The 52,769-nt window shown below is 72.2% G+C and carries 49 protein-coding genes (1 of these 49 running past the window's edge); 20 read left to right on the top strand and 29 right to left on the bottom strand.

All coding sequences use genetic code 11. The features are described from left to right. The coding region (locus HNR76_RS12270; protein ID WP_183982254.1) for a VENN motif pre-toxin domain-containing protein at positions 1–1,880 on the top strand (1,880 nt) is incomplete at its 5' end. A gap of 5 nt (positions 1,881–1,885) precedes the next feature. Further along, complete coding sequence (locus HNR76_RS12265; protein ID WP_162310139.1) at positions 1,886–2,356, top strand: Imm6 family immunity protein; 471 nt, start codon at positions 1,886–1,888, stop codon at positions 2,354–2,356. A 235-nt stretch (positions 2,357–2,591) separates the two neighbouring features. On the opposite strand, the gene HNR76_RS12260 is transcribed toward HNR76_RS12265, so the two are convergent. The 11 genes from HNR76_RS12260 to ccoN all read right to left on the bottom strand — a co-directional run bounded on the left by HNR76_RS12260 (position 2,592) and on the right by ccoN (position 12,192). Then, entirely contained in the window at positions 2,592–3,083 is a 492-nt protein-coding gene (locus tag HNR76_RS12260) for an integrase core domain-containing protein (protein ID WP_162310140.1), read from the bottom strand. 64 nt (positions 3,084–3,147) lie between these two features. Next, positions 3,148–3,873, bottom strand: coding sequence for a sulfite exporter TauE/SafE family protein (locus tag HNR76_RS12255; protein ID WP_162310141.1), 726 nt, complete (start codon positions 3,871–3,873; stop codon positions 3,148–3,150). Positions 3,874–3,878: 5 nt separating this feature from the next. Continuing rightward, positions 3,879–4,211: a cbb3-type cytochrome oxidase assembly protein CcoS gene (gene ccoS, locus HNR76_RS15760; RefSeq protein WP_162310142.1), complete on the bottom strand. Its 333-nt coding sequence runs from the start codon at positions 4,209–4,211 to the stop codon at positions 3,879–3,881. Then, positions 4,208–6,631, bottom strand: a complete 2,424-nt coding sequence (locus tag HNR76_RS12245) for a heavy metal translocating P-type ATPase (protein ID WP_162310143.1) — start codon at positions 6,629–6,631, stop codon at positions 4,208–4,210. Before HNR76_RS12245 ends, ccoS begins: the two co-directional genes overlap by 4 nt. Positions 6,632–6,638: 7 nt before the next feature. Then, on the bottom strand, positions 6,639–7,193 hold the full coding sequence (locus HNR76_RS12240; protein WP_162310144.1) for a FixH family protein: 555 nt from the start codon (positions 7,191–7,193) through the stop codon (positions 6,639–6,641). Between the two features lie 10 nt (positions 7,194–7,203). After that, complete coding sequence (locus tag HNR76_RS12235; RefSeq protein ID WP_162310145.1) at positions 7,204–8,751, bottom strand: 4Fe-4S dicluster domain-containing protein; 1,548 nt, start codon at positions 8,749–8,751, stop codon at positions 7,204–7,206. A gap of 18 nt (positions 8,752–8,769) precedes the next feature. After that, complete coding sequence (locus tag HNR76_RS12230; protein ID WP_162310146.1) at positions 8,770–9,051, bottom strand: hypothetical protein; 282 nt, start codon at positions 9,049–9,051, stop codon at positions 8,770–8,772. Positions 9,052–9,059: 8 nt separating this feature from the next. After that, complete coding sequence (gene ccoP / locus HNR76_RS12225; protein ID WP_162310147.1) at positions 9,060–9,980, bottom strand: cytochrome-c oxidase, cbb3-type subunit III; 921 nt, start codon at positions 9,978–9,980, stop codon at positions 9,060–9,062. Next, complete coding sequence (locus tag HNR76_RS12220) at positions 9,977–10,123, bottom strand: cbb3-type cytochrome oxidase subunit 3 (protein ID WP_162310148.1); 147 nt, start codon at positions 10,121–10,123, stop codon at positions 9,977–9,979. The genes ccoP and HNR76_RS12220 overlap by 4 nt, the downstream gene beginning before the upstream one ends. A 4-nt stretch (positions 10,124–10,127) precedes the next feature. After that, positions 10,128–10,742, bottom strand: a complete 615-nt coding sequence (gene ccoO / locus HNR76_RS12215; protein ID WP_162310149.1) for a cytochrome-c oxidase, cbb3-type subunit II — start codon at positions 10,740–10,742, stop codon at positions 10,128–10,130. 10 nt (positions 10,743–10,752) lie between these two features. Then, on the bottom strand, positions 10,753–12,192 hold the full coding sequence (gene ccoN / locus HNR76_RS12210) for a cytochrome-c oxidase, cbb3-type subunit I (RefSeq protein ID WP_162310150.1): 1,440 nt from the start codon (positions 12,190–12,192) through the stop codon (positions 10,753–10,755). A 283-nt stretch (positions 12,193–12,475) separates the two neighbouring features. On the opposite strand from ccoN, the gene HNR76_RS12205 reads away from it, so the two are divergent. Then, positions 12,476–15,223 carry a bifunctional acetate--CoA ligase family protein/GNAT family N-acetyltransferase gene (locus HNR76_RS12205; RefSeq protein ID WP_162310151.1) on the top strand — a complete coding sequence of 916 codons (2,748 nt, stop codon included), beginning with the start codon at positions 12,476–12,478 and terminating at the stop codon, positions 15,221–15,223. A gap of 20 nt (positions 15,224–15,243) precedes the next feature. On the opposite strand, the gene HNR76_RS12200 is transcribed toward HNR76_RS12205, so the two are convergent. Then, complete coding sequence (locus HNR76_RS12200) at positions 15,244–16,527, bottom strand: NAD(P)/FAD-dependent oxidoreductase (RefSeq protein ID WP_162310152.1); 1,284 nt, start codon at positions 16,525–16,527, stop codon at positions 15,244–15,246. 93 nt (positions 16,528–16,620) lie between these two features. On the opposite strand from HNR76_RS12200, the gene HNR76_RS12195 reads away from it, so the two are divergent. Then, on the top strand, positions 16,621–17,442 hold the full coding sequence (locus HNR76_RS12195) for an NYN domain-containing protein (protein WP_162310153.1): 822 nt from the start codon (positions 16,621–16,623) through the stop codon (positions 17,440–17,442). 45 nt (positions 17,443–17,487) lie between these two features. On the opposite strand, the gene HNR76_RS12190 is transcribed toward HNR76_RS12195, so the two are convergent. Then, positions 17,488–19,692, bottom strand: coding sequence for a primosomal protein N' (locus HNR76_RS12190; protein ID WP_162310154.1), 2,205 nt, complete (start codon positions 19,690–19,692; stop codon positions 17,488–17,490). 451 nt (positions 19,693–20,143) lie between these two features. On the opposite strand from HNR76_RS12190, the gene HNR76_RS12185 reads away from it, so the two are divergent. The 3 genes from HNR76_RS12185 to sppA all read left to right on the top strand — a co-directional run bounded on the left by HNR76_RS12185 (position 20,144) and on the right by sppA (position 24,969). Next, the gene (locus HNR76_RS12185; RefSeq protein ID WP_162310155.1) at positions 20,144–21,496 is read left to right on the top strand and encodes a hypothetical protein; all 1,353 of its coding nucleotides are present in this window, start codon (positions 20,144–20,146) and stop codon (positions 21,494–21,496) included. An 88-nt stretch (positions 21,497–21,584) separates the two neighbouring features. Then, the gene (locus tag HNR76_RS12180) at positions 21,585–22,991 is read left to right on the top strand and encodes an MATE family efflux transporter (RefSeq protein ID WP_162310156.1); all 1,407 of its coding nucleotides are present in this window, start codon (positions 21,585–21,587) and stop codon (positions 22,989–22,991) included. A 73-nt stretch (positions 22,992–23,064) separates the two neighbouring features. Then, positions 23,065–24,969, top strand: coding sequence for a signal peptide peptidase SppA (gene sppA, locus HNR76_RS12175; RefSeq protein WP_162310157.1), 1,905 nt, complete (start codon positions 23,065–23,067; stop codon positions 24,967–24,969). 185 nt (positions 24,970–25,154) lie between these two features. On the opposite strand, the gene HNR76_RS12170 is transcribed toward sppA, so the two are convergent. Further along, positions 25,155–25,394 carry a hypothetical protein gene (locus HNR76_RS12170; RefSeq protein ID WP_162310158.1) on the bottom strand — a complete coding sequence of 80 codons (240 nt, stop codon included), beginning with the start codon at positions 25,392–25,394 and terminating at the stop codon, positions 25,155–25,157. A 42-nt stretch (positions 25,395–25,436) separates the two neighbouring features. Here HNR76_RS12170 and HNR76_RS12165 point away from each other — a divergent pair, with 42 nt between their 5' ends. Further along, the gene (locus HNR76_RS12165) at positions 25,437–26,213 is read left to right on the top strand and encodes an SDR family oxidoreductase (protein ID WP_162310159.1); all 777 of its coding nucleotides are present in this window, start codon (positions 25,437–25,439) and stop codon (positions 26,211–26,213) included. Between the two features lie 279 nt (positions 26,214–26,492). On the opposite strand, the gene HNR76_RS12160 is transcribed toward HNR76_RS12165, so the two are convergent. From HNR76_RS12160 to HNR76_RS12145, 4 genes are all read right to left on the bottom strand, one after another. Further along, complete coding sequence (locus HNR76_RS12160; RefSeq protein ID WP_162310400.1) at positions 26,493–27,233, bottom strand: endonuclease/exonuclease/phosphatase family protein; 741 nt, start codon at positions 27,231–27,233, stop codon at positions 26,493–26,495. Positions 27,234–27,338: 105 nt separating this feature from the next. After that, positions 27,339–28,151 carry a thiol:disulfide interchange protein DsbA/DsbL gene (locus HNR76_RS12155; protein WP_162310160.1) on the bottom strand — a complete coding sequence of 271 codons (813 nt, stop codon included), beginning with the start codon at positions 28,149–28,151 and terminating at the stop codon, positions 27,339–27,341. A 46-nt stretch (positions 28,152–28,197) separates the two neighbouring features. Further along, complete coding sequence (locus HNR76_RS12150) at positions 28,198–28,839, bottom strand: thiol:disulfide interchange protein DsbA/DsbL (protein WP_162310161.1); 642 nt, start codon at positions 28,837–28,839, stop codon at positions 28,198–28,200. 139 nt (positions 28,840–28,978) lie between these two features. Further along, entirely contained in the window at positions 28,979–29,770 is a 792-nt protein-coding gene (locus HNR76_RS12145) for a c-type cytochrome (protein WP_162310162.1), read from the bottom strand. A 137-nt stretch (positions 29,771–29,907) separates the two neighbouring features. Here HNR76_RS12145 and yihA point away from each other — a divergent pair, with 137 nt between their 5' ends. Next, complete coding sequence (gene yihA, locus HNR76_RS12140) at positions 29,908–30,534, top strand: ribosome biogenesis GTP-binding protein YihA/YsxC (RefSeq protein WP_162310163.1); 627 nt, start codon at positions 29,908–29,910, stop codon at positions 30,532–30,534. A gap of 17 nt (positions 30,535–30,551) precedes the next feature. Here the strand turns inward: yihA and HNR76_RS12135 are convergent, their stop codons facing one another. Further along, complete coding sequence (locus HNR76_RS12135) at positions 30,552–31,526, bottom strand: MBL fold metallo-hydrolase (RefSeq protein ID WP_162310164.1); 975 nt, start codon at positions 31,524–31,526, stop codon at positions 30,552–30,554. Positions 31,527–31,634: 108 nt separating this feature from the next. Between HNR76_RS12135 and HNR76_RS12130 the strand changes: the two genes are divergently transcribed. Further along, positions 31,635–33,158: a glutamate--cysteine ligase gene (locus HNR76_RS12130; RefSeq protein ID WP_425501768.1), complete on the top strand. Its 1,524-nt coding sequence runs from the start codon at positions 31,635–31,637 to the stop codon at positions 33,156–33,158. A 100-nt stretch (positions 33,159–33,258) separates the two neighbouring features. Here HNR76_RS12130 and HNR76_RS12125 read toward each other — a convergent pair whose 3' ends face one another. Both HNR76_RS12125 and HNR76_RS12120 read right to left on the bottom strand, forming a co-directional pair. Next, on the bottom strand, positions 33,259–33,735 hold the full coding sequence (locus tag HNR76_RS12125; RefSeq protein ID WP_162310166.1) for a hypothetical protein: 477 nt from the start codon (positions 33,733–33,735) through the stop codon (positions 33,259–33,261). 98 nt (positions 33,736–33,833) lie between these two features. Beyond that, on the bottom strand, positions 33,834–35,042 hold the full coding sequence (locus HNR76_RS12120; protein ID WP_162310167.1) for an HD-GYP domain-containing protein: 1,209 nt from the start codon (positions 35,040–35,042) through the stop codon (positions 33,834–33,836). Positions 35,043–35,192: 150 nt separating this feature from the next. Between HNR76_RS12120 and HNR76_RS12115 the strand changes: the two genes are divergently transcribed. The 4 genes from HNR76_RS12115 to HNR76_RS12100 all read left to right on the top strand — a co-directional run bounded on the left by HNR76_RS12115 (position 35,193) and on the right by HNR76_RS12100 (position 39,288). Next, on the top strand, positions 35,193–35,468 hold the full coding sequence (locus HNR76_RS12115) for a metal/formaldehyde-sensitive transcriptional repressor (protein ID WP_162310168.1): 276 nt from the start codon (positions 35,193–35,195) through the stop codon (positions 35,466–35,468). Positions 35,469–35,524: 56 nt separating this feature from the next. After that, positions 35,525–36,643, top strand: coding sequence for an S-(hydroxymethyl)glutathione dehydrogenase/class III alcohol dehydrogenase (locus HNR76_RS12110; RefSeq protein ID WP_162310169.1), 1,119 nt, complete (start codon positions 35,525–35,527; stop codon positions 36,641–36,643). 154 nt (positions 36,644–36,797) lie between these two features. Further along, the gene (gene fghA / locus HNR76_RS12105; RefSeq protein ID WP_162310170.1) at positions 36,798–37,685 is read left to right on the top strand and encodes an S-formylglutathione hydrolase; all 888 of its coding nucleotides are present in this window, start codon (positions 36,798–36,800) and stop codon (positions 37,683–37,685) included. Between the two features lie 142 nt (positions 37,686–37,827). Continuing rightward, positions 37,828–39,288, top strand: coding sequence for a GGDEF domain-containing protein (locus HNR76_RS12100; protein ID WP_162310171.1), 1,461 nt, complete (start codon positions 37,828–37,830; stop codon positions 39,286–39,288). Between the two features lie 45 nt (positions 39,289–39,333). Here the strand turns inward: HNR76_RS12100 and HNR76_RS12095 are convergent, their stop codons facing one another. Together HNR76_RS12095 and HNR76_RS12090 are read right to left on the bottom strand one after the other, a co-directional pair. Beyond that, entirely contained in the window at positions 39,334–39,675 is a 342-nt protein-coding gene (locus HNR76_RS12095; RefSeq protein WP_162310172.1) for a hypothetical protein, read from the bottom strand. Between the two features lie 88 nt (positions 39,676–39,763). Then, entirely contained in the window at positions 39,764–40,705 is a 942-nt protein-coding gene (locus tag HNR76_RS12090) for a DegV family protein (RefSeq protein ID WP_162310173.1), read from the bottom strand. A gap of 266 nt (positions 40,706–40,971) precedes the next feature. On the opposite strand from HNR76_RS12090, the gene HNR76_RS12085 reads away from it, so the two are divergent. After that, the gene (locus tag HNR76_RS12085; RefSeq protein WP_162310174.1) at positions 40,972–41,508 is read left to right on the top strand and encodes a DUF924 family protein; all 537 of its coding nucleotides are present in this window, start codon (positions 40,972–40,974) and stop codon (positions 41,506–41,508) included. 66 nt (positions 41,509–41,574) lie between these two features. Here HNR76_RS12085 and grxD read toward each other — a convergent pair whose 3' ends face one another. Further along, complete coding sequence (gene grxD / locus HNR76_RS12080; RefSeq protein ID WP_162310175.1) at positions 41,575–42,501, bottom strand: Grx4 family monothiol glutaredoxin; 927 nt, start codon at positions 42,499–42,501, stop codon at positions 41,575–41,577. Positions 42,502–42,566: 65 nt separating this feature from the next. Between grxD and HNR76_RS12075 the strand changes: the two genes are divergently transcribed. Next, entirely contained in the window at positions 42,567–43,343 is a 777-nt protein-coding gene (locus HNR76_RS12075; RefSeq protein WP_162310176.1) for a polysaccharide deacetylase family protein, read from the top strand. 42 nt (positions 43,344–43,385) lie between these two features. Here HNR76_RS12075 and nadA read toward each other — a convergent pair whose 3' ends face one another. The 5 genes from nadA to HNR76_RS12045 form a co-directional block, all read right to left on the bottom strand. Then, positions 43,386–45,869, bottom strand: coding sequence for a quinolinate synthase NadA (nadA, locus tag HNR76_RS15450; RefSeq protein ID WP_246429121.1), 2,484 nt, complete (start codon positions 45,867–45,869; stop codon positions 43,386–43,388). A gap of 17 nt (positions 45,870–45,886) precedes the next feature. Further along, on the bottom strand, positions 45,887–46,738 hold the full coding sequence (gene ubiT / locus HNR76_RS12060) for a ubiquinone anaerobic biosynthesis accessory factor UbiT (protein ID WP_162310177.1): 852 nt from the start codon (positions 46,736–46,738) through the stop codon (positions 45,887–45,889). 69 nt (positions 46,739–46,807) lie between these two features. Continuing rightward, positions 46,808–47,254 carry a putative zinc-binding protein gene (locus HNR76_RS12055; RefSeq protein WP_162310178.1) on the bottom strand — a complete coding sequence of 149 codons (447 nt, stop codon included), beginning with the start codon at positions 47,252–47,254 and terminating at the stop codon, positions 46,808–46,810. Continuing rightward, on the bottom strand, positions 47,251–48,510 hold the full coding sequence (locus HNR76_RS12050; protein ID WP_162310179.1) for a hypothetical protein: 1,260 nt from the start codon (positions 48,508–48,510) through the stop codon (positions 47,251–47,253). The genes HNR76_RS12055 and HNR76_RS12050 overlap by 4 nt, the downstream gene beginning before the upstream one ends. Next, positions 48,507–48,761, bottom strand: coding sequence for a DUF2249 domain-containing protein (locus tag HNR76_RS12045; RefSeq protein WP_162310180.1), 255 nt, complete (start codon positions 48,759–48,761; stop codon positions 48,507–48,509). Before HNR76_RS12045 ends, HNR76_RS12050 begins: the two co-directional genes overlap by 4 nt. A 179-nt stretch (positions 48,762–48,940) precedes the next feature. On the opposite strand from HNR76_RS12045, the gene HNR76_RS12040 reads away from it, so the two are divergent. From HNR76_RS12040 to HNR76_RS12025, 4 genes are all read left to right on the top strand, one after another. Further along, positions 48,941–50,170: an alginate export family protein gene (locus HNR76_RS12040; RefSeq protein WP_162310181.1), complete on the top strand. Its 1,230-nt coding sequence runs from the start codon at positions 48,941–48,943 to the stop codon at positions 50,168–50,170. Positions 50,171–50,426: 256 nt separating this feature from the next. Continuing rightward, entirely contained in the window at positions 50,427–52,172 is a 1,746-nt protein-coding gene (locus HNR76_RS12035) for a ribonucleoside triphosphate reductase (RefSeq protein WP_246429120.1), read from the top strand. Positions 52,173–52,391: 219 nt separating this feature from the next. Then, positions 52,392–52,580 carry an anaerobic ribonucleoside-triphosphate reductase gene (gene nrdD / locus HNR76_RS12030; protein WP_162310182.1) on the top strand — a complete coding sequence of 63 codons (189 nt, stop codon included), beginning with the start codon at positions 52,392–52,394 and terminating at the stop codon, positions 52,578–52,580. Next, positions 52,577–52,769 carry the start of an anaerobic ribonucleoside-triphosphate reductase activating protein gene (locus tag HNR76_RS12025; RefSeq protein ID WP_162310183.1) on the top strand. The gene runs 473 nt beyond the window's last position, so 193 of the gene's 666 nt are visible here — the first part of the coding sequence; it begins with the start codon at positions 52,577–52,579; its stop codon lies off the right edge, out of view. The genes nrdD and HNR76_RS12025 overlap by 4 nt, the downstream gene beginning before the upstream one ends.

The following is a 52,769-nucleotide window of genomic DNA, read 5'->3' as shown; positions in this document are numbered from 1 at the left end:
CGCATGCGCAGGCCCAGGCCGACACCGTCTACACCGCCTATGTGGAGGGCCTGGAAGGCGAGGCGCGGACCAAGTTCGACGCGCTGGACGAGCAGAGCAAGCAGGCCTACGTGCTGACCCACAGCGCCGACTACCAGGAGGCCTATGCCACGCAGCAGCAATGGGGCGTGGGCGGGGACTACAGCCGTGCCCTGCAGGTGGTGACTACCGCGTTGGTGGGGAGCGTAGCTGGGCAAGATGCCACGCAGGTGGCGGCCAACGCACTGGCCCCGTATGCGGCCAAGCTGATCGGCCAGAAGTTCGACGAGAACCACGGCAGCGACCCGAATGCGGCGGCGCAACTGATCGGCCACGCGCTGCTGGGCGCACTGCTGGCGGAGGCCAACGGCACCTCGGCCGCGGGCGGTGCGCTGGCCGCGGCGGGCGGCGAACTGGCAGCCAAGTACCTGACCCAGAAGCTGTACGGCACCACCGACCCGGCCGACCTGGACGAAGCACAGAAGCAAGCCTTGCTGGGGTTGTCGCAGGCCCTCGGCGCACTGGCTGGCGGGTTGACGGGCGGGAACCTGGGCGAGGCGGCGACGGGGAGCAACATCGCTGGGAATGCGGTGGAGAACAACATCCTTGGACGCGAAGACCAAGCACGGCTTGACGAATTGCGTGAGAAATCCAAGAAGTCAGGTGATCTGACCAGACAGGAAGCCAGCGATCTGGTGCTTCTGGAGGTTGCAGACCAGATCAGTGACGGGTTGCTTCGCAAGCTCCAATCCGGGGCGGAATTGACCGTTGCAGAGATGGAAAACCTCAATGTCTACCTGGGCAATTACTTCCTTCAGGAGGGTAGTGAGGCGACGTGGAAGCTTGTCCAAGGAGAAGCGCCCGCGATGAACTCGTATCAGTACGCCGGTCTTAATGAGGAAATGAAGGCGTATGTAAGCGATAACTTCACGTTTTCGGATCGTTTTTGGGGGCATGCTCAGAGCGAGAACGAGAGCATATACAGGGATGCCCGTAGGCAGGCCGGGCTCAGCTATGTGGATAACCCTAATGAGTCGCTTACGCCTGCAGGGCTGAGGATTTCTAGCTTCCTGTCTGTCTATGACACGCTGGCGAGTAGTCCTTTTGCAGGAGCGGCCTATTTGGGTGCTATTGCAGCGGGGGCAAGTGACGAAACACGAGACAAGGTTGCACTGACTGCTGGGCAGATTGCTCAGATTGGATCGTCGTTTATTCTGCCGAAAGCCGGAATTTCTCCGATATTTGGTGAAATTCAGGCTAAGTCAAGCAGGGTGGGGTTGAACCCGGTTCCAGTTATTGTTGAAGACGCTAAGGTCGCTAGTAGCCTGGATGTAAAAAAGACGAATTCAATAAGCGTTGGATCAGAAGATTTGCATCTATATAGGGAGAGGCTTGGGCTGCCGAAAGAAATTAATACAATTGCAGTAGCAAGGACGGATATTCCGGGATTGGGCGGTGTTATTGAAGGCGCTTCGCCAGCAGTGCGTAATGCCGCCGGTTTGCCTCGGATGAGCCAAGGGGAGATTGCATCGCCAAATCCGTCCCCTCTATTTAAGAACCATGCAGAAGAAGATATTGCTAATAAAGTTGTATCTGCAGTTGAAAGACAGGGCTTGAGTCCATCTGACTTAGATGGGAGAACTTTGAGTATTCATATCTCAAATCCAACCGGCGTTTGCCCTACCTGCGTGCAAGGCTTGGAGAATCCTAATGTTCCTCCGGGTGTTTTGAAGCAATTGAGCAATAAATATCCAGGATTAACTATTAGAGTGACAGTTGAGCCGAAGGGTGGGAAAGTCCCAAGAACTGGATCGATAATTGTTATTAGGGGTGGAAATAGAGTGAGGGCGGAGGAGAAGTGATGCGAATGAAATTGAATATTGAGAAGTTCTCGCGCCTTCCAGCAAGAGAACGAGTTAATCTTGTTCTTGTGATGGCTAGAATGGTTTTGTCTGATCTTGAGGGGGATCAGGCTGGGGAATATTTGGCGAATTTGGCAATAAATTTAGTATCCGTGTGGGTCAATGAAGGGATGATTGATGGGAGATTGGTCACCGGAGAGGACTTTTTAGATGTCCTTCAGGATGAAAACGATCATGGCCTATTGGTTTTTGTGGATTCGGGAAATCCAAAAAGCACAGATCATGCTTTCAATGTGGTAGGGGGGGTTGTTTCTTATGCGGCTTGGTGTGCTTTTTTAGAAAGCGGGGATGTTCTCCCGGAAGGAATTGAGGAGGTAACTGATGTCTTTGTCCAGTGGATTATTGATGAGGCAATATCTTGTAATAGTTTTGATGGTGAGATGGTTAGTGATGAATTCAGAGACCTATTGTTTTAGGTGTCCCGTCCACTGTCCGCAAGCATTTTCCCAGCCATGAGCCAGGATTTTTCAGTCGAGCGGGAGGGTTTTTTTCAGGTGCTAAGCCGCCTGTCTTCCTGTCTTCCTGCCTCCGATTGAACGCTTCCTGATGAATTCCTGCCCATGCCCAGGCATTTCCCTGCTCATCGCGCAGCCTGCCCGTGGACAGTCGTCGTTGCCCTTGCGCGTGCCTTGCTGGAGCTTCCGTTCCCAGCTACGGCGGGAACCACCAGCCGGTGATCGCGCCATCCCAAAAGCTCACGAACCTGGGGCATCGCGTGGACTTGGTCCTGCCGTCCCACACCTCGGCCGGCGTATGCCCGCCCAGGTGCTGATGTGGCCGCGCATGGTTGTACCAGGCCCGGAACTCCACCAGCTTGCAATGCAGGTCGTCGCGGTCGGCTACGGCGATCCTGTCCAGGTGCCGCTTGAGCGTGCCGAAGAACCGCTCGATGCGCCCGTTCTGCCAGGGGCAATGGGGCTGGGTGGTTTGCAGTGCGATGCCCAGCATCGCCAGCGCACCCTTCATCAACCGCGAGTTGAAACACGCCTCGTTGTCCACCCGGATACACGCAGGCAGGCCGAACGTCCGGAACGCACCGCAGGCACGCGAGCCATGATCGACCAGCCCCAGGATCATCCGCAGCCGGCCCGAGAGGTCGGCCTTGCCGGTCAGGTCCAGCGCCCAGGTACGGTTGCACGGCATCGGGCGCGGGATGCGATGCTTGTGCTCCCGCCGCAGGCGAACGATGTCCGAGGGTCCGGCGACCTTAGCCAGCAGGTGGGCGGCAGCCCAAGGCGGCCAGCGGGCCGTGCAGCGCCGGCACCTGCATCAGCCAAGGCGCCGCCAGGGTAAGCAGGCCCGCACCCAGGACGATGCAGGCCATCGCCACGCGCAGGCGCGGACGCTGCAGCCAGCCGCCCAGGCGTGCGCCGGACCAGGTCAGCGGCAGCATCATCGGCAGGGTGCCCAGGCCGAAGGCGGCCATCACCGCCGCGCCGCCGCCGGCGCTGGCCTGCAGCCAGGCCACGGTGAGCAAGCTCAGGCTCAGGCCGCAGGGCATCCAGCCCCACAGCGCGCCGAGGGCGATCCGCCGCCAGGCGCGGTCGGCCGGCAGCAAGTGGCGGTGCAGGGGGCGCAGCCAGCGCCAGGCCTGCATGCCGGGCCTGGCCAGGAAAGCCAGGCGGCCGCCGCGGTCGAGCAGGCGCAGCGCCACCAGTATCAGTGCGATCCCGGCGGCCATGCGCACGCCGAAGGCCAGCGCGTCGATCCGCAGCAGCCGCAGCACGCCGCCGCCCAGGCCGCCGGCCAGGGTGCCGGCGAGGACGTAGCCGCCGATCCGGCCCAGGTTGGCCTGCCAGGCCACCGCCAGCGGCCGCCCCGGCGCCATGGCCGGGAAGCCTGTGGCGATGCCGCCGCACATTACCGCGCAATGCAGGCCGCCGAGCAGGCCGGCGACCAGCGAGGCGAGCAGGGTCGGCAGGTCCACCGGCATGCGCGTCAGCCGCCACGCGGCGGGCGCGGTTCCCGGGCGGAGGCGGTCGGATCGGGCAAGGCCGGATCGGGCGGAGCGGAACCGGACGGAGTGGGGTCCGGCGGTGTTGGATCAGGCAAGACCGGCTCTGGCGAAGCAGGGGCCGCCGGGAAATTGTCGGAGGCTACGGGTGCGGAACTGGCGAGCGGGGGCGCGGGGCGGTCGTGCTCGTCCAGGATATCCAGCGCCGGCGTGTCGAGGTCGTCGAACTGGCCGCGCCTGACCGCCCAGACGAAGGCGCCCACCGCGGCGCCCAGCAGCAGCAGGCTGATCGGGATCAGCAACAGCAGGATGTTCATCGCGGCACCTGCGCGGGCACGGGTGCGGAGGCCGGCATCGCGGCCGGGACCGGTTCCGGCGCCAGCCGCGCCAGCCGCAGCGCATTGAGGGTCACCGCCAGCGAGGACAGGGCCATGCCAAGCGCCGCCAGCCACGGCGTGACCCATCCCGCGGCGGCCAGCGGCAGGGCCAGCAGGTTGTAGCCCAGCGCCCAGGCCAGGTTCTGGCGGATGATGCGATGGGTGTTGCGCGCCAGTGCGATCGCGGCCGGGATCCGCAGCAGTCCGCCGCCGGTGGTGACCAGGTCGGCGGCGCGGTGCGCCAGCGAGGCGCCGTCGCCCATGGCGATGGAGACGTCGGCGCCGGCCAGCACCGGGGCGTCGTTGAGGCCGTCGCCGACCATCGCCACCACCCGGCCCTGGGCCTGCAGCGTGCGGGCGTAGTCCAGCTTGTCCTCCGGCGACTGCCGCGCGTGCGCGTCGGCGATGCCCAGGCGCGCGGCGAAGGCCTGCACGTTGCGGGCGGCGTCGCCGCTGGACAGGTGCAGGCGCAGGCCGAGGCCGCGCAGGCGGTCGACCGCGCGGGCGGCATCGGCGCGCTCGCCCTCGGCCACCACGAAGCGCGCGCGTGCGCCGTCGCCGCCGGCCAGCCACAGCGCGCCGTCGTCGCCGCCGCCGGTGGCGTAGCCGGCCTGGCCGAGCCGGTAGTGGCGGCCCTCCACCACGCCCTCGATGCCGCGGCCGGCGACCGCGCGCACCGCCTGCGCCTGCGGCGGGTCGTCGACGGCGGCGAACGCCATCGCCAGCGGATGCCGGCTGTCGCGCTCCAGCGCGGCGGCGATGCGCCGCGCCTGGTCCTCGTCGAGGCCCCGGCACTGGTCCACCGACAGCAGGCGCGGGCGGCCGTCGCCGAGGGTGCCGGTCTTGTCGAACACGACGTCGGTGGCCTGCGCCAGCCGGTCCAGCGCTCCGGGCCGCACCGCCAGCACGCCGAGCCGGGCCAGCGCGCCATGGGCGGTGGCCAGCGCTGCGGGCACCGCCAGCGACAGCGCGCAGGGGCAGCTCACCACCAGCAGGGCCAGGACCACCTCGAAGGCGCGCGAGGGGTCGTGGACCCGCCACCATGCGTATACCGCCACGGCGGCCAGCAGCAGCCCGGCGACGAATCCGCTGGCGATCTTCTCCGCGCTGCGCGCCAGCGGCGGGCGCTGCGCCTGCGCCTGTTCGACCAGCCGCGCCAGCTCGGCCAGGCGGGTGTCGTCGCCGACGCGGGTGACGCGGACGCGCGCGGGGTGTTCGCGGCAGGCGGTGCCGGCGTATACCGGCTCGCCCGCGCGCTTGTCCACCGCGGTCGACTCGCCGGTGAGCAGCGCCTCCTCGAAGCGGGCATCGGCGTCGAGCAGGATGCCGTCGGCCGGCACCGGCTCGCCCACCGCCACCCAGGCCACGTCGCCGGGGGCCAGCAAGGCCAGCGGCACCGGCTCGCGGCCGCCGTCGTCGCGCTCGCGGGTGGCGAAGGCCGGCCGGGCCCGGGCCAGGGCGTCGACCTGCGCGCTGGCGATGCCGCGTGCGCGCTGTTCGAGCTGGCGCGCCACCAGCAGCAGGAACACGAACATCACCGCCGCGTCGTACCACACGTGCTCGGCGCCGGTGACCGTGCCCCACACGCTGGCCACCCAGGCCAGCAGGGTGGAGCCGGCGACCAGGGTGTCCATGCCCAGGCGCAGGTGGCGCAGCTCGCGCAGGGCGCCGGCGATGAACGGCCAGCCGGCCCAGAACACCACCGGGGTGGAGACCAGGAAGGTGATCCAGCGGAAGAAGTCGCGGGTGGGCAGCGGCATGGTGCCGTTGAAGTCCAGGTACAGCGCCTCGGCGAACATCATCGCCTGCATCGAGCCGATGCCGGCGATGCCGATGCGCACCAGCGCGCGGTTGCGCTCGTTGCGGCGCGCCCGCTCGCGGGCCTCGCCGGTGGCCAGGTAGGGCCGGTAGCCGAGCGCGGCCAGCCGCGCCAGCAGCCGCGACAGCCGCACCCGTGCGGGGTCCCAGGCGATGCGGATGCGGCCGGTGATGGCGTTGGCGCTGATCTCGTGCACGCCCGGCTCGCGGCCCACCGCGCGGTCGATCAGCCAGGCGCAGGCGGCGCAGCGCATGCCGTCGGTGAGCACGGTGATCTCGCGGCCGCCCTCGACCTGGCGGGTGTGGCCGGCGAGCAGGTCCTCGCGGTCCCACAGCGCCATCTCGGGCAGCTCGGTGCCCACGCGCGCGGCCGGTTCGCTGCGCAGGCGGTAGTAGTCCTGCAGCCGCGCCTGGCCGATCCACTGCGCCGCCGCGGCGCAGCCGGTGCAGCAGAAGCCGTGGCGCACGCCATCCAGTTCCGCCCATGCCGGGCTCCGGGGCAGGGGCTCGCCGCAGTGGTGGCAGGCCGCCGTGGCGTTCATGGCGAACTCAGGGCGCTGGCGCGTCGGGCGCGTCGTCGGGGCTTTCGCCGCCCACGGCCGGGTCCGCGCGCGCGGCAAGCTGGCCGCGCGGCAGGCGGCCGCGCAGGCGCCAGCCTCCGTCGTCCGGGCCGAGCTGCAGCAGCCAGTCGTGGCCCAGGTCCAGGGCCGCCTCGGCACGCCAGCCGGTATCGGTCGGTTGCAGCCGCAGCGACAGGTCCTCGGCCGCGCGCAGCGGATGATGCAGCCGCAGCGCCAGCGGCGCGGCGCGGTCGAACCGGCCGGTCACCGGCAGCGCTTCCACCACGCCGGCCTCCCGGTCCACTCGCACGATCGCGCTGAGGTCCAGTTCGGCGGCGCGCGCGTCGGGGCCGAGGTCGCTCTGCTGCACCTGGCCCGTGCGCTGGACCCGGTCGGGCACCGCGTCCATCGGGCCATCGCGGCCGGCCACCGTCACCATGACCACGCCGCCGATCACCGACGCGGCCACCAGCGCGATGACCAGCCACACGATCGGCTGGCGCCAGGGCGAACTGGCGGTTTCGGGCGAGCGGTCGTCGGTCATGGGGTCTGCCTCACATCGGGCCGAAGAAGGTGGTGTCCACCTGGGCGCGCACGTCGCCGTCCTTGGACTCGATCACGAAGCGCAGCTCATGGCGGCCGCCGGTGCCTGCCGGCGCGGTCACGTCCAGGCCCTCGGCGATCACCTCGCCGGCGCCGGCTGCGACTTCGCGCGGGCCGCCGCGCAGGGCCAGGCCCGGCGTGGCCGATTCCACCCGCACGATGTATACCGCGTCGCGCTCGGTCTTGTTTGCCAGCTTCAGCGTGTAGCCGTTGTCGACGCCGTCGGCCTGCACCCGGTACAGGGCGTTGCGGTCGCGCAGCACGTCGGCGATCAAGGGGCTGCGGTTGCCGATGCCCCAGGCCCAGCCGGTCACCAGCGCGACCAGCAGCAGTGCGTAGATCAGGATGCGCGGGCGCAGCACCCGGGCCTTGCCGCCCTCCATCGCGTTCTGGGTGGTGTAGCGGATCAGTCCCTTCGGGTAGCCGACCTTGCCCATCACCTCGTCGCAGGCGTCGATGCAGGCGCCGCAGGCGATGCACTCGTACTGCAGGCCGTTGCGGATGTCGATGCCCACCGGGCACACCTGCACGCACACGGTGCAGTCCACGCAGTCGCCCAGTTGCTCGGGCTCGAACCTGGGCAGCGGCGCGGCCTGCTCGCCGGCGTCGCCGAGCATGATCGTGCCGGCGGCCTGCAGCCGGCTGGCGGCCGCGCTGGGGTGGTGGCTGGCGCGGAACACGTAGTCGTAGGCGGCGCGCGCGTCCAGCAGGCCGCGGGCGCGCTCGAGCACGCTGCCCAGGCCGCGCTTGCGCGGGCCGCGCGGTTCGCCGCGCATCGGGTCGTAGGCGATGATCAGGGTGTCGCGGTCGAACATCGCGCTCTGGAAGCGCGCGTACGGGCACATGTACTTGCACACCTGCTCGCGCAGGAAGCCGGCGTTGCCCAGGGTGGCGCCGGCGTAGAACAGCACCCAGAAAGTCTCCCAGCCGTTCCAGGCGAACGGCCACAGGCGCGCGCCCAGGCCGGTGATCGGGGTGAAGAAGCCGACGAAGGTGAAGCCGGTCCACAGCGAGAACGCGATCCATAGAAAATGCTTGGCGCCCTTGCGCAGCACCTTCTCCCGGGTCCAGGGGCCGGCGTCGAGCTTCATCCGCTTGGGGCGGTCGCCCTCGGTCCAGCGCTCCATCCACAGGAACACCTCGGTCCACACCGTCTGCGGGCAGGCGTAGCCGCACCACAGCCGCCCGGCCAGCGCGGTGACGAAGAACAGGGTCAGCGCCAGGATCACCAGCAGCATCGCCAGCAGGCTGAAGTCCTGCGGCCAGAAGGTCAGCCCGAACACGTGGAACTTGCGCGCCGGCAGGTCGAACAGCACCGCCTGGCGGCCGTCCCAGCCCAGCCACGGGAACAGGTAGTACATGCCCAGCAGCCAGAACACCGCCGCCTTGCGCAGGCGGTCGAAGCGGCCGGAGACGTCGCGCGGATAGACCTTGCGCTCCTTGACGTAGAGCGAATCTCCGCCCGCGTCGACCACTTCGATATCGATGGACTTGCTCAACGTGCAACCCGCCTTGGACTAGCGCCTGGGGCCATTGAAGCGGCTCGAGGGTCGCAGCAGGATCCAGGTGAACAGGCTGGACGACGCGGTCGCCAGCCAGAAGGTGAAGAACCCGATGGTGTAGCCGACCCCGCGGGTGAGCTCGACGTGCGGGAAGGTGATGCGCCCCAGCTCGGTCGGGTCGACGAAGGCGAAGAACACCATCGTCGCCACGCCCGCGGCGAAGAAGCTGGGCCACAGGATCGCGCCCACCCGCTGTACCAGCGGGCGGGGCGGATGGTCGAAGTCCGGTGCGCTCATCGTCGGCCTCAGTCGGCCGCCGCGGCGCCGTTGGACAGCGACCACACGTAGGCGGCGACCAGGCGCGCGCGGGTTTCGCCCAGCAGGTCGCGGTGGGCGGGCATGACCCCGTGGCGGCCCTCGGCGATGGTCTTGCGCAGGCTTTCGCGGCTGCTGCCGTACATCCAGTAGTCGTCGGTCAGGTCCGGTGCGCCGATGTCCGGGTTGCCCGTGCCGTCGACGCCGTGGCAGGCCACGCACACGCCCTCGTACAGCTTCCGGCCCTGGGCGGCCATGTAGTTGTTCTGCAGCGTCTCCGGCGCCGAGAGGGTGCGCACGTAGGCGATGGTGTAGTCCACCGCTTCCGGGCCGCCCATGCCGGCCAGCACCGTGCCCCACTCCGGCATCACGCCCTCGCGGCCGTCCAGCACCGTCTCCAGGATCCGCTCGGGCGCGCCGCCCCAGTGCCAGATGGCGTCGGTCAGGTCGGGGTAGCCGATCGCGCCCTGGCCCGAGGAGCCGTGGCAGGTGGCGCAGGTATTGGCGAAGATCGAACGGCCCAGCGCGCGCGCGCGCGGATCGCCCGCCAGGTCCGGCAGCGCCCGCCCGCGGTAGGCGGAGAAGGTCTCCTCCAGGCGCGCATCGGCGGTGGCCTTGGCCCGGTCGTGCTCGCCCGCCGAACTCCAGCGGCTCAGGCCCGGGTAGCCGCCCAGCCCGCCGTACCAGGCCAGGTACACCACGCCGAAGGCCAGGGCGATGTAGAAGCCGATGATCCACCAGCGCGGCATCGGCTTGTTGTACTCGGTGATGTCGCCGTCCCAGTAATGGCTGGTGTCCTCGGGCTTGGGGTCGCCGGGGCGGCGCTTGGCCGTCCACCACAGCAGCCAGGTGCAGCCGCCCAGGTTCAGCACCACCAGGGCGATGACGTACCACGACCAGCCGGTGCTCATGCCCGGTCCTCCTCGGCCGGCGCGTCGTCCAGCGCCAGGCGCGCGGCCTCGTCGAAGCCGGCGCGGTTGCGCGGCAGCCAGGCCCAGGCCCAGATGCCGACGAACAGCAGCAGCAACAGCAGCGTCACGATTCCGGAAATCATCTGCTCAGTTCCCCTTCGGCGCGTTTCTGCCCAGGCCCTGCAGGTAGGCCACCACAGCATCGAGCTCGGTCTTGCCGGCGACCTCGGCGGCCGCGGCGGCGATCTGCGCGTCGCTGTACGGGTCGCCCAGGCGCTGCAGCGCCTTCATCCGCATCGCCACCGAGCCGCCGTCCACGCCGGTCCTGGCCAGCCACGGGAACGCGGGCATGTTGGATTCGGGCACCACCGCGCGCGGGTCGGTCAGGTGCACCCGGTGCCAGTCGTCCGAATAGCGCCCGCCCACCCGCGCCAGGTCCGGCCCGGTGCGCTTGGAGCCCCACTGGAACGGGCGGTCGTAGACCGACTCGCCGGCCAGCGAGTAGTGGCCGTAGCGCTCGGTCTCGAAGCGCAGCGTGCGCACCATCTGCGAATGGCAGCCGTAGCAGCCCTCGCGCACGTACACGTCGCGGCCGGCCAGTTCCAGCGCCGGGTACGGCTCGACCCCGGGCGCCGGCTCGATCGCCTCGGCCTGCAGCATCAGCGGCACGATCTCGGCCAGGCCGCCCAGCGAGACGGCCACGGCGATCAGCACGGCCAGCAGGCCGACGTTCTTCTCGATCTTCTCGTGTGCGATTCCCATCTCGTCTTCCTCAGGCCTGCGCTTCGGCGCTGTGCGGCGGCATCACCGGCTGCGGCGCCGGGTTGCGCGCCATCTGGCGGGTGCGCCACATGTGCCAGCCCATCAGGCACATGCCGGCCAGGATCAGCACGCCGCCCAGCAGCCGCCCCAGGTAGTAGGGGTAGGTGGCGATCAGGGATTCGACGAAGCTGTAGGTGAGGGTGCCGTCGGCGTTGGTGGCGCGCCACATCAGGCCCTGGGTGATGCCGGCGATCCACATCGAGACGATATAGAACACCACGCCCAGGGTGTGCAGCCAGAAGTGCGCGTCCACCAGGCGGGTGGAGTACATGCCTTGCAGGCCCAGCAGGCGCGGGTACAGCGAGTACAGCGAGCCGATGGAGATCATCGCCACCCAGCCCAGGGTGCCGGCGTGGACGTGGCCCACGGTCCAGTCGGTGTAGTGGGACAGTGAGTTGACGGTCTTGATCGACAGCAGCGGGCCTTCGAAGGTGGCGATCATGTAGAAGCTGATGGCCACGATCAGGAACTTGAGGATCGGGTCGGTGCGCAGCTTGTGCCACACCCCCGACAGGGTGAGGATGCCGTTCATCGCGCCGCCCCACGACGGCGCCAGCAGGATCACCGAGAACACCATGCCCACCGACTGCGCCCAGTCCGGCAGCGCGGTGTAGTGCAGGTGATGCGGGCCGGCCCACATGTAGATGGAGATCAGCGCCCAGAAGTGCACGATCGACAGGCGGTAGGAGTAGATCGGCCGCTGCGCCTGCTTGGGCACGAAGTAGTACATCATCGCCAGGTAGCCGACGGTGAGCAGGAACGCCACCGCATTGTGGCCGTACCACCACTGCGCCATCGCGTCGACCGCGCCGCTGTAGATCGGGTAGGACTTCCACAGCCCGGCCGGGATGGCCAGGTTGTTGACGATGTGCAGCAGGCCCACGGCGATCACGTAGGCGCCGTAGAACCAGTTGGCCACGTAGATGTGCTTGACCCGGCGCTTGGCCAGGGTGCCGAAGAACAGCCAGCCGTAGGCCACCCAGACCACCGCGATCAGCAGGTCCAGCGGCCACTCCAGCTCGGCGTATTCCTTGCCCTGGGTGTAGCCCAGCGGCAGGGTGATGACCGCGCCGACCATCGCCGCCTGCCAGCCCCAGAACACGAAGGCGGACAGCCGGTCGGAGATCAGGCGCACGTGGCAGGTGCGCTGGACCACGTACAGCGAGGTGGCGAACAGCACCGAGCCGCCGAAGGCGAAGATCACCCCGTTGGTGTGCAGCGGGCGCAGGCGGCCGTAGCTGAGCCAGGCGGTGTCGAAGTTCAGCGCCGGCCAGTAGAGCTGGGCGGCGATCAGCACGCCCACGGCCATGCCGACGATGCCCCAGAACACGGTCGCCACCGCGAACTGGTGCACCACCTTGTCGTTGTATGTCCCCTGCACGCTGTGCATGCGGTCCGTTCCTCAGTCTGAACGGGGGAATCATCCCCCCGATGGCGCGACCCGGGCATTGATCCGGATCAATGCATGGCCGGATGTTTCGGGTTACCCACGAAACTGGCCGTCGCCATGCCCTGTGGACTGGGAGCGGGATCGCCTGGCGCGCAGCGCTGGGTAAACCTTCGCCGGAAGTATAGGCCGGGCCCGCGCGGCGGGGATGGGACATATTGTCCGGGGGCGGGCCGTAGACGGCCGGCCCTGTATCGTGCGCATGCATGGAGACGAGGCGCGCGCGATGAGTACCTATGCCCTGGAGGCGGTCTTCCGCCCGCGTTCGGTCGCCGTGGTCGGCGCCAGCCCGCGCGAGCGCTCGGTGGGCCGCACGGTGGTGCGCAACCTGCGCCAGGCCGGCTTCGCCGGGCCGGTGGGCGTGGTCAACCCGAAGTATCCGCGGATCGAGGACATCGCCACCGTCGCGCGGCTGGCCGATCTGCCGTTCCAGCCGGAACTGGTGGTCGTCTCCACCCCGGCGGCCACGGTGCCGGACGTGATCGCCGAGGCCATCGCCGTGGGCGCGCGGGCGGCGGTGGTGGTGACCGCCGGCCTGGGTCACGGGCCCGGCTCGCTGCTGGAGCGGCTGCGCGATATCGCACGGCCGCACGGCCTGCGCGTGGTCGGCCCCAACTGCCTGGGGGTGATGGCCCCGCACGTCGGGCTCAATGCCAGCTTCGCCGCGCGCGCGCCGCTGCCGGGCGACCTGGCCCTCGTCTCGCAGTCGGGCGCGATCGCCGCCGGCCTGGTGGAGTGGGGCGCGGCGCGCTCGATCGGCTTTTCCGCCGTGGTCTCGCTGGGCGACGCGCTGGACGTGGACTTCGGCGACCTGCTGGACTGGTTCGCCCAGGACCCGAAGACCCGCGCGATCCTGCTGTACATCGAATCGATCCGCCACGCGCGCAAGTTCATGTCCGCCGCGCGCGCGGCCGCCCGCGCCAAGCCCGTGGTGGTGGTCAAGTCCGGCCGCCACGCGCAGGGCGCCAAGGCCGCGGCCACCCATACCGGCGCCCTGGCCGGCTCGGACGCGGTCTACGACGCCGCGTTCCGCCGCGCCGGCCTGCTGCGGGTGCTGGCCCTGGACGAACTGTTCGCCGCCGCCGAGACCCTTGGCCACCTGCGCAGCGCCCCGGGCGGCCGCCTGGCCATCCTCACCAACGGCGGCGGCATCGGCGTGCTGGCGGTGGACCGCCTGATCGACCTGGGCGGCACCCTGGCCGCGCTGGACCAGGCCACGGTCCAGCGGCTGGACGCGGTGCTGCCGCCCACCTGGTCGCGCGCCAACCCGGTGGACATCGTCGGCGACGCCGATGCGCAGCGCTATACCGCCGCGCTGGAAACCCTGCTCTCCAGCCGCGACAACGACGCGGTGCTGGTGATGAACGTGCCCACCGCGCTGTCGTCCTCGGTCGAGGCCGCCGAGGCGGTGGCCTCGGTCCTGGAGAAGCGTCCGCGCGGCGGTGCGGCGGCGGCCAAGCCCGTGCTGGGCGTATGGCTGGGCGGCGGCGAGCGGGCCCTGGCGCGGCTGGATGCGGCCGGCGTGCCCACCTTCGCCACCGAGGCCGACGCGGTGCGCGGCTACACCTACCTGGTCCGCCACCGCGAGGTGCAGCAAGCGCTGATGGAGACCCCGCCCAGCCTGCCGGAGGACTTCGTGGTCGACACCGCCGCCGCGCAGGCGGTGGTGGCCGGGGCGCTGGCGCAGGGCCGGCGCTGGCTGGACCCGCTGGAGGTGACCGCGCTGCTGGACGCCTACGGCATCCCCATCACCCCGGTGACCCTGGCCGCCGACCCGGACGCGGCGGTGGCCGCGGCCGCGCCGCTGCTGGCCGAAGGCACGCCGGTGGCGCTGAAGATCCTCTCGCCGGACATCGTCCACAAGTCCGACGTGGACGGCGTGCGCCTGAACCTGGCCAGCGAGGCCTCGGTGCGCGAGGCCGCCGCCGGCATCCTCGCCCGCGCCCGCGAATTGCGCCCGCAGGCGCGCATCGAGGGCGTGACCGTGCACCCGATGATCGTCAAGGCCAAGGCGCGCGAACTGATCGCCGGCCTGGCCGACGACGCCACCTTCGGCCCGGTGGTGGTGTTCGGCCGCGGCGGCACCGCGGTGGAGGTGATCGACGACAAGGCCCTGGCGCTGCCGCCGCTGGACCTGCGCCTGGCCCACGAGCTGATCGCGCGCACCCGTGTCTCGCGCATCCTCAAGGCCTACCGCGACGTGCCCGCCGCCGACGAGCGCGCGGTGGCGCTGGTGCTGGTGAAGCTGGCGCAACTGGCCGCCGACATCCCGCAGGTGCGCGAACTGGACATCAACCCGCTGCTGGCCGACAAGGACGGCGTGATCGCGGTGGACGCGCGGGTGGCCATCGCCCCGCACGAGGGGCCGGCGCGGAAGGGGCCGTGGCACTCGCGCTTCGTGATCCGCCCGTACCCCAAGGAGTGGGAGCGCGAGGTGGAGCTGGCCCACGGCCGGCGCATGTCCGTGCGCCCGGTGCGGCCGGAGGACGAGGACCTGTTCCGCGCGTTCTTCGACAAGGTCAGCGACGAGGACCTGCGCCTGCGCTTCTTCTCGGCGGTGCGCCACTTCAGCCACGAGTTCATCGCCCGCCTGACCCAGCTCGACTACGCGCGCTCCATCGCCCTGGTGGCGCTGGAGCCGGGCAGCGGGCGGATGCTGGGCGCGGTGCGGCTGCTGGCCGACGCCAACTACGAGCGCGGCGAGTACGGCATCCTGGTGCGCTCGGACCTGAAGGGCCACGGCATCGGCTGGCAGTTGATGCGGATCATGATCGAGTACGCCGGCAGCATCGGCCTGAAGGCGGTGGAGGGCCAGGTGCTGCGCGAGAACGCGACCATGCTGGCGATGTGCCGGCAACTGGGTTTCCGGGTCGCCCTGGACCGCGACGACCCGACGGTGATGAACGTGACCCTGGAGGTTGCGGCCGGCGCGGCGGGGGAGCGCGTGCGGTTCCCCGGCCTGGTCGCCGACTGAAGCCGGCGGCGCCCGACGGTTCAGGCAGGAGGCACCGGCCCCTCGCGGTCCCGGCCCAGGATGATCCGCGCCGCGCGCTGGTAGCTCCAGTAGGCCCAGGCCCAGTTGAGCAGCACCACCAGGCGGTTGCGGAAGCCGATCAGGAAGAACACGTGCGCGGCCAGCCAGAACCACCACGCCAGCAGGCCGGAGAGCTTGAACCCGTGCAGGTCCACCACCGCGGCCATGCGCCCGATGGTGGCCAGGTTGCCGAAGTCGCGGTAGCCGAACGCGCCGGCCTGCACGCCGCGCAGGCGCGCGCGGAGCGACGCGGCCACGTGCCGGCCCATCTGCTTGGCCGCCGGCGCCACGCCCGGCACCGGGCGCCCGTCGGCACGCTGCACCGCGGCCAGGTCGCCGGCGACGAATACGTGCGGGTGCCCGGGCACGCTCAGGTCCGGCTCCACGATCACCCGCCCGGCGCGGTCCAGCGGCACGCCCAGCGCGCGCGCCAGCGGCGAGGCGGCCACGCCGGCGGCCCACACCACGGTGCGTGCGTGCACGTAGTCCTCGCCCAGGCGGTAGCCGCCGCCGTCGATCGCGGTGACCGGCACGCCGGTGGACACCTCCACGCCCAGGCGTTCGAGCTGGCGCCGCGCCTTGCGCGACAGTTCCTCGGGAAAGGACGCCAGCACCCGCGGCCCGGCCTCGACCAGGCGCACGCGCGCGCTGGCCGGGTCGATCCGGCGGAACTCGTCCTTCAGCGTGTGCCGGGCGATCTCGGCCAGGGTGCCGGCCAGTTCCACGCCGGTGGGGCCGCCGCCGACCACGGCGAAGCTCAGCCATGCCGCGCGCTCGGCCGGATCGTCGCAGGCCTCGGCGCGCTCGAACGCCAACAGCAACTGGCGGCGCAGGTGCAGCGCGTCGTCCAGCGACTTCAGGCCCGGCGCGTGCGCGGCCCATTGGTCGTTGCCGAAGTAGGCGTGGGTGGCGCCGCTGGCCAGCAGCAGGTAGTCGAAGCCGAGCGCGCCGCCGTCGGCCAGTGCCACCCGGCGCGCGGCCGGATCGATGCCGGTGGCTTCGCCCAGCCGCACCTGGACGTTGCATTGCCGGCGCAGGATGTGCCGCAGCGGCGCGGCGATGTCCGGCGCCGACAGCCCCGCGGTGGCCACCTGGTAGAGCAGCGGCTGGAACAGGTGGTGGTTGCTGCGGTCGAGCAGGGTGATGCGCAGCGGTGCCTTGGCCAGCGCGCGCGTGGCCCATAGCCCGGCGAAGCCGCCGCCGATCACGACCAGGTGGGGAAGCCGGGTGTCGATCGCGTCCATGGGCCGATTCTGGCACGCGCGCGGTCCGTGCGCCGACCCTGCCATGCGACACTGCGGCGGTGCGCGCGACGCGCCCATCCACGGAGGAAGACCATGGCCGAGAAGGAAACCCGCATCGCCCTGCTGATCGATGCCGACAACGCGCCGGCGGCGAAGATCGACGAGGTGCTGGCCGAGGTGGCGCGCCACGGCGTGGCCAACGTGCGCCGCGCCTACGGCAACTGGAAGAGCCCCAACCTCAAGAGCTGGGAGGCGGTGCTGCACGAGTTCGCGATCCGCCCGATCCAGCAGTTCGCCTACTCCAAGGGCAAGAACGCGTCGGACATGGCGATGGTGGTCGACGCGATGGACCTGCTGCACCACGAGCGGCTGGATGCGTTCGCCCTGGTGTCCTCGGATGCGGATTTCACCCCGCTGGTGATGCGCCTGCTCACCGGCGGCGCCAAGGTCTACGGGTTCGGCGAGAAGAAGACCCCGCTGCCCTTCGTCAACGCATGCTCGCAGTTCACCTACGTGGAAGCCCTGGGCGAGGCGGAGCCGGACGCCGAGCCGGCGATCCCCGCGCAGGAGCCGGCGTCCGCCGCGGCCGCGCAGGCCGCCGCCGCTGCGGGGTCCCGCACCCCGGCGCTGAAGCCGCGCACCGGCACCGAGCTGCGCGGCGACACCAAGCTGGTCAACCTGCTGCGCAGCGCGGTGGAGGCCGGCGCCGACGACCATGGCTGGGCGTCGCTGGGCGGCGTCGGCAAGCAGATCGCCAACCGCGCCTCGTTCGATCCGCGCAACTACGGCTATCGCAAGCTCAGCGACCTGATTTCCGCGATTGGCCTGTTCGAGGTGCGCCGCCAGGAATTGGCCATCTACGTGCGCGACCGGCGCCATCCCGAGGCCAAGGGCGCGCGCGGCAACGGCAACTGAAGGCGCGCGCCGCCTCGTTCCGCGCGCGCGGAACACGCGGAACGCTCAGTACAGGTCCACCGGGTCCACGTCCAGCGACCAGCGCGTGCGCCGTGCCTGGGGCAGGGCGTGGATCGCCGGCAGCGCGGCGTCCAGGCGCGCATGCAGCGCCGGGCGATGCGGGCAGGACAGCAGCAACTGCATGCGGTACAGGCCCGCGCGGCGCGCCATCGGCGCGGTGATCGGGCCATGCAGGTCGATCGGCGCGGCCGCCGGGCCGCCCGCTTCCAGCAGGATGTCCCGGGCCGCCTGCAGGAACGCGCCGGCCGCCTCGGCCTGCTGCGCCTCGGCGCGCAGCAGGGCCAGGTGCGCGAACGGCGGGAAGCCGGCGGCCTGGCGCAGGGCCAGTTCGTCCCGGGCGAAGCCGTCGTAGCCGCCCTGGATCAATGCATGCAGCAGCGGGTGGTCCGGGTGGTGGGTCTGCCACCACACCTGGCCGGGCCGTTGCGCGCGGCCGGCGCGGCCGGCCACCTGCACCAGCAACTGGGCCAGCTTCTCGCCGGCGCGGAAATCGGTGGAGAACAGGCCCTCGTCCACGCCGACCACGACCACGCGGGTCAGGTTGGGCAGGTCGTGGCCCTTGGCCAGGATCTGGGTGCCGACCAGGATGCCGGGCTTCTGGCCCAGTTCGGCCAGCAGCCTGGCCAGGCCGTCGCGGCGGGCGGTGGTGCCGCGGTCGATGCGCAGCACCGGCCAGTCGGCGAAGCGCTCGGCCAGCAGTTCCTCCAGCCGCTCGGTGCCGATGCCCTGCGGCTGCAGCGCCAGGCTGGCGCAGTCCGGGCAGGCCGGCGGCCGCGCCTGGCGGTGGCCGCAGTGGTGGCATACCAGCCTGCCGCCGCCGGCATGCACGGTCATCGGCGTGCCCTGCAGCGGCGTGCTGCAGCGCGGGCATTGCGCGCTCCAGCCGCAGTCGTGGCACAGCAGCACCGGCGCGTAGCCGCGGCGGTTCTTGAACACCAGCACCTGGCCGCCCTCGCGCAGGGCCGCGCCTATCGTCTCCAGCGTCTCCGGCGCCAGCCCGGCCTGCAGCGGGCGCTTGCGCACGTCGAGGATGCGCACCTGCGGCGGGCTCGCATCGCCGGCGCGCTGGCGCAGGCGCAGGTGCGCGTAGCGGCCGGCGCCAGCGTTGTGCAGGGTCTCCAGCGAGGGCGTGGCGCTGCCCAGCAGCACCGGCACGCCCAGCGCCTTGCCGCGCACCAGGGCGAAGTCGCGGGCGTGGTAGCGGATGCCGTCCTGCTGCTTGTAGCTGCCGTCGTGTTCCTCGTCGATGACGATCAGCCCGGCATCGGGCAGCGGGGTGAACACCGCCGAGCGGGTGCCGACGATCACCCGCGCCTGCCCGGACCAGGCCGCCGCCCATACCCGGGCGCGTTCGCCGTCGGCGAGGTTGGAATGCAGGGCGTGCACCGGCACGCCGAGGCGGGCGCGGAAGCGGGCCAGGGTCTGCGGGGTCAGGCCGATCTCCGGCACCAGCACCAGCGCCTGGCGGCCGCGCGCCAGGCATTGCGCGATGGCGTGCAGGTAGACCTCGGTCTTGCCGCTGCCGGTGATGCCTTCCAGCAGCACCGCGGCGAAGCCCTCCACCGCGGCGATGGCCTCGATGGCGGCCTGCTGGCCCGGGTTCGGCAGCGGCCCGGGCTGCGCCGCCGGCGTCTGGGCGATGGCGGGAACGGCCACCCGTTCGGCGAAGCGGCGGCGCGACAGCGAGCGTGCCGCCGGGCGCCAGCCGTCCAGCTCCCGGTCCAGCCGGTCCTCGTCCAGGGGGCCGGCCTGCAGCAGTTCGGCCAGGCGTCGCGGCCGGGTGCCGCGGCGCAGGCCGGCCAGGGCGGTGGCGCCGGCCTCGGTCAGCGCCCAGGCCCAGGCATGCGTGTCCGGCAGCGGCTCGCCGGCGCGCAGCGGTGCCGGCAGGGCGGTGGCCAGTACCTCGCCGGGCGGCGCATGGGTGTAGCGGGCCAGCCACAGCAGCGAGTCCAGCAACTCGCCGTGGAACAGCGGCGCCGGGTCGGCGAAGGCCAGGGCCCGGCGCAGCCCGGCCGCCGTCTCGGGAGGCCCCACCGCGACCACCACGCCGGCCAGTTCGCGCGGGCCGAACGGCACCCGCACCCGCCGGCCGACATCGCCGGCGGCGGCGGTCTGGCCGTCCGGCGGCAGGTAGTCGAACAGGCGCGGCAGCGGGACGGGCAGGGCGACGCGGAGGCAGGCGGCGGACATCCTCGCCAGTCTAAGGGGGCGGTGCGGGACCGGCGCAAAGCGGTTGCGTCGCATTGCTGCGGTCAGGCTGATAAATGGGATGTAAACCACGGCCCCGGTTGGAGATTCGTGCTTATCCACACCAACTGTGGATAAGCTTGTGCATCAAAGCGGTGCTTCACGCCGCAAGTACGCAGATACAAGCCTGCGACCCGGGTTGGTCAAAAAAGCGCCACACAATTAAATCCATTGAAATCATGAACTTGGCCGTGAAACATGGTGGCCGTCCAGGGTCCGCCGTAGGTGCGCGCGCCGGGCTGTCATCGACGATGACGCTGTGCACAACCGGAACCGGCGCAAGCCTTGCAGCAGCGGGCTGGAACAGCCGCGGCGGGCGTGTCAAGCCGGGGCCGGCAGGCGCGCGCGCCGTATCATCGGCGCCCATGACGGCGACTGCGCACGCGGGATGGCCTTGAGCAGAACCGACGAAGCCCCGGCCGCGCTGGCCGCGTTCGTGCGCGGCAGCGAGCGCCGTGCCTGGCTGTTCCTGTGGCTGCACAGCGGGCGCACGGAAGCGGCGGGGTCGGCCCTGGCCGCCGCCATCCGCGCCTTCGCGGGGCAGGCGGCACGCGCGCCGATGGCGCACTGGCCGGGCCGGTTCTGGCGCCTGGTGGCGGCCACCCCGCTGGAAGGCACCGGGCAATGGCCCGACGGGCTGGAATGGCTGGCCGGGCTGGCGCCGGGGCCGCGGCGGGCGCTGCTGCTGCGACTGGCGGCGGGCCTGGACGAGGCCTCGGCGGCCGATGCCCTGGACCTGGCCGTGGAAACCTACCGGCAGTGGCTGGGCCAGGCCTGTCCGCGCGACGCGGCCGGCGGCGCGGATGCGGCCGCCTGGCAGCGCATGGCCCAGGCCGTGCAGCAGGCCGGGCGCGAGCTGCCGCCGCGCCGGCTGTTGCGGATCGCCGAGTTGCGCGAGGCGGCCCTGGCCGGCGCTGGTCCGCCATCCGGCCGCGCCGCCGCGCCGCCCGGACCGTCGCGCCCGACCGCGTCGCCCGACCGGCGCTGGCGCTGGGCGTTGCTGGTCGCGTCGGCCTGCGCCGCCGCCCTGGCCGCCACCTGGTGGGAACGCATGCCGGGCGCCGGTCCCGCCGAGGCGCCGGTCACCCAGGCCGAACCCGAGGAACCGGGCATCCACGACCCCGGTCCCATCCTCGTCGAACCCTTGCCGGAAGCGCCCGGCGCCGCATCCATTGCCGACCCGGGGGCCGGCCGGTCCCCGACAGCGGTGGCCACGCTCGCCGATCCCGTGGTGGACGCCCTCGAACTGCTGTCCTGGTACGTGGCCGGGGCGCCGGCGCCCCGGATCGAGCGCGACGCCGGCCAGGCCGTGCCGGCCATGGACATCGACCCGCCGGGCGCCGCTGGCGCCGCCGCGCGCCGGGCCGCCTGGCAAGGCCTCGACCCGAGCGAACAGGCGCGCCTGCGCGAGGCGGCCGTGGCCCTGGAGGCCCTTCCCGAGGCCGAGCGCGCCGCCCTGCAGGCGCGCTTCGGGGCACTGGACGAGGTGGAGCGCCGTGGCTGGCGGCTGGGACCGGCGCTGGGCGCGGACTACGCCGCGCTGCATCCCCTGCTCGGCTACGTCGCCGCCGACGAGCGCGAGCCGCTGCTGGCCGCGCTGAAGGCGATGACACCGGCCCAGCGCGCCCGGCTGGCGGAGCTGGCACGGCTGGCGCCGCCCTCCGCGCGCGACCGGTTGCGCCGCGAGCTGCTGGCGCGGCCGGCGGCGCAATGGGACGCCTGGCTGGAGCGGCAAGGCGGGCACTGAACACCATCGTGCGGGTAGAATCGCGCACCTTCGCGACCCGTACCGGCGCCGCCGCGCCCCGCCGTCGCGTTCCTCGGCCCTCCCCTCGATGAATCCGCCCGCCCCGCCGGCGCCGCGCCTGCGCCACGAACTGCGCGCCACCGCCACGCTCGGCCTGCCGCTGGTGCTGGGCCACGTGTCCACCGGCCTGATCAACTTCGTCGACAACGTCATCGCCGGCCACCACGGCACCCGCACCCTGGCCTCGGTGACGGTGGGCACCGCGCTGCTGTGGCTGCCGATGATGGTGCCCATCGGCACCCTGATCGCGCTGACCGCCTCGGTCTCGCAACTGGACGGCGCCGGGCGCCGCCACGAGATCGCGCCGCTGTTCCGCCAGGCGCTGTGGCTGGGACTGGGGCTGGGCGCGCTGATGTTCGCGTTCCTGAGCGCGGTGCCGCTGGCGCTGGGCGCGTTCGGCATCGCCCCGGACATCGTTCCCGGCGCGGTGGCGTTCGCGCACGCGGTGCGCTGGGGCGTGCCGGCGCTGATCCTGTTCTTCTGCATGCGCTACCTCAGCGAGGGCTTGCACTGGACCTTGCCGACCATGCTGCTGGGCTTCGGCGGGCTGGCGGTGCTGGCGCCGCTGGGCGGGGCGCTGACCTTCGGCGCCGGGCCGCTGCCGGAAATGGGCGCGGCCGGCCTGGGCGCGGCCTCGGCCACGGTGATGTGGCTGCAGGCGCTGGCGTTCGCCGCCTACCTGGCGCGTTCGCGGCGGTTCGCGCCGCTGGCGCTGTTCGCGCGCCTGGAGGCGCCGCGCCCGCGCGTGATCGGCGCGCTGCTGGCCACCGGGCTGCCCATCGGGATCACGGTGCTGATGGAAGGCGGGTTGTTCATCGTCACCGCGCTGCTGATCGCACGGCTGGGCGAGGTGCCGGCGGCCGCGCACCAGATCGCGATCAACGTGGCCGCACTGTGCTTCATGGTGCCCATGGGCCTGGCCGAGGCGACCACGGTGCGGGTGGGCCGCGCCCTGGGCAGCGGCGACCCGGATGGCGTGCGCCGCGCCGCGCGCGCCGGCTACGTCATCGTGCTGGCCACCCAGACCCTGTCGGCGCTGCTGTTGCTGCTGGGCCACGACGCCATCGTGGCGGTGTACACCCGCGACGCGGCGGTGGCCGCGCTGGCCTCGGTCCTGCTGCTGTACGCGGCCGCGTTCCAGTTCCCGGACGGCATCCAGGTGATGTCCGCCGGCGCCCTGCGCGGCCTGCGCGATACCCGGGTGCCGATGTTCCTGGCGATGGCCTCGTACTGGGGCCTGGGCATGCCGCTGGGCGCCTGGCTGGGCCTGGGCCTGGGCGGCGGCCCGCAGGGCATGTGGGCCGGGCTGACCGTGGGCCTGGCCGCCGCCGCGGTGCTGATGGGCTGGCGCCTGGCGTACAGCCTGCGGCGCCTCCCCGCGCCCGTGCCCATGCCCGGCCCCGCACCTTCCGGCACGGTGACTTCAGGCGCATGAAACCCGTCCCCGCTGCCGGTATGCTGCATCGCAAGAACCCAGGAACGCCCGTCGTCGCCCGCAGGAGCCCCAGATGAACCCGCCGCCGCTGCCCCGCCGCAATCCCATTGCCGCCTTCTTCGTCGGGCTGTGGGACGTGATGAACTTCACCCGCCGGCTGATCCTGAACCTGCTGTTCTTCGGGTTGCTGTTCCTGATCCTGATCGTGTTCGTGGCCGCGGTCGGCCGCGGCAGCGGGGTCAAGCCGCTGACCGAGCGCACCACCCTGGTGATCGCGCCGGAAGGGCGGCTGGTGGAGCAGTTCACCGCCGACCCGGTGACCCGCGCGCTGGCCAAGGCGCTGGGCGACGACTCGGCCGACGAGGTGCAACTGCGCGACCTGCTGCGCGCGATCGAGGCGGCCAAGGAAGACAAGCACATCGAGCGCGTGCTGCTGCAACTGGACAAGCTGCAGCCCTCCGGCTACGCCTCGCTGCGCGAGCTTTCCGCCGCGCTGGCCGGGCTGCGCGCGGCCGGCAAGCAGGTGGTGGGCTTCGGCGAGGGCATCGGCCAGTCGCAATACCTGCTGCTGGCGCAGGCCGACGAGATCTACCTGGACCCCATGGGCGGCATGCTGCTGGAGGGCCTGGGCCGCTACCGCCAGTACTACCGCCAGGGCCTGCAGGAAAAGCTGGGCGTGGACGTGCACCTGTTCCGGGTGGGCGAGTACAAGTCCGCGGCCGAGCCCTACATCCTCGACGCGGCCTCGCCCGAGTCCAAGGAAGCGGACCTGTACTGGATGAACGACCTGTGGCAGCGCTACCTGGGCGACGTCGCCGCCGCGCGCAAGCTCGACGCCGCGCGGCTGGCGGCCGGCATCGAGGACCTGCCGGCCGGCATCGCCGCCGCCGGCGGCGACCTGGCCAGGTATGCGCTGGAGCAGAAGCTGGTCGACGGCCTGATGACCCGCGAGCAGGTCATGGCGCTGATGGCCGAGCGCGGCGTGGCCGACGAGGATTCGGACCTGGGCTTCCGCAGCATCGGCCTGGGCGGCTACCTGCAGCAGCTCGATGCCCGGCGCCTGCCCATCGACAAGCGCCCGCAGGTGGCGGTGGTGGTGGCCGAGGGCGAGATCACCGGCGGCGACCAGCCGGCCGGCCGCATCGGCGGCGAGTCGACTTCGGCGCTGCTGCGCCAGGCGCGCGAGGACGAGCACGTCAAGGCCGTGGTGCTGCGCGTGGACTCGCCCGGCGGCGAGGTGTTTGCCTCCGAGCAGATCCGCCGCGAGGTCGAGCTGCTGAAGGAGGCCGGCAAGCCGGTGGTGGTGTCGATGGGCGACCTGGCCGCGTCCGGCGGCTACTGGATCAGCATGAACGCCGACCGCATCTATGCCGACCCGTCCACGATCACCGGTTCGATCGGCATCTTCGGCCTGATCCCCAACTTCACCCGCACCCTGGACAAGATCGGCGTGCACACCGACGGCGTGGGCACCACCCGCTTCGCCGGCGCCTTCGACGTGACCCGGCCGCTGGACCCGGCGGTGGGCCAGGTGATCCAGGCGGTGATCGACAAGGGCTACGCCGACTTCACCGGCAAGGTCGCCGCCGCGCGCGGCAAGCCGGTGGAGGCGGTCGACGAGGTCGCCCGCGGCCGGGTGTGGAGCGGCGCGCAGGCCAAGGAACGCGGCCTGGTCGACGCGCTGGGCGGCCTGGCCGATGCCGTCGCCGATGCCGCCGCGCGCGCCAAGCTGGGCGAGAAGGGCAAGTACCGGGTGCACTACATCGAGAAGGCGGCCACGCCGTTCGCGCAGTTCATGTCCGGCTTCGCCGGCAGCCGCCTGGGCGCGGCGCTGCTGCAGGACTCGGGCCTGGCCCGCGCCGCGCTGGCCCGCGCCATGCCGGAGACCGAGGCGCAACTGCGTTTCGTCGAGCGCGCGCTCAAGGACCGCGACGGCGCGCCGGTGAAGTCGCTGGCCTACTGTTTCTGCGGGCTGTAGCGCGGCATCGTGCCGGCGGAGCGCCCGCTTGCGCGGGCGTAGCACGGCCAGCCGCGGTGCTTTGATGCAGGAGCCGGGTACCGCCGGCGACCGCCCTGCGCGCATGGCCGCCTTCCATGGACCTCCGGGATGTCGCCAGCGGAAGCCGGCTCCCGCAAGAAGCGGCGGTGGAACCGGGCGCGTCGTCAGCCGCCCTCGGCCGCGTCGATCTGCGCGCGCTGGCTGGCGGCGCCTTGCTGCAGCGCGTCCTCGACCGCGGCGGCCTTGTGCTGCGGCGCCTGGATCGCATCGCGCAGTTCGGTATGCGCCTGCGGCTCCGGCGGCTGCTCGGTCGGCGGCGGCTCGGGGCGGCACCCGGCCAGGACGATGGCGCACAGCGCCGCGGCGACGCCCAGGCAGGGACGGGCACGGATGAGTCGATGCATCGGTTCGCTCCGTCGATGGGACCGGAAGGTATCCTACGCCCCATGGACGGCAACCGTTGGCGGCTGGACGGAAGACTGGCGCTGGTGACCGGGGCGAGCGCCGGCATCGGCCTTGCGATCGCGCACGAGCTGGCCGCGCTGGGCGCGGACCTGCTGCTGGTCGCGCGCGGCGAGGACGCCTTGCAGCAGGCGCGCGACGAACTGGCCGACCGCCATCCGGCGCGGGACGTCCAGGCCATGGCCGCGGACGTGGCCGACGACGACGACCGCCAGGCGATCCTGGACTGGGCCGAGGACCAGGGCGACGGCCTGCACGTCCTGGTCAACAACGCCGGCGCCAACGCCACCAAGGCGGCGGTGGACTACACCGAGGACGAATGGCGCTCGATCTTCGAGACCAACCTGTTCTCGGCCTTCGAGCTGTCGCGCTACGCGCACCCGCTGCTGGCGCGGCACCCGGCCTCGTGCATCGTCAACGTCGGCAGCGTCTCCGGCCTGACCCACGTGCGCAGCGGCGTGGTCTACGGCATGACCAAGGCCGCGCTGCACCAGATGACCCGCAACCTGGCTTGCGAATGGGCGGCCGACGGCATCCGGGTCAACGCGGTGGCGCCGTGGTACATCCGCACCCGCCGCACCTCCGGCCCGCTGTCGGACCCGGACTACTACGACGAAGTCCTGGAACGCACCCCGATGCGCCGGATCGGCGAGCCGGAGGAAGTGGCCGGCGCGGTCGCCTTCCTGTGCCTGCCGGCGGCGGCCTATGTCACCGGCGAATGCATCGCGGTGGACGGCGGCTTCCTGCGCTACGGGTTCTGAGCGCCAGGGGGGTTTCACTCCTCTCCGGGGCCATCCGTGTGCCTCTTGCGCTGCTTCTTGTAGGGGCGCCTTGGGCGCGACCGCCAGGCATGTACATCTACGCGGGCCGTCGAACGGCAACAGCAACGCCGTCGAGCTTCATAGTTCCGGACGGGGGCCCCTTCCGAAGCCGCTCCGCTTGATGCGGTCAGGGAAACGGCCATGCCCCCTCTCTTCGGCTTCGCCGAAAAAAGGGAAGCAGGCGGGCGGCGCTTCACTCCCGTGAGGGGCGTCGCGCCCTCAGCTCCGCAGCGCCGCCTCCGGCACGTCGATATCCATCGCCAGCGCCAGGTGGTCGGAGAACGCGGCCGGCAGGGCGCGCGCGCCGGCGCAGCGCAACTGGCCGCTGATCAGGATGTGGTCGATCGCCCGCTGCGGCTTCCAGCTCGGGAAGGTCGGCACCGCGCACTCGGGCGGGCGCAGCCCCGTGTTGCGGTACAGGACGTTCATCTCCGGCTGGTCGGCCAGGCAGTTGAAGTCGCCCATCAGCACCGTGTTGGGATGGTCCTTCAGCACCTCGGCGATGAAGGACAACTGCACCAGGCGCGACTTGGCCCCCAGCGACAGGTGCGCCACCGCCACGGTGAGGCCCTGGCGGTCGTCGCCGAAGTGCGCCAGCAGCACGCCGCGGCCCTTGATCCGGCCGGGCAGCGCGTGCTCGACCGTCTTCACCGGTTCCAGCCGGCTGAGCAGGCCGTTGGCGCTGGAGGCCACGCCGCCGACGCTGCGGTTGGGCTGGTGGGTCCAGTAGTGGAAGCCGGCGCGCTGGGCCAGGTAGCGGGTCTGGTTGGTGAAGCCCGAGCGCAGGCTGCCCGGGTCGCTTTCCTGCAGGCCGACGATGTCGTGCCCGGCGGCCAGTTGCGCGATCACGTCCAGGCTGCTGCGCTTGCTCCCCGACGGCAGCGCGTGCGACCAACTGCGGGTCAGGTAGTCGCTGTAGCGGCGGGTGCTTGAGCCGGCCTGGATGTTGGCGCTGAGCATGCGCAGGGTGCGCGTGCCCGATGCCGCGTCGGCCAGGAGCGCGTCGGCCGACGATTCGAAGGTGGGGGGGAGGGTGTCCATGCGTGCGTGGGGGGTGTGGCGCGCTCAGCGCGTGCCGCCGCGCTCCTGGGCGATCAGCCATTCGGCGGTGTTGAGCATCTTGTCGAAACCCTGCTGGTCCACCGTGATGGTGTACTTGCCGGCGACCACCAGCGACGGGGTGCCTTCGATCTTCGACTTGGACGCGAACTGGCGGGCGCGGTTGATCTTGGCGTCCACGCCGAAGCTGTTGAAGGTATCGGCGAAGCGCTTGGCGTCCACGCCGTAGCGGGCGTAGAACGGGGCCAACTGCTCGGCGCCGACGTTGGGGTTCACCGGCAGGCTGCGCTGCAGGTGGATGGCCGCGAACATGGCGTCGTGGCTCTGCGCCAGCACGCCCAGCGCCTCGGCGGTGTAGAAGGCGCGCGCGTACGGGGTCCAGAAGCCGCCGAACGCGGCCGGCACCGCGATCACCTCCACGTCGGCCGGCTGGCGCCGCTTCCATGCGTTGAGCACCGGCTCGAACTGGGCGCAGTGCGGGCAGGTGTAGCCGAACACCTCGGCCACCTCGATCTTGCCGGCCGCCGGCTGGAACGGCTGGCCGTTGGCGATCTCCACGTAGTCCACCCCGGCCACCGGAGCCGGTCCGCTGGGCGGTCGCGGCGCCAGGGGGGCCGCTTCGCCGGCCTCCCCGGCGCCGGCCTCGGCGGCATCGGTCGCCTCGGGGGCGGTGTCCGCATCGGCCTGGGCCGCCGGCGCGGCGTCCTGCGTCTCGACGGGCGCGGCGGTGTCCTGCGCGGCCGGGGGTGGGGCCTGCGCGCCGGAACAGGCGGCCAGGCTCAGCAGCAGCGGCAGGATCAGGCTCAGGCGCGTTTTCATGGGCGGGGTTCTCCGGCGGAAGGGGACAGGATCGGCCAGGGGGCCGTCAGCGGGAAGTGGAGGCGTGGGCCGAGCGCTCGCGCGCGATCAGCCATTGGCTGGTGCGCAGCACGTCCTCGTAGCGCTCGCCGAGCACGCGGTAGCGGCCGTTGACGATCACCGTCGGCGTGCCGCCCAGCCCCGCACCGCGGACGAAGGCGGCGGACTTGCGCAGCAGCGCATCGACCTGCGGGTCGGCCAGGGCGGCGCGGAAGCGCTCGGGATCGACGCCGTGGTTGGCGTAGAAGCCGGCCAGTTCCTGCGCGGTCGCGTTGCGCGGCAGGGTGCCGTCGCGGTGGAGCGCATCGAACACCGCCTGGTGGGTGCGCTCGGCCACGCCCAGGCGCTGGGCGGCGAAGTACGCGCGCGCCCAGGCGTCCCAGCCGCCGCCGAAGGCGGCCGGCACCGGCACCAGGTCCACGTCGGGCGGCAGCTTCGCCTTCCATTGCCGCAGCATGGGCTCGAAGTGCGCGCAGTGCGGGCAGGTGTAGCCGAACACCTCGGCCACCTCGATCCGGCCCGCCTTCGGCGCCCAGGGGCCGACGTCGATCTCCACGTAGTCGCGCCCGGCCTGCGGCGTGTCGGCGGCATGCGCGGCCGGCAGCCAGGCCAGCGCGGCGAGGAACAGTCCGGCGATCAGGGATTTCATCTTGGCGGCGCTTCCTGGCGGGGGTCCGGTGGCGGCTGCGGTGGCGCGTAGGGCGTAAAAAACGACGCCGGCCAGGGGCCGGCGCAAACAGGAGAGGAGGGAATCGCGACGTCTGTGACCGCGGCGGGACCGCGAAAGTTCACGAGCGCGGCGGAATCCCCGCCTCGGCGACGTCGTCGGCGCGGTCGTGCAGGCCCTGCAGGTAGCTGGACAGGGCGCCGATCTCCTGTTCGGTCAGCTTGCCGGCGACCTGGGCCATGATGTGGAACAGCGTCGGGTCCTTCTCGCTGGTCACGCCTGCCTGGTACTCCTGCAGGCGGCGGGCGGTGTAGTCGGCCATCTGCCCGCCCACGTGCGGGTAGGCCGGGCCCGGGTTGCCGGCGCCGGCCGGGCCGTGGCAGGCCAGGCAGGCGGGGATGCCGCGCTCCGGGTCGCCGCCGCGGTACAGCTTCTGGCCGATCTCGTAGAACTTCAGGCCGGCATAGGGGCCGTCGCCTTCGACCAGGGCATCGTCGGCCACGCCGGCGCCGGCCTTCTGGGTGGCGAAGAAGGCGCCCACGTCGCGCATGTCCTGCGGGCTGAGCATCTGCGCGAACGGCGCCATCACCGCGGCCAGGCCGCCATGGCGCTCGCCGCTGGCGAACAGGGCAAGCTGGCGGGCCATGTAGCGCTCGCTCTGGCCGGCCAGGCGCGGGTACTGCGGGTCGGTCGGGTTGCCGTCGGCGCCGTGGCAGGCGGCGCAGGCCACGGCCTTCTCGGCGCCGGCCTCGGCATCGCCCCAGTGGGTCTTGCTCAGGTCCACTTCCAGCGGGGCGGCCTCCACCGGCGCGTTGTCCGGCACCGGCACCACCGTGGTCTGGGCGGCGTAGGCGACGGCGGCGGTGGCCACGACGGCCAGACCGGCAAGGGCGATAACGCGAGCGTGGCGCATGCTAGAGCTCCGGGTACCCGATCGATGCGGCCTGTGAACAGCCGCGAAACACCGGGATTATCCCCAAGCCGGGGCGCGACGGTCAATGAAACCCCTTCCATGGCCGCCGCGGCCGCGTGCCGTGCGATCCTATGCGCATGTCCAGTCCGCTCGAAAAGGCCCGCTATCTGGGCGCCGCGCACACCCCTGCGCAACTGCCGCCCGATGGCGGCCACGAGGTCGCCTTCGCCGGCCGCTCCAATGCCGGCAAGTCCAGCGCGCTCAACGCCCTGACCCGGCAGAACGCGCTGGCGCGCGTGTCCAAGACCCCCGGCCGCACCCAGCAACTGGTCTTCTTCGAGGTGGAGCCGCAGCGCTGCCTGGTCGACCTGCCCGGCTACGGCTACGCCAAGGTGCCGCAGGACCTGCAGGCGCACTGGCAGGCGTTCATCGACCGCTACTTCCGCACCCGCCAGGCGCTGAAGGGCCTGGTGGTGGTGATGGACATCCGCCATCCGCTCAAGGACTACGACCGGCAGATGCTGGACTACGCGGCATCGCGCAGCCTGCCGGCGCACGCGCTGCTGACCAAGGCCGACAAGCTCGGCCGCGGCCAGCAGATGCAGGCCGCGGCCGCGGTGCGCCGCGAACTGGCCTCGGCCTACGGCGACAGCGTGAGCGTGCAGGCGTTCTCGGGCGAGTCCAAGCAGGGCGTGGACGAGGCGCGCGCGGTGGTGGCCGGCTGGCTGGGCCTGGGGCCGGCGCAGCCGCCGAAGCCGGCCTGACGCCGAAGCCGGCGCGCTCAGCGCTCGTCGGGCAGCGGGCTGAACTCGGCCGGCACCCAGGCATAGGCTCCGTCCTCGGTGCGCACGTGGCCCAGGCCGGGGAAGGGCAGGTGCGCGCCGGCCACCCACCAGCGCTCGCCGCTGGCCTGCTGCAGCACGCGCTTGCGCGAGGCGATGGCGGCGGTACGGTCGCTGTCGAACTCGATGCTCACCTCCGGGTGGGCGAACTGCACCGCGTGGAAGTGCAGCACGTCGCCCCACGCCAGCAGGCCCTGCCCGCCCTCGCCGAACAGGTAGGAGACATGGCCGGGCGTATGCCCGTGCGTGTCCAGGGCGGCCGCGCCCAGGGGCAGCCCCGGCTGGCCGGGGACGAAGCGCTGCACCCGGCCGGCGGCCTGGTACGGGGCGATGGCGCGCCGCGCCATGGCGAAAGTGGCGCGCGAGTCCTCCGGCGCCTTGGCCTCCGAGGCCGGGTCCAGCCAGTAGTCGGCGTCGGCCTGCGCCAGCCAGACCGTGGCATTCGGGTAGACGGCGGCGCCCTGCGCGTCGCGCAGGCCGCACATGTGGTCCGGGTGGGCGTGGGTGAGCAGCACGTGGTCGACCTGCTCCGGCGCGTAGCCGGCGGCGCGCAGGTTCTCCGGCACCCGGCCCAGGCCGGGGCCGAAGCAGTCGCCCGTGCCCGCGTCCACCAGTACCAGGGTGTCGCCGGCGCGGACGAGGAATGCGTTGACCGCCGTCTGCACGCCCTGCGCATCGCCGGGCACGAAGCCGCGTTCGAGCAGCTCGGCGACCCGGTCCGCCGCGGCGCCCGCCAGCAGTTGCTGCGACAGGGCCACGTTGCCGTCGAGCAGCGCGGTCACCCGCAGGGGGCCGGTCGCGTGGTGGTACACGCCCGGTACCTGCGGAGGCGCCGCTTCGGGCGCGCGGGCGATGGCGCAGAAGGACAGGGCCAGCAGCGCGGCCGTGGCCGGGAGATACGACGGTCGGATCATGTGCGAGGCTCCAGAGGGTTACGGTTCCAGGTAATGGCCGCGACGGCGAAGAGCGCCGCGCCGCGGGGGTGCAAGGGTAAACGAGCCGGCCCGGCCGCGTCGCCGGCGATGGTCGCGCCGGCGGAATGCAGTGGCGCGGTGGAGGCGGCCTCCGGGGACGGTAGCGCAGGCTATAGTGCGCGCTCCACACGCGCCGCGCGCCGCCGACGCACCACGAGCCAGCCCTTGTCGAGCCCCAGCCATACCCCCGATACCCCGATCACCCGGCGCGGCCAGTTGCTGGACTACGTCGCGTCCGGGGAGAAGCCGAAGGCCGACTGGCGCATCGGCACCGAGCACGAGAAGTTCGGCTTCCGCCTGGACGACCTGCGCGCGCCGGAGTTCGACGGCGAGCGCGGCATCGAGGCGCTGCTGGAGGGCATGACCCGCTTCGGCTGGGAACCGGTGCGCGAGCGCATCGGCGACGGGCCGGCGCGCACCATCGCCCTGCTGCGCGACGGCGCCTCGGTCACCCTGGAGCCGGCCGGGCAACTGGAGCTGTCCGGCGCGCCGCTGGAGTCGGTCCACCAGACCTGCGTGGAGGTGGGCACCCACCTGGACGAGGTGCGCCAGGTGGCCGACGGGCTGGACATCGGCTTCCTGGGCATGGGCTTCCAGCCCAAGTGGCGGCGCGACCAGATGCCGTGGATGCCCAAGGGCCGCTACCGGATCATGCGCGACTACATGCCCAAGGTGGGCAGCCTCGGCCTGGACATGATGACCCGCACCTGCACGGTGCAGGTCAACCTGGACTATGCCTCCGAGGCGGACATGGTGAAGAAGTTCCGGGTGTCGCTGGCACTGCAGCCGGTGGCCACCGCGCTGTTCGCCGACTCGCCGTTCACCGAAGGCAGGCCCAACGGCTACCTGAGCTACCGCTCGCACATCTGGACCGACACCGACGCCGACCGCACCGGCATGCTCGACTTCGTGTTCGAGGACGGTTTCGGCTACGAGCGCTACATCGACTACCTGCTCGACGTGCCGATGTACTTCTCCTACCGCGCCGGCGCCGATGGGGAAGGGCGCTACGTGGACGCGGCCGGCAAGTCGTTCCGCGACTTCCTGGCCGGGAAGCTGGACGTGCTGCCCGGCGCGCTGCCGACCCTGCGCGACTGGTCCGACCACATGACCACCGCCTTCCCCGAGGTGCGGCTGAAGAAGTACCTGGAGATGCGCGGCGCCGACGGCGGTCCCTGGAACCGGCTGTGCGCCCTGCCCGCGTTCTGGGTGGGCCTGCTGTACGACGACGCGGCGCTGGACGCGGCCTGGGACCTGGTCAAGGACTTCACCCGCGCCGAACGCCACGCCCTGCGCGATGGCGTGCCCCGGCACGCGCTGAAGCTGCCGGCGCGCATCGGCAACCGCGACGCCACGGTGCGCGAGCTGGCCATCGAGGCGCTGAAGATCTCCGTGGCCGGCCTGCGCCGGCGCGCGGCGCTCAACGCCAACGGCGCCGACGAGACCCGCTTCCTCGACCCGCTGATCGAGATGGCGCAGGCCGGGCAGACCGCCGCCGAGCGCAAGCTGGAGCTGTTCCACGGCCCTTGGAACGGCGACATCGACCGGGTGTTCCGCGAGTTCGCCTACTGACCCGGCCAGGCGCCGGCGGCATGTCGCCGGCCGAAGTCGGCTCCCAATAGGAAAAGCCGGGCCTGGGCCCGGCTTTTCGCCTTGCGGGGTGTCGCCGGGTTCAGTCGCCGGCCAGGCGCCGGGCCTCGACGATCCTGCCCTCGCCGACCAGGCCGGCGATCTCGCTGCGGCGGACGGTGATCTTCTCGTTCTCGTCCCACTCGATGTCGGCCAGGTCGCCGCGCAGGTCGTTGATCGCGCCCTGCTTCTTCGGCCAGGCGCCAGTCTCGGTGACCAGGACCAGGTCGTCGGGCGAGGCGTCGATCACCTTCATCAGGCCGTACACGGTCTCCCGCTCCTTTCCGTTCTGGCTGAACTCGCCGCCGGAGAAATGCGACAGCTCGGCCGCCCACAGGTCGCCCACCTGGGGCTCGGCCAGCAGCGGGTCGAGCGGGCCGGTGGACCTGGCGGCGGTGGAGGCGGTGGCGTTCCGGCCGGCGTCGCCGGTTGCGCCGGGCTTGCAGCCGGCCAGCATGGCCACGGCGACGGACAGGCTCAGGAGCGCGAGGAGCAGGCGGGCGCGTCGAAGCTGGATCATGTGAAACCGTTCCTTGGGATTTATCGGGCCGGCGATTGTGGTTGCGCGGGCCGGTGCCTGTCCAGACGCGCCCGGCCCGTGGCCGATACCCGCCCGCCTCAAGGCGCCCAGAGCTTCTCCAGGTCGCGGAACCCCCATTGCCGCGGCGATTCCAGGCCGACGATGCGCTCGGGGCAGCCCGCCGCGGACAGGTCCACGTCGTGCACCAGGATCTGGCTGCGCGAGCGGGCCGAGAAGAACACCCGCACCAGCGGCGAGGACAGCGCCGTGCCGCGCTGCTCCAGGACCACGGCCAGGCGGTCGCTGGACAGGCGCACCAGGGTGCCGATGGGGTAGATGCCCACGGTGGCGACGAAGGCCTTGAGCACGGCCGGGTCGAAGTGGCCCTTCCACGACGCCATGCGGCGCAGCGACTCGCCCGGGTCCCAGCCTTCCTTGTAGGGCCGGTTGGAGGTGACCGCGTCGTAGACGTCGCACACCGCGCTCATGCGGGTGAGCAGCGGGATGGCCTCGGCCGGCAGCCGTTCCGGATAGCCGCCGCCGTCGAACTTCTCGTGGTGGTGGCGGACCATGTGCAGCACGCTGGCGTTGTCCATGCCGCTTTCGCGCAGCAGGCGCTCGCCTTCCTCCGGGTGCGTGCGCATCAGCGCGAATTCCTCGTCGGTCAGGCGCGCGGGCTTGTTGAGGATCTCCGGCGGCATGCGCGCCTTGCCCATGTCGTGCAGCAGCCCGCCCATCGCGGCCTGGCGGCACTCGTCCTCGGACAGGCGCATCTGCCGGGCCAGCGCGGCCATCAGCGCGCTCACCGCCACCGAGTGCAGGTAGGTGTAGTCGTCGGCGGTCTTGAGCCGGGCGATGCCGATCAGCGCGCCGGGGTGGCGGATGACCGAGGCGGTGATCTCCTCGGCCAGCGGCATCACCGCGCCCGGGTCGATGGTGCGTCCCAGCCGGACCTCGCGGAACAGCGCCTCCACCGCGTCGCGGCCTTCGCGGCAGATGCGCCGGGCCCGGCTCAGCTCCGAGTCCAGGTCGGCGGCGGGATCGCCGGAGGCGGCCGGCGCGGGCCGCGCGGCCGATGCCGGGACGTGCGCATCGACGGCCACCGCCGCCGGGGCCGGCGCATGCACGTCCTCGCCGCGGCTGGCGTCGATCTCCACCGTTTCCACCTCGCTGGCCAGCAGCCGCTCCACGTCGCGGTCGGTGGCCAGGAAGGACGAGCGCCAGTAGGGGTGTTGCAGCCAGGGTCCATGCAGCCGCTGCACGTACATCCCCGGCCGCAGCTGGCCGACACTAATGGTTTTGAGCATGGTTCCCGGACATCCAGACGGATTTCCGCCGCGTGCGCGGCGGAACTTGGTACGGCGACGTTAGCGGCCGGCCCGCCGGCGACTTTAGGCGGCGTCGGGCGGGAACCCGCCCGGTCTGATACCATACCCCAGTATTGGATAGGAGCCGCCATGCCGCACACGCCGCACGAGAAGAAGCGCGTCCTGGCGCGGGTGCGCCGCATCCGCGGCCAGGCCGAGGCGCTGGAGCGCGCGCTGGAGGCCGGCCAGGACTGCGGCGCGGTGCTGCAGCAGATCGCCGCCATCCGCGGCGCGGTCAACGGGCTGATGTCCGAGGTGATGGAGGCGCACATCCGCGAAGAGTTCGGCCAGCCCGCCGCCTCCGAGGCGCAGCGCCAGGCGCGGGTGCGCGAGGTGACCGGCCTGGTGCGTTCCTATCTCAAGTAGCCCGGTGCGGCCCGCGCCGCGCCATCCGCCTTTCGCAACAAGCAGGAGCCCATGCCATGAAGTCCCGTGCCGCCGTCGCCTTCGCCCCCGGCCAGCCGCTGCGGATCGTCGAGATCGACGTCGCCCCGCCCAAGGCCGGCGAGGTGCTGGTGAAGATCAGCCACACCGGCGTATGCCATACCGACGCCTTCACCCTGTCCGGCGACGACCCGGAAGGCCTGTTCCCCTGCGTGCTCGGCCACGAGGGCGCGGGCGTGGTGGTGGAGGTGGGCGAGGGCGTGACCTCGGTGAAGCCGGGCGACCACGTCATCCCGCTGTACACCGCCGAGTGCGGGGAATGCCTGTTCTGCAAGTCGGGCAAGACCAACCTGTGCGTGGCCGTGCGCGCCACCCAGGGCAAGGGCGTGATGCCCGACGGGACCACGCGCTTTTCCTACGAAGGCGAGCCGGTCTACCACTACATGGGCTGCTCGACCTTCAGCGAGTACACGGTGGTGGCCGAGGTCTCGCTGGCCAGGATCAACCCGCAGGCCGACCCCGAGCAGGTCTGCCTGCTGGGCTGCGGGGTGACCACCGGCATAGGGGCCGTGCACAACACCGCCAAGGTCCAGGAGGGCGACAGCGTGGCGGTGTTCGGCCTGGGCGGGATCGGCCTGGCGGTGATCCAGGGCGCGCGCCAGGCCAAGGCCGGCCGGGTCATCGCCATCGACACCAACCAGGGCAAGTTCGAGCTGGCACGCTCGATGGGCGCCACCGACTGCGTCAATCCCAAGGACCACGACAAGCCGATCCAGCAGGTGATCGTGGAGATGACCGGCTGGGGCGTGGACCACAGCTTCGAGTGCATCGGCAACGTCGACGTCATGCGCGCGGCGCTGGAATGCGCGCACCGCGGCTGGGGCCAGAGCGTGATCATCGGCGTGGCCGGCGCCGGGCAGGAGATCTCCACCCGCCCGTTCCAACTGGTCACCGGGCGCACCTGGAAGGGCACCGCGTTCGGCGGGGTGAAGGGCCGCAGCCAGTTGCCGGGCATGGTCGAGGACGCGATGAAGGGCGAGATCGAACTGGCGCCCTTCGTCACCCACACCATGCCGCTGGAGGACATCAACCACGCCTTCGAGCTGATGCACGAGGGCAGGTCGATCCGCAGCGTGGTGCGATACGGCACTGCCTGAGCGGCGGGCGGCGCTTCCCGGGTCCGCGCGGCAAGCGGACCCGGGCCCCCGCCTCCCGATATGCCCGATCCCCGCGGCTTCGCCGCGCCCCTTCCACCGAAGGGGGCTTCCCCACCCGAAGACGGCCGCAAAAACCCGGGCCGAGGAGTTGTTGATGGAACGCATTGAACGCCGCGCCTGCTTCGGCGGCTGGCAGGACGTATACCGGCACGAATCCGCGGTGCTGGGCTGCACGATGGACTTCGCCGTCTACCTGCCGCCGCAGGCGCAGGAGCGCCGTCTGCCGGTGCTGTACTGGCTCTCCGGCCTGACCTGCACCGAGCAGAACTTCATCACCAAGGCCGGCGCGCAGCGCTACGCGGCCGAGCATGGCGTGATCCTCGTCGCCCCCGACACCAGCCCGCGCGGCGAGGACGTGGCCGATGCCGAGGGCTACGACCTGGGCAAGGGTGCCGGTTTCTACCTCAACGCGACCCGGCAGCCGTGGGCCGCCCACTACCGCATGCACGACTACGTGGTGGACGAACTGCCGGCGCTGGTGGAGGCGAACTTCCCGGCGACGGACGCGCGCGCCATCAGCGGCCACTCGATGGGCGGCCACGGCGCACTGGTGGCGGCGCTGCGCCACCCGGGGCGCTACCGCAGCGTGTCGGCGTTCTCGCCGATCGTCGCGCCGTCGAGGGTGCCGTGGGGCGAAAAGGCTTTCGCCGCCTACCTGGGGCCGGACCGCGAGGCGTGGAAGGCGTACGACGCCTGCGAGCTGGTGAAGACTGCGCAGGAGAAGCTGCCGCTGCTGATCGACCAGGGCGGGGACGACGAATTCCTCGACGGCCAATTGCGCCCGCAACTGCTGCAGGCCGCCGCCGCCGCCGCCGGGCATCCGCTGCAGTTGCGCATGCGTCCGGGCTACGACCACAGCTATTACTTCATCGCCAGCTTCATCGGCGAGCACATCGCCCACCATGCCGCCGCGCTGCATGGCCAGGCCAAGGCGCACGCCGGGGTGGCGCACGGGCACGGCGAGAGCTGCGGCGGGCATTGAGGGCGGCCGCCGCAACTCCGGAATGATCCCGGCGGCATGCCGCGCCCTGCGTCCTGCGTGACGGTAGGGTACGAGGGCGCGGGTACGGGGCCGGCCGCGAACGCGGTATCGTGGCCTTCCACCGTACCGGGAAGAGATGCCCATGGCGGCGGTATTGGCTGCGATGTACCTGCTCTGCCACGGACTGGCCTTGTCGTTGCTGCCGGGCCATGCCGCCGTGCTTTCCTTCCTCTTCCTGATCGGCGCGCCCCTGCTGGCGGCCGTGGCCTGCCTGTGGCGGGGCAGCCGCGGGCAGGCCGCGTCCGGCTGGTTCGCCGCGGCGCTGGCGATGGTGTTGTGGGCCGGCGGGATGGCGCTCAACATGCACCAGCAAGTCTGGCTGGGCAGCGCCGCCATGGCCGGCGCCAGCATGCTGCTCTACGTGCTCTATGGCGTGCCCCTGGTGTTCGTCCTGGCGCACGCCCGCGGCGGGCCGCGGTATGTGGACCTGATCGATGGCGCACTGGCGCTGATGCTGGGCTACCTGTTTTTCGTCCACACGTTCTCGTTTGTCACCGGCAGCCGCGTCGACGCGCAGGGCGTGGACAACCTCAGGCTGATGTTCGACCTGGAGAACGCCTTCATCGCCGTTTCCGCGCTGGTGCGGTACGTGGCGACCGCGGAGGCGGCCCGGCGCGCGTTCTTCCGCACGCTCGCGCTGTTCTCGGGCCTCTACCTGCTGGTCGCCGGCTACATCAACCACTTCTCCACCGATGCCGGCTTCGGCGGCCGCGTGGATGTCGTGATCGACCTGCCGTTCCTGGCGCTGGCGGTGGCCGCCATGCGGGTGCGGTCGCGGGGCGGCGACCCGTGGCCGGTGTCGCCCCGCCTGGCGAGGATGGTGGACGTGGGCGGTTCGCTGATCCTGCCGCTGGCGCTGCTGATCGTGTCGGCGCTGATCGTCGATGGCCATCCGCGACTGGCGGTGGCCGGCTTCGTGACGGCAATGCTGGGCTTCGGCGTGCGCAGCATCCTCATGCAGGTCGGGTTGCTGGAACGGCAGGAGGCGCTGGATGCCTTGGCGCGGCTGGACGGGTTGACCGGCGTGGCCAATCGCCGCCAGTTCGACCAGGTATTGCGCTCGGAATGGAGCCGCGCCCGCCGTGACGGCCGCGGGATGGCGCTGATACTGGCCGACGTGGACCACTTCAAGGGGTTCAACGACCGCTACGGGCACCAGGCCGGGGACCGGTGCCTGCAGGAGGTGGCGCTGGCGCTGGCGGCCTGCGCGATGCGCGGAGCGGACCTCGTCGCGCGCTATGGCGGCGAGGAGTTCGCGGTGGTGGTGCCGTCGCCCTCGCGCGAGGGCGTGCTGGAAGTGGCCGAGCGCATGCGCGCCACGGTGGAGCGCATGCGGCTGCCGGGCCTGGCGCCGCCGGCCGTGGTCACGGTCAGCCTCGGTGTCGGGTTGATCGATGCCGTGGACCGATCGGAGCCCGATGCCCTGCTCGCCGCGGCGGACGCGGCGTTGTACGACGCCAAGCGCCAGGGCCGGAACCGGGTCGCCGAACGCAGGGTGCCGGGCGAGGAGGGCCGGACGACGGCGCCCGCCGGCGGCCCGTAGCCCGCGTGCGGGAACGGAGGGGAGGGCGCCGCGCGGCCGCGGCGGTCAGGCGCGGACGTCGCGCAGTTCCCAGTGGTTGCCGGCGAGCAGGCGCAGGCGATGCTTGAGGATCGTGCCGGACAGCCCGGTCGTGGCGACCAGGTCCACGTGCAGGTCGTGCTGGTCGCCGCCGACCGCGGCGTGCGGGTCGGTCGCACCCAGGGCCGGGTCGACCTCGTCGGGGTCGGGCTGCATGGCCCGCCAGCGCTCGAACAGCGCCGGGGTGCGCAGGGCGTCCTGCAACTGCTCGGCGAAGGCCTCGGCGCCGTGCGCGGTGAACGCCAGCGCCGGTTCGGCGCCGCGCGCGCGCTCGGGGCGGGGCAGGCGGATCAGGTAGCGCACGGACATGGAACAACTCCCGGGGGGCGATGCCGCCGACGCGGCCGCCGATGCCTCCAGCCTGCGCCATCGTGCCCGGGGCGGCAACCCGGCCGCCTCAGCCGAAGCGGTGCGGCTCGGACGCGAACGCCACCGCCACCGCGCCCTTGCCGACGTTGACCATGCCGGTCAGGCTCATCAGGCTCTCGAATACCTCCACCCCGTGCCGCTGGCAGGTCTGGCGCAGCTCGTCGTAGCCGGGCAGGGCGCGCATCTCGGCCAGCTCGCCGCCGTAGCCCAGGCTCAGGGTGGGCGTCATCAGCCCTTCGCGCACGCGCTCCTGCGCCACCTGGAACATCTTCCGCGCGGCCGCCTCGAATCCCTTGACCTTGGCCACCGGCTCGGTGACCCCGCGCCAGGCGCGCAGCACCGGCTTGATGTCCAGCGCGCTGCCCAGCGCCGCGCCGACCAGGCCGACGCTGCGGTCGCCCTTGGCCCGCGCGCGGGCGCGCAGGTAGTACAGGTCGCGCGGGATCATGTAGCCGATGGTGTTCTCCGCCAGGTGCTCCAGGCGCGCGCGGATCTGGGCCACGTTGGCGCCGGACTGGCGCATGCGCACCGCCTCCACCGCGGTGATGGCCTGGCCGGCGAACAGGTTCAGCGTATCGATCACCCGCAGCGCGAACGGGGTGTTGTAGCCGGCCGACTGGCGCACCGGCTTGTAGTCGTTGAGGATGGCGAAGCTTGCCTGCAGCGCGTTCTCGTGGATCTGGCTGCGCAGCTTGGAGATGGTCAGGCAGAACACGTGGTCGTAGTCGATCACCAGGCGCCGCAGGAACAGGTCGCGGATCTGCTCGACGGTGAACGGCGTGGTCTGGGCCTCGTGGCCGCGCTCGGCCACGTGCGCGTGCAGGAAGGCCAGCGTGGCCTCCTCGTCGCGGTGGTCCACCAGCTCCGCCTCGCCGATGCGCACCGTGATCGGCAACAGCACAATGCCGTGCTGCCGGATGAAATCGGCCGGCAGGTCGCAAGCCGAATCGACCACGATTCCGATACGCATGATGCCTCCGCGCCCACCTCGTGCCGGGACTCGAACCCTAGCGCAAACCGGGTGTCGGGCGCGACCATCGGCGCCACCGCATGGCTGCCGCGCCGGGGGCGCACGGGGGCGCGAGGCGCGGCCTCCCGCAGGCCCCGCCCGGCTGCGCCGGCACTCCGGCGCCCGGCTGGCCCGGGCCAGCCCATCGCACCGCGACTGCCGCGCGCATGCGGCCTGCACGCCGTTTGCGGCATGCTGCGCGCACGCGTGAAGAAAGGAGAGTGACGATGACGACGGCCGAGGAGGTGGTGCGGTTCTGGCGCGAAGCCGGCATCGATGCCTGGTTCAACGGTGGCGAGGCCTTCGACCGCCAGTGCGAGGCGCGCTTCCTTGGCGCGCACCACGCCGCCGCGCGGCGCGAACGGGAGCCGTGGCTGGACGGCCCGGAGGGCGCGCTGGCGCTGCTGCTGCTGCTCGACCAGATTCCCCGCAACGTGTTCCGCGGCAGCGGCCACGCCTTCGCCACCGACGGCCTGGCCCTGCACTACGCCGGGCGCGCGCTGGCGGCCGGGCACGATGCCGCGTTCGAGCCGGTGCTGCGCGCGTTCTTCTACCTGCCGTTCGAGCACTCGGAGGACCCGGCCGACCAGCGGCGCTCGGTGGAATTGTTCCGCGCCCTGGGCGATGCGACCTACCTGGATTTCGCGGTGGCGCACGAGGACGTCATCGCCCGCTTCGGCCGCTTCCCGCACCGCAACCGCGCCCTGGGCAGGGAAAGCACGGCGCAGGAGCGGGCCTGGCTGGAGGCGGGCGGCGGCTTCTGACGTCGGCGCCGGCGCCAGGCCGCCGGCCTTAGTCGGCGGCGCGGGGCGGTTGCGGGGCCGGGGCGCTCAGTAGCGCGGCACGCTGCCGTCCACTTCGGACGACCAGCGGTCGATGCCGCCCTCGACGTTGAACACCTGGCCGAAGCCGAGGGCACGGAATTCCTCGGCGACCTGGGCGCTGCGCCCGCCGACGTGGCACAGGAAGGCCAGCCGCGCGTCCTTCGGCAGCGCCTCCAGCTCGGCGCGGCCTTCGCCGTCGAGGGTGCGGTGGGCCACGGCGACCGCGGCCTGGGCGCGTTCGTCCGCGGGCCGCACGTCCACCAGCACCAGCTCGCCGGCGCGGACCTGGCGGTCGGCCTCGGCCGGGGCGATCGCCTGCACCGGCTTGGGCGCGTTGGGGTTGTCGATGGACAGGCCCTGGCCGCGGAAGTCGTCGATCCAGTCGATGGTGATGCCGTTGGCGCGCCGTGCGCTGGCCGGGTCGAACTGGATGCGCAGGCCGGCCGTCTCCACCGCGATGGCGTTGTCGTTGCGCGGGGCGATCTGGAAGCGCGGCTGGAAGCGCGCGTCGATCGACAGCGTCAGTGCCGCGTCGCCGGCATCGCCCAGCGCACCGCGCAGTTTCTCGGCGGCGGCCTCGGTGACGGCCACCCGCGGCGGGGTGCGGTCCGGCGGCGGCAGGCCCAGCAACTGCGACAGCTCGCCGCTGGCGGCCATCTGCTCGACGATGTCGCTGCCGCCCACAAGCTCGCCGTCCACGTACAGTTGCGGGATCGTCGGCCAGTTGCCGAAGGCCTTGATGCCCTCGCGGATGTCCTGGTCGGCCAGCACGTTGACGTGCCCGTATTCCACGCCCAGGTCCTCCAGCACGCCGCTGGCCTTGGCCGAGAAGCCGCACTGCGGCATGCCGGGCTGGCCCTTCATGAACAGCACGACGCGGTTGGCTTGCAGCAGCGATTCGATGCGCGAACGCAGGGCGGGGTCGAGGGACATGGAAGACTCGCGGCAGTGGGGTTGTTCGGAAAGGGTCATTCTACGCCGCGTGGCATGATGCGGCGATGAGCGCACTGGACACACAGCATTGCATTCCGCGCCGCCCGCATGCCTGGGCGGCATGGCTGGCGCTTTCTCAGCTCGCGGTGGCGATCGTCTGGTGGCGGCTGGGCTGGCCGTGGGGCCTGCCGGCGCTGCTGCTGTCGCACGCGCTGTTCCTGGTGCCGGTGTTCCTGCCGCGGGCCACGTTCTACGGGCCGGTGCTGGCCCGCCTGCCGACCGCCGAGCGGGCGGCGTGGCTGACCATCGACGACGGCCCGTCCGACGACACCCCAGCGATCCTGGACGTGCTGGAACGGCACGGCGCGCGGGCGACGTTCTTCCTGGTCGGCGCGCGTGCGCAGGCGCGGCCGCACCTGGTGGCCGAGATCCTGCGCCGCGGCCACGGCATCGGCAACCACAGCCACACCCATCCGCAGTCGCGCTTCTGGGCGCTGGGGCCGCGGGCGATGGGCCGGGAGATCGCCCACGCGCAGCAGGCACTGGCGCAGATCGCCGGTGCGCCGCCGCGCTGGTTCCGCTCGGTGGTGGGCATGACCAATCCGTTCGTGTCCGCGTCGCTGCGCCGCCACGGCCTGGTCCGGGTGGCCTGGTGCGCGCGCGGCTACGACGCGGTCGACGCCGACCCGGGCAAGGTGCTGCGGCGGATCGGCCGCGGCCTGCGGCCGGGCGCCATCGTCCTGCTGCACGAAGGCGCGCCGCACGGGCGCAGCGTGGAGATCGTCGAGGCCACGCTGCGCTTGCTGCAGCGGGAGGGCTACGCGACCGTGGCCCCGCCGTAGGCGCCCGTCCGCAGTCGCCCGGCGCTCGCCGCCGCTCCTGGTTCATGCCGCGTCGCTGCGGTAGTGCGCGCCCAGGCTGGCGCCGCGTTGCAGCGCGGTGGCCAGCAGCAGGATGGCCAGCCGCCGCTGCCAGCCGCCCGGCATGCCGATGTCGCCATCCAGCGTGCGCAGGGCGGAGGCGAGGGTGCCGCCGTCGCGCACCGGGCCCATCGCGTTCCACAGCAATGCGCGCAGCCGGGCCAGCGCCTGCGGGTCGGCCGCCGCGCCGCGCTCGGCCCAGCGGTGCGCGCCGTGCGCGACCGGCGGCAGCGCGCCGGCCTCGGCCAGCCGGCGTCCGAGGCGGTGGCCGAACACCAGCCCTTCCAGCAGCGAATTGCTGGCCAGCCGGTTGGCGCCGTGGACGCGGTTGCAGGCCACCTCGCCCACCGCGTACAGGCCGCGCACGCCGGTACGGCCGTCGCGGTCGCAGGCCAGGCCGCCCATGTGGAAGTGCGCGGCCGGCACCACCGGGATGCGTTGCCGCGCCGGGTCCAGGCCGTGCGCCAGGCAGGCCGCGTGCACGGTGGGAAACCGCACCGGCCAGGCGTCGCCCAGCAAGGTGGCGTCCAGCCAGGCGTGTCCGTTGCGGCAGGTCTCCTTCCATACCCAGCGCGCGACCAGGTCGCGCGGGGCCAGGTCGCCCAGCGGGTGCAGGCCGGCGCTCAGCGAGCGGCCGTGCGCGTCGCACAGGCGCGCGCCGGCACCGCGCAGGGCCTCGGTGACCAGCGGCAGCGTGCCGTCATCGCCGGTCGCCAGCGCGGTCGGGTGGAACTGGACGAATTCCAGGTCGCGCGCGGCGGCGCCGGCGGCCAGGCCCAGCATCAGCCCGTTGCCGTCGGCGCCGGCCGGATTGGTGGTGGCGGAGAACAGCGCGCCGATGCCGCCGGTGGCCAGCACCGCTTCGGTGCATTCGACCAGCGTCGTGTCGCCGTGCGCGTCGCACAGGCGTATGCCGGCGACGGCATCGGCGCGCAGCAGCAGGGCCTCGGCCTGGACGCCTTCGCGGAACCGGATGTGGCCGGCGGCCCGGGCCGTGCGCAGCAGCGCGGCCAGCAGCGCCGCGCCGCTGGCATCGCCGCCTGCGTGGACGATGCGGTCGGCATGGTGGCCGCCCTCGCGGCCCAGGCGCAGGCGCTCGCCGTCGCGGTCGAACGCCATGCCCAGCGCCTGCAGGCGGGCGATCGCCGCCGGCGCCCGCGCGGCCAGGTACTGCACCGACGCGCCGTCGTTGTGATGGGCGCCGGCCTCCAGGGTGTCGTGCGCGTGCGCCATCGGCGTATCGCCCGGCCCCACCGCGGCGGCGATGCCGCCCTGCGCGCGGGCGCTGGCGCTGTCGCCGCCGTCGCTGCCGCGGGCGACCACCAGCACCGGCCGCGGCGCCGCCGCCAGCGCCACCGACAACCCGGCCACGCCGCTGCCGACCACCACCAGCGGCAGGCCGCGGCGCGCGCTCATGCGCGGTCGTGCCGGCCCACGGCCAGCATCCGCTCCAATGCGGCGCGCGCGCGCGGCCACCGCCGCGGGCACGCGCACTTCGTGGCTCAGGTCGCGCAGGCAGGCGTGGATGGCCGGCAAGGTGATGCGCTGCATGTGCGGGCACAGGTTGCAGGGCTTGACGAACTCCACCTGGGGGAAGCGCACGCGCAGGTTGTCGGCCATCGAACATTCGGTGATCAGCGCCACCCGCCGCGGCTTCTCCTTCTCCAGCCAGGCGCCCATGGCGGTGGTGGAACCGACGAAGTCGGCCTCGTCCTGCACTTCGGGCGGGCACTCGGGATGGGCGACCAGGCGCGCGTCGAAGCGCTCGCGGGCGTGCCGCGCCTGCTGCGCGGTGAACTGCTCGTGCACCTCGCAGCGGCCGTTCCACAGCACCAGCTCGATGCCGGTCTGCTGGGCCACGTGGTGGCCCAGGAAGCGGTCGGGCAGGAAGATCACCTTGTCCGCGCCGCTGTCCGCGGCCATTGCCTCGACCACCTGCGCGGCGTTGGCCGAGGTGCAGCAGGCGTCGGACTCGGCCTTCACCTCGGCGCTGGTGTTGACGTAGCTGACCACCGGCGCGCCGGGATGCAGGCGGCGCAGCGCGCGCACGTCGGCGGCGGCGATCGAGGACGCCAGCGAGCAGCCGGCCTCCGGGTCCGGGATCAGCACGGTCTTGTCCGGGGCGAGGATCTTCGCGCTCTCGGCCATGAAGTGGACGCCGCACAGCACGATCAGCCCGGCGTCGCAGTCGGCCGCCGCGCGGGCCAGGGCCAGCGAGTCGCCGGTCACGTCGGCCACGCCGTGGAAGATTTCCGGCGACTGGTAGCTGTGGGCCATGATCACCGCGCCGCGCTCGCGCTTGAGGGTGTTGATCGCGTCGATCCAGGGCAGGTGCAGCGGCCATTCCAGGCACGGCAGCAGCGGTTCGAGCCTGGCGCCCAGTTCGGCGTATTGCGCTTCCAGTTCGGGGCGCCAGCGGGGGGCGGCCGGCGCTTGCATTGCGGGCATGGCGGTTCCAGTGGCGGTCAGGCGTGGTGGGCGCCACGCGCGGCGCGCGCCAGGCGGCCGCTGCGGTGCAGGACGATGCGCAGGCCCAGCGGCAGTTCCTCCCAGGGCAGGCGGTCGAGCAGGTTGCGCACGGTCAGGCCCAGCTCGGTGTCGCCGGTCAGCACCAGGCGGCGCTGGAAGAACAGGGTGTCGGCATCCTCCAGCCGCGCGGCCAGCAGCAGCAGGTCGGTGGCGCTGCCGCGCACGATGGCCTCGGCCGGCGCGTCGCAGGCCTGCAGGCGGCCGTCGCGCCAAGTCAGCACCCAGTCCAGGCCCAGGTCGTCCACGGCGATGCCCAGGCGGCGGTCGCGCACGATCTCCAGGGTGCCCGGGTCCAGCCTGGCCAGGGCGCGCTGCAGCAGGCGCACCGCCAGCGGTGCGTGCGCCGCGCGCGGCAGGCGCTGCAGCAGCGGCTGCCAGCGGCGCGGCGGCGGCAACAGGCGCAGCAGCCGGTCGGCGGCGGGCAGGAAGGCGGCGGTCGTCGGCGGCGCAACCGGGTCGGTCCGGGCCTGCTGCCGGCAGGCGTCGGAGATGAGGGTGCGCATCAGCGCCCGGGCGGTGTCGTCGGGCACGGCCATGCGCGCGGCGACCCGGCTCGCGCGCGTCAGCACCCGCGTCTCGCGTTCGCCGTCGCGCACCGGCAGCCCGGCCATGCGCTTGCTGCGATGGGCCGCATCGACCAGGCGCCTGCGCAGGCCGGCCAGGGCCACCACGGCATCGTCGATGCGGTCGATCGCATGGCGCATGCCGGCCAGCGCGCCGGTGGCGATCCGGCGCGGGGGGCCGTCCGCGGAAAGCGGCAACGGCGACAGGCGTTGTGGCAGATCCATGCGCGCGGGGCCAACGTGACGATGCGCAGCGATGCTAGCGGTACGCGCGCATGCGCCTCCTGATCTAGGTCAAGCCGGGTCCGATCGGCCGGGGTCGGGCGCCTCCGGCGCGCCGGTTCCGTGCGCGGCATCGGTGCCATTTCCGCCATCGGCGTGCAGCGCCAGCGCCGCCGGCAGCACCGCATCGTCGTAGACCGCCCGTGCCTGTTCCGGATCGAAGTCGGCGTGCTTGCGCTTGCGCACGCCGTAGTCGGACAGGGTCAGGTGCGCGGCGGCGCGCACGCCGGCCTGCTCCAGGCACGCGCTCACGCAGTGCAGGACGCAACCGTCCAGGGCCAGGATCGGGCGTCCGGACTGCGCGGTGCGCACCAGCCCGGCGACGCCGCCGCCGACGCCGGCGATGCACGACATCTCCGCCGCGCCGGCCCGGTCCAGCCACAGCGCCATCTGGTTGGCCATCTGCGCCGCGCTGGAACAGCCCGAGCAACTGTAGACGAGGGGGGGCTTGGTGTTCATCGCGGTTCTCCGTGGTCGCGCGCGAAATCGCGCATGCGCCGCAGGCAGCGCAGCAGGCAGGCGCCGCTGACGGCATAGGCGGCGGCCATCGCGGCGCCGGCCAGCGGGGCCAGCGGTGTCCACGCCACGGCCGCCGCCAGCAATGCCGACGCGCCCAGGTGCGCCAGCAGCGCGGCGTGCTTGTCGCCGTCGGGCAGCAGGCGTCCCACCGCCGGGATGCGCACCCCGCGCGGGCAGCGGCCGCGCAGGTCGATCCAGGCGATGAAGCCGACGATCTCCAGCAGCATGCCGTTCACCAGCAACGGCACCGCGATCCCGATGGCCAGCGTGCCGGCGAGCATGGCCATCGGCGCCGGTGCGCCGGCGCCCGCCGCGCAGGCGGCCGCGGCCGCCAGGCCCAGGGCCAGCACGCCCGCCCGCCAGAAGCGCACCAGCGCCGGGTTGCGCCGGTGCGGCGCATGCCATTGCAGCCACAGCACCGCCGCGGCGAATGCGATGGACGGCACCGCCAGGGCCAGTGCCGGCACCCACGACGGCGCACCGTGCAGGCGCGCGAGCGCGGCGGCGGCCAGCAGCGCCAGGGTGGCCGCCAGCCAGGCGGCGAGCGCGCGCGGCCGCACCGCCGCGGTGCCCTGGAACATCGGCAGGGTCACGCTGCCCACCGCCGCCAGCAGCACCAGCATCCAGCCGCCCATGCCCAGCGCGGCATGCGCGTCGACCAGCCGGTCCAGTGGCCACGCGGCGCGGCCGCCCAGCACCGCCGCCGCCAGCACGCCCAGGGCCACGGTCGCCGCCAGTGCCAGCAGTGCGGTGCCGAGGGCGGTGCGCAGCAGCCGTTGCGCGCCGCGCCGCAGCAGTGCCGGCAACGGCGGCAGCGCCACTGCGAGCAAGGCGGCGGCCAGCAGCGATGAAGCCGGCACCAGCAGCGCGTGCGAGCGGTACAGGCCGGCCACGAACACCGCCAGGCCCAGGTTCAGCGCCGCATGCGCCAGGAACGACGCGCGCGCGCCGGGCACCGGCGTGGCCGCGGCCACCGGCAGGAACTGCAGCAGGCTGCCGAGCATCGCGTTGCCCAGCACGCCCAGGGTGAACATATGCACCAGCGCCACCGCAGGCGGCGCCCAGCGGCCCAGCGCGAGCGCGTCGCCATCCAGCGCAAGCAGCGATCCGGCGGCGATCCCCCATAGCGGCGAGGCGGCCAGGAAGCGCAGCGGGCGCCCCAGCGGCGGTGCCCGGGTCAGGGCCAGGCCGCTCATCCCGCCGCGCGGTCGGCCAGCAGCGCGGCCTCGTCCTCGCGCCGGCAGATCGCGATGCGCGCGCCGCCGCCTTCCAGTTCGTCGATCCGCCAGGCGTAGCCCCATTGCGCCAGCACCGGCAGCAGCGGCCCGGGCCGCTGCGGCGTCAGCGCCTCTAGGCGTGCGTCGGGCGCCAGTGCGTCCAGCGCATCGAGGATGCGGTGCATGGGCTCGGGCGGAGGCAGGTGGCGCAGGTCCAGCGGCGCGGACATCGCGGTACTCGTGGGCGAACGGACGATGCCACGTTCGCAGCGCCGCGATGCGGATGCCTTGACCTGCATCAGGCGGAGCGGCGATCGGCGCGCACCGGGGGCCCGGATTGATCCGAATCAAGGAGCCGCGCGCACTGCGCGTCCAAACATGCGGGCACCCCACACGCAGGACCGCTGCCATGCAGATCGCACGCCTCATCCGCCGCACCTCCCCGCTGTTCCTGGCCCTGGTGCCGACGCTGGCCGCCGCGGCCGGCGATGCCGGGCCGATCCTCGACCTGCGCTACCGCTACGAGCATGCCCAGCAGCGGGGCATCGCCCACGATGCGCACGCGCACACGCTGCGCGCGCGGCTGGGCTACCGCACCGCGGCCCGGCATGGCTGGTCGGCGCTGGCCGAGGCCGACGGCGTGGCCCGGCTCGGCGGCCGCTACAACGACACCCGCAACGGCCGGAGCGGATATCCGGCGATCGCCGACCCGGCCGGTACGGAGATCAACCAGGCTCTGGTCCGCTACGCGGCCGGGGACAACGCGGCCACCTTCGGCCGACAGCGGATCAACCTGGGCAACCAGCGCTTCGTCGGCGGCAGCGCCTGGCGGCAGAACGAGCAGACCTACGACGGCGTGCGCCTGCAACTGGCGCCCACGCCGCGCACGACCCTGGACTATGCCTGGATCGCCGGCATCAACACCGTGTTCGGGCCGGAGGACAGCCCCGCCTCCCACCGCGCCAATCCTGCCGACATCGAAGGCCACAGCCACCTGCTGCGGGCCGGGTGGCGCCTGGCGCCGGCGCTGACCGCCACCGCCTACCACTACCGGCTGGACCTGGAAGGCGTCGCGGTCGCCGCCGCCGCGCCGTTGGGCAGCCTTGCCAGCCGCACCACCGGCCTGCGCCTGGAGGGCGGGCACGGCGACTGGAGCTACGCCGCCGAATACGCGCGCCAGCGCGAACTGGATGGCAATCCGTGGCGGCTGGACAGCCGCTACCTGCTGGCGGAGCTGGGCTATGCGCTGCGCGGGGCCACGCTCAAGGCCGGCTACGAGTCGCTGGGCGGCGGCGACGGGCCGGGCAACCATGCCTTCCAGACGCCGCTGGCCACCAAGCACGTCTTCCAGGGCTGGGCCGACGTATTCGCCACCACCCCGGCGCAGGGCGTGGACGATGCCTATGCCGGCGCGGCGGTGCCGCTGGCCGGCGGCAGCCTGCAGGCCGGGTACCACGATTTCACCCCGCAGCGCGGCGGTGGCCGCTACGGGCGCGAGATCGACCTGTCCTACGCCCGCCCGATCCCCGGGGTGAGGGGCCTGGGCGGCCTGCTGAAGCTGGCCCGCTACCGCAGCGGCGACCGCGCCCGCACGGCGGACACCGACCGGCTCTGGCTGCAACTGCAGTACGCGTACTGACCCCCGGCGCGCCCGCGCACCGGCCAGGAGGGCCGCGGCCGTGGCGCAGGCCGGCCAGGCATGGACCGGCGCCGGGCACGGCGCCCGTGCCGAGGGTCCGGCCGGGTAGGGGGCCCCGCCGGCGACGGATTGCCGACGGCCATCACAGCCTGTCTCCCCCGGTTGCCGGGAAGTGGCGCCGGCTTGATCCAGGTCAAACAACATGTGGTGGTCAAGTGCCAGGATCCCACCACATGTTGTGGATCAAGGGGATGGGATGGACGTTCAGGACAGCGTGCGACGGCACCCTGGGCCGCCGATGGTGGACCCGGTGGGCACGGTCGAGGAGTACCTCAGCCGGGCCGACTGGCGGGTCAACGCCAATGCCAACCAGGGCTACTCGCTGGGCGGGCTGATCCTCAACGTGGCCGGCAAGGTCACCGCCAACTACTGGCTGGAGCGGATCTACCCGGCGCAGATCGGCCGGGCCCACCGCGAGGGCGACCTGCACATCCACGACCTGGACATGCTTTCCGGCTACTGCGCCGGCTGGTCGCTGCGCACCCTGCTGTACGAGGGGCTCAACGGCATCCCCAACCGGGTCGAGGCCGGTCCGCCCAAGCACCTGTCCTCGGCGGTGGGCCAGATCGTCAACTTCCTGGGCACGCTGCAGAACGAATGGGCCGGCGCCCAGGCGTTCTCTTCCTTCGACACCTACATGGCTCCGTTCGTGCGCAAGGACGCGCTGTCCTACGACCAGGTGCGGCAGTGCATCCAGGAGCTGATCTACAACCTCAACGTGCCTTCGCGCTGGGGCACCCAGACCCCGTTCACCAACCTCACCTTCGACTGGGTGTGCCCGGCCGACCTGCGCGGGCAGACCCCGTTCATCGCCGGGCAGGAGATGCCGTTCGCCTACGGCGACCTGCAGGCCGAGATGGACATGATCAACCGCGCCTACATCGAGGTGATGAGCGCGGGCGACGCCAAGGGCCGGGTGTTCACCTTCCCCATCCCCACCTACAACATCACCGCCGACTTCCCCTGGGAGTCGGACAACGCGCAACGCCTGTTCGAGATGACCGCCAAGTACGGCCTGCCGTACTTCCAGAACTTCATCAACTCCGAGCTGGACCCGGGGATGATCCGCTCGATGTGCTGCCGCCTGCAGTTGGACCTGCGCGAACTGCTCAAGCGCGGCAACGGCCTGTTCGGCAGCGCCGAGCAGACCGGCAGCCTGGGCGTGGTCACGGTCAACTGCGCGCGCCTGGGCTACCTGTACCGCGGCGACGAGGCCGCGCTGTACGCGCGCCTGGACGAGCTGCTGGAACTGGGCCGGCAGAGCCTGGAGATCAAGCGCCAGGTGGTGCAGAAGCTCATCGACGACGGCCTGTATCCCTACACCAAGCGCTACCTGGGCAGCCTGCGCAACCACTTCTCCACGCTGGGCGTGAACGGGATCAACGAGATGATCCGCAACTTCACCCACGACGCCCACGACCTCGCCAGCGACTGGGGCCACGCCTTCGCCCTGCGCCTGCTCGACCACATCCGCGGGAGGATGGTGCGGTTCCAGGAAAGCAGCGGCCACCTCTACAACCTGGAGGCCACCCCGGCCGAGGGCACCACCTACCGCTTCGCCAAGGAGGACCGCCGGCGCTGGCCGGACATCCTCCAGGCCGGCAGCGACGACAAGCCCTACTACACCAATTCATCGCAACTGCCGGTGGGGTTCACCGACGACCCGTTCGAGGCGCTGGAGCGGCAGGAGGCGCTGCAGTCGCGCTACACCGGCGGCACCGTGCTGCACCTGTACATGGGCGAGCGCGTCTCCAGCGGCGCGGCCTGCCGCGACCTGGTGCGGCGCGCGCTGACCCGCTTCCGCCTGCCCTACATCACCATCACCCCGACCTTCTCGATCTGTCCCGTGCACGGCTACCTGGAAGGCGAGCACGCATTCTGCCCGCGCTGCGACGAGGAGAAGCTGGCGCAGAAGCGGCGCGCGCTGGCGGGCGCGGCCTGAGGCCGTGGTTCCCGCGCCGCCGGAACAGGACGACGTGCCGGCGAAACGCTTCGCCACGGCCGGATGGCCGGCCCCGCCGGGAAAGCGTCCGGCAGCCTCCGGCCGGTCGTCCGTCGGCGTCGAGCCGCGCTGGCTGCGCGGCCAGCGTGAAACCAGCGCCATCCGTTTCACCCACCGCCCATCTCCCGATGGTCGGCCCAACCCGACAGGAGCACACCCATGACCACCGCCACCCTTGCCCCCACCCTGCGCGACGAGGAACGCCAGCCCTGCGAAGTCTGGACCCGCGTGATGGGCTACCACCGTCCCGTCTCCAGCTTCAACATCGGCAAGCAGGGCGAGCATGCCGAACGCCGCTTCTTCGCCGAGCCGGCCCCCGTCCTGGCCGGAGCGGCACGCGCGGCATGATCCGGATCGGCGGCATGCTGCCGCTGACCACGATCGACTTCCCGGGAAAGCTGGCGGCGGTCCTGTTCCTGCAGGGCTGCCCCTGGCGCTGCGGCTACTGCCACAACCCGGAACTGCTGCCCGCGCGCGGCGAACGCGCGATCGCCTGGGAACGGGCGGTCGCGTTCCTGCGGCGGCGGCGCGGCCTGC

This window comes from Pseudoxanthomonas broegbernensis (genome assembly GCF_014202435.1).
Lineage (GTDB): Bacteria > Pseudomonadota > Gammaproteobacteria > Xanthomonadales > Xanthomonadaceae > Pseudoxanthomonas > Pseudoxanthomonas broegbernensis.
This window is presented reverse-complemented; position numbering and strand designations above follow the sequence as displayed.

What these genes read in the sequence shown, in the direction of transcription:
- HNR76_RS12130 (WP_425501768.1), top strand. Translation starts at nt 31,635, where the DNA reads ATGGTCGCGCCGGCGGAATGCAGTGGCGCGGTGGAGGCGGCCTCCGGG.
- HNR76_RS12050 (WP_162310179.1), bottom strand. Translation starts at nt 48,510, where the DNA reads ATGAGCGGCCTGGCCCTGACCCGGGCACCGCCGCTGGGGCGCCCGCTG.
- HNR76_RS12200 (WP_162310152.1), bottom strand. Translation starts at nt 16,527, where the DNA reads ATGGACGCGATCGACACCCGGCTTCCCCACCTGGTCGTGATCGGCGGC.
- ccoO (WP_162310149.1), bottom strand. Translation starts at nt 10,742, where the DNA reads ATGGGAATCGCACACGAGAAGATCGAGAAGAACGTCGGCCTGCTGGCC.
- HNR76_RS12155 (WP_162310160.1), bottom strand. Translation starts at nt 28,151, where the DNA reads ATGAAAACGCGCCTGAGCCTGATCCTGCCGCTGCTGCTGAGCCTGGCC.
- HNR76_RS12240 (WP_162310144.1), bottom strand. Translation starts at nt 7,193, where the DNA reads ATGACCGACGACCGCTCGCCCGAAACCGCCAGTTCGCCCTGGCGCCAG.
- HNR76_RS12145 (WP_162310162.1), bottom strand. Translation starts at nt 29,770, where the DNA reads ATGCGCCACGCTCGCGTTATCGCCCTTGCCGGTCTGGCCGTCGTGGCC.
- HNR76_RS12245 (WP_162310143.1), bottom strand. Translation starts at nt 6,631, where the DNA reads ATGAACGCCACGGCGGCCTGCCACCACTGCGGCGAGCCCCTGCCCCGG.
- HNR76_RS12160 (WP_162310400.1), bottom strand. Translation starts at nt 27,233, where the DNA reads ATGCTCAGCGCCAACATCCAGGCCGGCTCAAGCACCCGCCGCTACAGC.
- HNR76_RS12165 (WP_162310159.1), top strand. Translation starts at nt 25,437, where the DNA reads ATGGACGGCAACCGTTGGCGGCTGGACGGAAGACTGGCGCTGGTGACC.
- grxD (WP_162310175.1), bottom strand. Translation starts at nt 42,501, where the DNA reads ATGTCCCTCGACCCCGCCCTGCGTTCGCGCATCGAATCGCTGCTGCAA.
- HNR76_RS12170 (WP_162310158.1), bottom strand. Translation starts at nt 25,394, where the DNA reads ATGCATCGACTCATCCGTGCCCGTCCCTGCCTGGGCGTCGCCGCGGCG.
- HNR76_RS12075 (WP_162310176.1), top strand. Translation starts at nt 42,567, where the DNA reads ATGAGCGCACTGGACACACAGCATTGCATTCCGCGCCGCCCGCATGCC.
- ccoN (WP_162310150.1), bottom strand. Translation starts at nt 12,192, where the DNA reads ATGCACAGCGTGCAGGGGACATACAACGACAAGGTGGTGCACCAGTTC.
- HNR76_RS12190 (WP_162310154.1), bottom strand. Translation starts at nt 19,692, where the DNA reads ATGTCCGCCGCCTGCCTCCGCGTCGCCCTGCCCGTCCCGCTGCCGCGC.
- HNR76_RS12125 (WP_162310166.1), bottom strand. Translation starts at nt 33,735, where the DNA reads ATGATCCAGCTTCGACGCGCCCGCCTGCTCCTCGCGCTCCTGAGCCTG.
- HNR76_RS12100 (WP_162310171.1), top strand. Translation starts at nt 37,828, where the DNA reads ATGGCGGCGGTATTGGCTGCGATGTACCTGCTCTGCCACGGACTGGCC.
- fghA (WP_162310170.1), top strand. Translation starts at nt 36,798, where the DNA reads ATGGAACGCATTGAACGCCGCGCCTGCTTCGGCGGCTGGCAGGACGTA.
- HNR76_RS12085 (WP_162310174.1), top strand. Translation starts at nt 40,972, where the DNA reads ATGACGACGGCCGAGGAGGTGGTGCGGTTCTGGCGCGAAGCCGGCATC.
- HNR76_RS12055 (WP_162310178.1), bottom strand. Translation starts at nt 47,254, where the DNA reads ATGAACACCAAGCCCCCCCTCGTCTACAGTTGCTCGGGCTGTTCCAGC.
- HNR76_RS12110 (WP_162310169.1), top strand. Translation starts at nt 35,525, where the DNA reads ATGAAGTCCCGTGCCGCCGTCGCCTTCGCCCCCGGCCAGCCGCTGCGG.
- ccoP (WP_162310147.1), bottom strand. Translation starts at nt 9,980, where the DNA reads ATGAGCACCGGCTGGTCGTGGTACGTCATCGCCCTGGTGGTGCTGAAC.
- HNR76_RS12230 (WP_162310146.1), bottom strand. Translation starts at nt 9,051, where the DNA reads ATGAGCGCACCGGACTTCGACCATCCGCCCCGCCCGCTGGTACAGCGG.
- HNR76_RS12120 (WP_162310167.1), bottom strand. Translation starts at nt 35,042, where the DNA reads ATGCTCAAAACCATTAGTGTCGGCCAGCTGCGGCCGGGGATGTACGTG.
- HNR76_RS12265 (WP_162310139.1), top strand. Translation starts at nt 1,886, where the DNA reads ATGAAATTGAATATTGAGAAGTTCTCGCGCCTTCCAGCAAGAGAACGA.
- nadA (WP_246429121.1), bottom strand. Translation starts at nt 45,869, where the DNA reads ATGCCCGCAATGCAAGCGCCGGCCGCCCCCCGCTGGCGCCCCGAACTG.
- ubiT (WP_162310177.1), bottom strand. Translation starts at nt 46,738, where the DNA reads ATGGATCTGCCACAACGCCTGTCGCCGTTGCCGCTTTCCGCGGACGGC.
- sppA (WP_162310157.1), top strand. Translation starts at nt 23,065, where the DNA reads ATGAACCCGCCGCCGCTGCCCCGCCGCAATCCCATTGCCGCCTTCTTC.
- yihA (WP_162310163.1), top strand. Translation starts at nt 29,908, where the DNA reads ATGTCCAGTCCGCTCGAAAAGGCCCGCTATCTGGGCGCCGCGCACACC.
- HNR76_RS12040 (WP_162310181.1), top strand. Translation starts at nt 48,941, where the DNA reads ATGCAGATCGCACGCCTCATCCGCCGCACCTCCCCGCTGTTCCTGGCC.
- HNR76_RS12035 (WP_246429120.1), top strand. Translation starts at nt 50,427, where the DNA reads ATGGACGTTCAGGACAGCGTGCGACGGCACCCTGGGCCGCCGATGGTG.
- HNR76_RS12095 (WP_162310172.1), bottom strand. Translation starts at nt 39,675, where the DNA reads ATGTCCGTGCGCTACCTGATCCGCCTGCCCCGCCCCGAGCGCGCGCGC.
- ccoS (WP_162310142.1), bottom strand. Translation starts at nt 4,211, where the DNA reads ATGAACATCCTGCTGTTGCTGATCCCGATCAGCCTGCTGCTGCTGGGC.
- HNR76_RS12150 (WP_162310161.1), bottom strand. Translation starts at nt 28,839, where the DNA reads ATGAAATCCCTGATCGCCGGACTGTTCCTCGCCGCGCTGGCCTGGCTG.
- HNR76_RS12180 (WP_162310156.1), top strand. Translation starts at nt 21,585, where the DNA reads ATGAATCCGCCCGCCCCGCCGGCGCCGCGCCTGCGCCACGAACTGCGC.
- HNR76_RS12135 (WP_162310164.1), bottom strand. Translation starts at nt 31,526, where the DNA reads ATGATCCGACCGTCGTATCTCCCGGCCACGGCCGCGCTGCTGGCCCTG.
- nrdD (WP_162310182.1), top strand. Translation starts at nt 52,392, where the DNA reads ATGACCACCGCCACCCTTGCCCCCACCCTGCGCGACGAGGAACGCCAG.
- HNR76_RS12260 (WP_162310140.1), bottom strand. Translation starts at nt 3,083, where the DNA reads ATGCCGTGCAACCGTACCTGGGCGCTGGACCTGACCGGCAAGGCCGAC.
- HNR76_RS12205 (WP_162310151.1), top strand. Translation starts at nt 12,476, where the DNA reads ATGAGTACCTATGCCCTGGAGGCGGTCTTCCGCCCGCGTTCGGTCGCC.
- HNR76_RS12045 (WP_162310180.1), bottom strand. Translation starts at nt 48,761, where the DNA reads ATGTCCGCGCCGCTGGACCTGCGCCACCTGCCTCCGCCCGAGCCCATG.
- HNR76_RS12220 (WP_162310148.1), bottom strand. Translation starts at nt 10,123, where the DNA reads ATGATTTCCGGAATCGTGACGCTGCTGTTGCTGCTGCTGTTCGTCGGC.
- HNR76_RS12090 (WP_162310173.1), bottom strand. Translation starts at nt 40,705, where the DNA reads ATGCGTATCGGAATCGTGGTCGATTCGGCTTGCGACCTGCCGGCCGAT.
- HNR76_RS12195 (WP_162310153.1), top strand. Translation starts at nt 16,621, where the DNA reads ATGGCCGAGAAGGAAACCCGCATCGCCCTGCTGATCGATGCCGACAAC.
- HNR76_RS12255 (WP_162310141.1), bottom strand. Translation starts at nt 3,873, where the DNA reads ATGCCGGTGGACCTGCCGACCCTGCTCGCCTCGCTGGTCGCCGGCCTG.
- HNR76_RS12115 (WP_162310168.1), top strand. Translation starts at nt 35,193, where the DNA reads ATGCCGCACACGCCGCACGAGAAGAAGCGCGTCCTGGCGCGGGTGCGC.